This window comes from Arcobacter sp. s6 (assembly GCF_040884245.1).
Lineage (GTDB): Bacteria > Campylobacterota > Campylobacteria > Campylobacterales > Arcobacteraceae > Aliarcobacter.
Genome location: NZ_JBEVTN010000012.1, coordinates 1 through 57,671, shown reverse-complemented (window position 1 = coordinate 57,671; position 57,671 = coordinate 1). Strand labels below are relative to the sequence as shown.

59 protein-coding genes (1 of these 59 running past the window's edge) are annotated in these 57,671 nt (G+C 28.6%); 27 read left to right on the top strand and 32 right to left on the bottom strand.

The annotated features are described in order from the left end of the window. Positions 1-20, top strand: partial view of a septum formation initiator gene (locus tag ABVS04_RS08775; protein ID WP_368030322.1) — the 3' end only. The gene continues 223 nt to the left of window position 1, outside the view; the window shows 20 of its 243 coding nt (coding positions 224-243); its start codon lies off the left edge, out of view; it ends in the stop codon at positions 18-20. Then, on the top strand, positions 17-775 hold the full coding sequence (locus tag ABVS04_RS08770) for a hypothetical protein (protein WP_368030321.1): 759 nt from the start codon (positions 17-19) through the stop codon (positions 773-775). The genes ABVS04_RS08775 and ABVS04_RS08770 overlap by 4 nt, the downstream gene beginning before the upstream one ends. Here the strand turns inward: ABVS04_RS08770 and ABVS04_RS08765 are convergent. The 23 genes from ABVS04_RS08765 to ABVS04_RS08655 all read right to left on the bottom strand — a co-directional run bounded on the left by ABVS04_RS08765 (position 749) and on the right by ABVS04_RS08655 (position 24,378). Next, entirely contained in the window at positions 749-1,909 is a 1,161-nt protein-coding gene (locus ABVS04_RS08765) for a cation:proton antiporter (RefSeq protein ID WP_368030320.1), read from the bottom strand. The genes ABVS04_RS08770 and ABVS04_RS08765 overlap by 27 nt on opposite strands. 7 nt (positions 1,910-1,916) lie before the next feature. After that, positions 1,917-2,789 carry a biotin synthase gene (locus ABVS04_RS08760; RefSeq protein WP_368030319.1) on the bottom strand — a complete coding sequence of 291 codons (873 nt, stop codon included), beginning with the start codon at positions 2,787-2,789 and terminating at the stop codon, positions 1,917-1,919. Then, positions 2,779-3,291: a YfcE family phosphodiesterase gene (locus ABVS04_RS08755; RefSeq protein WP_368030318.1), complete on the bottom strand. Its 513-nt coding sequence runs from the start codon at positions 3,289-3,291 to the stop codon at positions 2,779-2,781. Before ABVS04_RS08755 ends, ABVS04_RS08760 begins: the two co-directional genes overlap by 11 nt. 2 nt (positions 3,292-3,293) lie before the next feature. Beyond that, positions 3,294-5,675, bottom strand: coding sequence for a type I DNA topoisomerase (topA, locus tag ABVS04_RS08750; RefSeq protein WP_368030317.1), 2,382 nt, complete (start codon positions 5,673-5,675; stop codon positions 3,294-3,296). Positions 5,676-5,728: 53 nt separating this feature from the next. Continuing rightward, a complete protein-coding gene (locus ABVS04_RS08745; protein WP_368030316.1) occupies positions 5,729-6,514 on the bottom strand; it encodes a UDP-N-acetylmuramate dehydrogenase in 786 nt (261 codons plus the stop codon). A gap of 3 nt (positions 6,515-6,517) precedes the next feature. Next, entirely contained in the window at positions 6,518-7,381 is an 864-nt protein-coding gene (locus tag ABVS04_RS08740) for a menaquinone biosynthesis family protein (RefSeq protein ID WP_368030315.1), read from the bottom strand. 73 nt (positions 7,382-7,454) lie between these two features. Beyond that, positions 7,455-7,943 (bottom strand): transglycosylase SLT domain-containing protein, encoded by a 489-nt coding sequence (locus ABVS04_RS08735; protein WP_368030314.1) that lies wholly within the window; start codon positions 7,941-7,943, stop codon positions 7,455-7,457. A gap of 55 nt (positions 7,944-7,998) precedes the next feature. After that, on the bottom strand, positions 7,999-9,501 hold the full coding sequence (gene nuoN / locus ABVS04_RS08730; protein WP_368030313.1) for an NADH-quinone oxidoreductase subunit NuoN: 1,503 nt from the start codon (positions 9,499-9,501) through the stop codon (positions 7,999-8,001). Then, the gene (locus tag ABVS04_RS08725; protein WP_368030312.1) at positions 9,501-11,027 is read right to left on the bottom strand and encodes an NADH-quinone oxidoreductase subunit M; all 1,527 of its coding nucleotides are present in this window, start codon (positions 11,025-11,027) and stop codon (positions 9,501-9,503) included. The genes nuoN and ABVS04_RS08725 overlap by 1 nt, the downstream gene beginning before the upstream one ends. Positions 11,028-11,039: 12 nt before the next feature. Next, entirely contained in the window at positions 11,040-12,899 is a 1,860-nt protein-coding gene (nuoL, locus tag ABVS04_RS08720) for an NADH-quinone oxidoreductase subunit L (protein WP_368030311.1), read from the bottom strand. Positions 12,900-12,901: 2 nt separating this feature from the next. Next, positions 12,902-13,201 carry an NADH-quinone oxidoreductase subunit NuoK gene (nuoK, locus tag ABVS04_RS08715; protein WP_368030310.1) on the bottom strand — a complete coding sequence of 100 codons (300 nt, stop codon included), beginning with the start codon at positions 13,199-13,201 and terminating at the stop codon, positions 12,902-12,904. Continuing rightward, complete coding sequence (locus ABVS04_RS08710; RefSeq protein ID WP_368030308.1) at positions 13,198-13,776, bottom strand: NADH-quinone oxidoreductase subunit J; 579 nt, start codon at positions 13,774-13,776, stop codon at positions 13,198-13,200. Before ABVS04_RS08710 ends, nuoK begins: the two co-directional genes overlap by 4 nt. 9 nt (positions 13,777-13,785) lie before the next feature. Next, the gene (gene nuoI / locus ABVS04_RS08705) at positions 13,786-14,406 is read right to left on the bottom strand and encodes an NADH-quinone oxidoreductase subunit NuoI (RefSeq protein WP_368030307.1); all 621 of its coding nucleotides are present in this window, start codon (positions 14,404-14,406) and stop codon (positions 13,786-13,788) included. A 9-nt stretch (positions 14,407-14,415) separates the two neighbouring features. Further along, positions 14,416-15,408, bottom strand: coding sequence for an NADH-quinone oxidoreductase subunit NuoH (nuoH, locus tag ABVS04_RS08700; RefSeq protein WP_368030306.1), 993 nt, complete (start codon positions 15,406-15,408; stop codon positions 14,416-14,418). Position 15,409: 1 nt separating this feature from the next. After that, a complete protein-coding gene (locus ABVS04_RS08695; RefSeq protein ID WP_368030305.1) occupies positions 15,410-17,884 on the bottom strand; it encodes an NADH-quinone oxidoreductase subunit G in 2,475 nt (824 codons plus the stop codon). Further along, positions 17,884-18,690: a hypothetical protein gene (locus ABVS04_RS08690; protein ID WP_368030304.1), complete on the bottom strand. Its 807-nt coding sequence runs from the start codon at positions 18,688-18,690 to the stop codon at positions 17,884-17,886. Before ABVS04_RS08690 ends, ABVS04_RS08695 begins: the two co-directional genes overlap by 1 nt. Continuing rightward, a complete protein-coding gene (locus ABVS04_RS08685) occupies positions 18,683-18,961 on the bottom strand; it encodes an NADH-ubiquinone oxidoreductase subunit E family protein (RefSeq protein WP_368030303.1) in 279 nt (92 codons plus the stop codon). Before ABVS04_RS08685 ends, ABVS04_RS08690 begins: the two co-directional genes overlap by 8 nt. Positions 18,962-19,049: 88 nt before the next feature. Beyond that, positions 19,050-20,276 carry an NADH dehydrogenase (quinone) subunit D gene (gene nuoD / locus ABVS04_RS08680; RefSeq protein WP_368030302.1) on the bottom strand — a complete coding sequence of 409 codons (1,227 nt, stop codon included), beginning with the start codon at positions 20,274-20,276 and terminating at the stop codon, positions 19,050-19,052. 4 nt (positions 20,277-20,280) lie between these two features. Continuing rightward, a complete protein-coding gene (locus ABVS04_RS08675; protein WP_368030301.1) occupies positions 20,281-21,084 on the bottom strand; it encodes an NADH-quinone oxidoreductase subunit C in 804 nt (267 codons plus the stop codon). After that, positions 21,084-21,593 (bottom strand): NADH-quinone oxidoreductase subunit B family protein, encoded by a 510-nt coding sequence (locus ABVS04_RS08670; protein WP_172128106.1) that lies wholly within the window; start codon positions 21,591-21,593, stop codon positions 21,084-21,086. The genes ABVS04_RS08675 and ABVS04_RS08670 overlap by 1 nt, the downstream gene beginning before the upstream one ends. Beyond that, entirely contained in the window at positions 21,575-21,964 is a 390-nt protein-coding gene (locus ABVS04_RS08665) for an NAD(P)H-quinone oxidoreductase subunit 3 (RefSeq protein WP_368030300.1), read from the bottom strand. The genes ABVS04_RS08670 and ABVS04_RS08665 overlap by 19 nt, the downstream gene beginning before the upstream one ends. Before the next feature lie 311 nt (positions 21,965-22,275). Beyond that, the gene (locus ABVS04_RS08660; RefSeq protein ID WP_368030299.1) at positions 22,276-24,009 is read right to left on the bottom strand and encodes an ATP-binding protein; all 1,734 of its coding nucleotides are present in this window, start codon (positions 24,007-24,009) and stop codon (positions 22,276-22,278) included. A gap of 15 nt (positions 24,010-24,024) precedes the next feature. Beyond that, positions 24,025-24,378, bottom strand: coding sequence for a hypothetical protein (locus ABVS04_RS08655; RefSeq protein WP_368030298.1), 354 nt, complete (start codon positions 24,376-24,378; stop codon positions 24,025-24,027). A 108-nt stretch (positions 24,379-24,486) separates the two neighbouring features. On the opposite strand from ABVS04_RS08655, the gene ABVS04_RS08650 reads away from it, so the two are divergent. Beyond that, entirely contained in the window at positions 24,487-25,104 is a 618-nt protein-coding gene (locus ABVS04_RS08650) for a tetratricopeptide repeat protein (RefSeq protein ID WP_368030297.1), read from the top strand. Continuing rightward, on the top strand, positions 25,105-25,755 hold the full coding sequence (locus ABVS04_RS08645; RefSeq protein ID WP_368030296.1) for a tetratricopeptide repeat protein: 651 nt from the start codon (positions 25,105-25,107) through the stop codon (positions 25,753-25,755). 16 nt (positions 25,756-25,771) lie between these two features. On the opposite strand, the gene ABVS04_RS08640 is transcribed toward ABVS04_RS08645, so the two are convergent. After that, positions 25,772-26,335, bottom strand: a complete 564-nt coding sequence (locus ABVS04_RS08640; RefSeq protein ID WP_368030295.1) for a TetR/AcrR family transcriptional regulator — start codon at positions 26,333-26,335, stop codon at positions 25,772-25,774. Positions 26,336-26,473: 138 nt separating this feature from the next. Here ABVS04_RS08640 and ABVS04_RS08635 point away from each other — a divergent pair, with 138 nt between their 5' ends. Together ABVS04_RS08635 and dauA are read left to right on the top strand one after the other, a co-directional pair. Further along, positions 26,474-27,091, top strand: coding sequence for a hypothetical protein (locus ABVS04_RS08635; RefSeq protein WP_368030294.1), 618 nt, complete (start codon positions 26,474-26,476; stop codon positions 27,089-27,091). Continuing rightward, the gene (gene dauA / locus ABVS04_RS08630; protein WP_368030293.1) at positions 27,088-28,716 is read left to right on the top strand and encodes a C4-dicarboxylic acid transporter DauA; all 1,629 of its coding nucleotides are present in this window, start codon (positions 27,088-27,090) and stop codon (positions 28,714-28,716) included. Before ABVS04_RS08635 ends, dauA begins: the two co-directional genes overlap by 4 nt. Before the next feature lie 15 nt (positions 28,717-28,731). On the opposite strand, the gene ABVS04_RS08625 is transcribed toward dauA, so the two are convergent. Both ABVS04_RS08625 and nfo read right to left on the bottom strand, forming a co-directional pair. Beyond that, complete coding sequence (locus tag ABVS04_RS08625; RefSeq protein ID WP_368030292.1) at positions 28,732-28,962, bottom strand: hypothetical protein; 231 nt, start codon at positions 28,960-28,962, stop codon at positions 28,732-28,734. 54 nt (positions 28,963-29,016) lie between these two features. After that, complete coding sequence (nfo, locus tag ABVS04_RS08620; RefSeq protein ID WP_368030291.1) at positions 29,017-29,862, bottom strand: deoxyribonuclease IV; 846 nt, start codon at positions 29,860-29,862, stop codon at positions 29,017-29,019. 301 nt (positions 29,863-30,163) lie between these two features. On the opposite strand from nfo, the gene ABVS04_RS08615 reads away from it, so the two are divergent. After that, the gene (locus tag ABVS04_RS08615) at positions 30,164-31,363 is read left to right on the top strand and encodes an NAD(P)/FAD-dependent oxidoreductase (RefSeq protein WP_368030290.1); all 1,200 of its coding nucleotides are present in this window, start codon (positions 30,164-30,166) and stop codon (positions 31,361-31,363) included. Between the two features lie 40 nt (positions 31,364-31,403). On the opposite strand, the gene ABVS04_RS08610 is transcribed toward ABVS04_RS08615, so the two are convergent. Continuing rightward, positions 31,404-31,679, bottom strand: a complete 276-nt coding sequence (locus ABVS04_RS08610) for a hypothetical protein (RefSeq protein WP_368030289.1) — start codon at positions 31,677-31,679, stop codon at positions 31,404-31,406. Positions 31,680-31,859: 180 nt separating this feature from the next. Between ABVS04_RS08610 and ABVS04_RS08605 the strand changes: the two genes are divergently transcribed. From ABVS04_RS08605 to mreC, 7 genes are read left to right on the top strand one after another with little or no spacing between them, the layout of a single operon-like run. Continuing rightward, positions 31,860-32,933, top strand: a complete 1,074-nt coding sequence (locus ABVS04_RS08605) for an epoxyqueuosine reductase QueH (protein ID WP_368030288.1) — start codon at positions 31,860-31,862, stop codon at positions 32,931-32,933. Continuing rightward, the gene (gene lpxB / locus ABVS04_RS08600; RefSeq protein ID WP_368030287.1) at positions 32,930-33,973 is read left to right on the top strand and encodes a lipid-A-disaccharide synthase; all 1,044 of its coding nucleotides are present in this window, start codon (positions 32,930-32,932) and stop codon (positions 33,971-33,973) included. The genes ABVS04_RS08605 and lpxB overlap by 4 nt, the downstream gene beginning before the upstream one ends. Positions 33,974-34,024: 51 nt before the next feature. Then, positions 34,025-34,468 carry a 3-hydroxyacyl-ACP dehydratase FabZ gene (fabZ, locus tag ABVS04_RS08595; protein WP_172128136.1) on the top strand — a complete coding sequence of 148 codons (444 nt, stop codon included), beginning with the start codon at positions 34,025-34,027 and terminating at the stop codon, positions 34,466-34,468. A 15-nt stretch (positions 34,469-34,483) separates the two neighbouring features. Beyond that, the gene (gene lpxA, locus ABVS04_RS08590; RefSeq protein ID WP_368030286.1) at positions 34,484-35,266 is read left to right on the top strand and encodes an acyl-ACP--UDP-N-acetylglucosamine O-acyltransferase; all 783 of its coding nucleotides are present in this window, start codon (positions 34,484-34,486) and stop codon (positions 35,264-35,266) included. 12 nt (positions 35,267-35,278) lie between these two features. After that, complete coding sequence (gene clpX / locus ABVS04_RS08585; RefSeq protein WP_368030285.1) at positions 35,279-36,499, top strand: ATP-dependent Clp protease ATP-binding subunit ClpX; 1,221 nt, start codon at positions 35,279-35,281, stop codon at positions 36,497-36,499. Between the two features lie 13 nt (positions 36,500-36,512). Next, on the top strand, positions 36,513-37,544 hold the full coding sequence (locus tag ABVS04_RS08580) for a rod shape-determining protein (protein ID WP_368030284.1): 1,032 nt from the start codon (positions 36,513-36,515) through the stop codon (positions 37,542-37,544). Beyond that, a complete protein-coding gene (gene mreC / locus ABVS04_RS08575; protein ID WP_368030283.1) occupies positions 37,537-38,364 on the top strand; it encodes a rod shape-determining protein MreC in 828 nt (275 codons plus the stop codon). The genes ABVS04_RS08580 and mreC overlap by 8 nt, the downstream gene beginning before the upstream one ends. A 10-nt stretch (positions 38,365-38,374) precedes the next feature. Here the strand turns inward: mreC and ABVS04_RS08570 are convergent, their stop codons facing one another. Further along, positions 38,375-38,995 (bottom strand): riboflavin synthase, encoded by a 621-nt coding sequence (locus tag ABVS04_RS08570; RefSeq protein ID WP_368030282.1) that lies wholly within the window; start codon positions 38,993-38,995, stop codon positions 38,375-38,377. A 148-nt stretch (positions 38,996-39,143) separates the two neighbouring features. On the opposite strand from ABVS04_RS08570, the gene mnmG reads away from it, so the two are divergent. The 6 genes from mnmG (at position 39,144) to recJ (ending at position 48,228) form a co-directional block, all read left to right on the top strand. Beyond that, on the top strand, positions 39,144-41,015 hold the full coding sequence (gene mnmG, locus ABVS04_RS08565) for a tRNA uridine-5-carboxymethylaminomethyl(34) synthesis enzyme MnmG (RefSeq protein ID WP_368030281.1): 1,872 nt from the start codon (positions 39,144-39,146) through the stop codon (positions 41,013-41,015). A gap of 177 nt (positions 41,016-41,192) precedes the next feature. Continuing rightward, entirely contained in the window at positions 41,193-42,464 is a 1,272-nt protein-coding gene (locus ABVS04_RS08560; protein WP_368030280.1) for a diguanylate cyclase, read from the top strand. 136 nt (positions 42,465-42,600) lie between these two features. Then, positions 42,601-43,437: a hypothetical protein gene (locus ABVS04_RS08555; RefSeq protein WP_368030279.1), complete on the top strand. Its 837-nt coding sequence runs from the start codon at positions 42,601-42,603 to the stop codon at positions 43,435-43,437. Positions 43,438-43,538: 101 nt separating this feature from the next. Next, complete coding sequence (ccoG, locus tag ABVS04_RS08550; protein ID WP_368030278.1) at positions 43,539-44,921, top strand: cytochrome c oxidase accessory protein CcoG; 1,383 nt, start codon at positions 43,539-43,541, stop codon at positions 44,919-44,921. A gap of 125 nt (positions 44,922-45,046) precedes the next feature. Further along, on the top strand, positions 45,047-46,663 hold the full coding sequence (locus tag ABVS04_RS08545) for a CTP synthase (protein WP_368030277.1): 1,617 nt from the start codon (positions 45,047-45,049) through the stop codon (positions 46,661-46,663). Beyond that, a complete protein-coding gene (gene recJ / locus ABVS04_RS08540) occupies positions 46,663-48,228 on the top strand; it encodes a single-stranded-DNA-specific exonuclease RecJ (RefSeq protein ID WP_368030276.1) in 1,566 nt (521 codons plus the stop codon). Before ABVS04_RS08545 ends, recJ begins: the two co-directional genes overlap by 1 nt. On the opposite strand, the gene ABVS04_RS08535 is transcribed toward recJ, so the two are convergent. After that, entirely contained in the window at positions 48,223-48,819 is a 597-nt protein-coding gene (locus ABVS04_RS08535; protein ID WP_368030275.1) for a FlgO family outer membrane protein, read from the bottom strand. The genes recJ and ABVS04_RS08535 overlap by 6 nt on opposite strands. Beyond that, positions 48,819-49,460, bottom strand: coding sequence for a FlgO family outer membrane protein (locus ABVS04_RS08530; RefSeq protein WP_368030274.1), 642 nt, complete (start codon positions 49,458-49,460; stop codon positions 48,819-48,821). Before ABVS04_RS08530 ends, ABVS04_RS08535 begins: the two co-directional genes overlap by 1 nt. Positions 49,461-49,623: 163 nt before the next feature. Between ABVS04_RS08530 and ABVS04_RS08525 the strand changes: the two genes are divergently transcribed. The 6 genes from ABVS04_RS08525 to ABVS04_RS08500 are packed head-to-tail and all read left to right on the top strand — an operon-like array spanning position 49,624 to position 56,372. Then, entirely contained in the window at positions 49,624-50,175 is a 552-nt protein-coding gene (locus tag ABVS04_RS08525; RefSeq protein ID WP_368030273.1) for a DJ-1 family glyoxalase III, read from the top strand. A gap of 50 nt (positions 50,176-50,225) precedes the next feature. After that, positions 50,226-50,963 (top strand): UDP-2,3-diacylglucosamine diphosphatase, encoded by a 738-nt coding sequence (locus tag ABVS04_RS08520; RefSeq protein ID WP_368030272.1) that lies wholly within the window; start codon positions 50,226-50,228, stop codon positions 50,961-50,963. After that, on the top strand, positions 50,960-51,742 hold the full coding sequence (locus ABVS04_RS08515) for a patatin-like phospholipase family protein (RefSeq protein ID WP_368030271.1): 783 nt from the start codon (positions 50,960-50,962) through the stop codon (positions 51,740-51,742). The genes ABVS04_RS08520 and ABVS04_RS08515 overlap by 4 nt, the downstream gene beginning before the upstream one ends. A gap of 25 nt (positions 51,743-51,767) precedes the next feature. Next, positions 51,768-55,313 (top strand): DNA polymerase III subunit alpha, encoded by a 3,546-nt coding sequence (gene dnaE, locus ABVS04_RS08510; RefSeq protein WP_368030270.1) that lies wholly within the window; start codon positions 51,768-51,770, stop codon positions 55,311-55,313. Beyond that, a complete protein-coding gene (gene surE / locus ABVS04_RS08505) occupies positions 55,310-56,098 on the top strand; it encodes a 5'/3'-nucleotidase SurE (protein WP_368030269.1) in 789 nt (262 codons plus the stop codon). Before dnaE ends, surE begins: the two co-directional genes overlap by 4 nt. Before the next feature lie 10 nt (positions 56,099-56,108). Next, entirely contained in the window at positions 56,109-56,372 is a 264-nt protein-coding gene (locus ABVS04_RS08500) for a hypothetical protein (RefSeq protein WP_368030268.1), read from the top strand. Positions 56,373-56,385: 13 nt separating this feature from the next. On the opposite strand, the gene ABVS04_RS08495 is transcribed toward ABVS04_RS08500, so the two are convergent. After that, positions 56,386-56,649: a DUF493 family protein gene (locus tag ABVS04_RS08495; RefSeq protein ID WP_368030267.1), complete on the bottom strand. Its 264-nt coding sequence runs from the start codon at positions 56,647-56,649 to the stop codon at positions 56,386-56,388. Beyond that, positions 56,649-57,128, bottom strand: coding sequence for a cyclic pyranopterin monophosphate synthase MoaC (gene moaC, locus ABVS04_RS08490; RefSeq protein ID WP_368030266.1), 480 nt, complete (start codon positions 57,126-57,128; stop codon positions 56,649-56,651). Before moaC ends, ABVS04_RS08495 begins: the two co-directional genes overlap by 1 nt. A gap of 113 nt (positions 57,129-57,241) precedes the next feature. Here moaC and rpsU point away from each other — a divergent pair, with 113 nt between their 5' ends. After that, a complete protein-coding gene (gene rpsU, locus ABVS04_RS08485; protein WP_128986274.1) occupies positions 57,242-57,454 on the top strand; it encodes a 30S ribosomal protein S21 in 213 nt (70 codons plus the stop codon). Positions 57,455-57,671 lie beyond the last annotated feature (217 nt).

Here is a 57,671-nt window from a genome sequence, read left to right as displayed (position 1 = left end):
TGGAGCCAGAACAACAATGAAAACTTTATTCTTATTTACATTAACAATTATCTTATCAACAAATCTAAGTGCAAGAGAAAACCCATTTGCAGTTACTGATGCATATGAAGAAGCTTCGGCTAAAATTCTTGAAATAAACGAAACTCCTAAAACACTTGAAGCGGCTCAAGAAGCTCAATATATAAAAGAAATGCAAGAAAAGATGTCAAAAGTTACTAGCTTAGATGCAAATAAAAATAAAGTTGAAGAAACACAAAAAAAAGAGACTCCACTTATAAAAGAGGCTCCAACACCTAAGTCATATTCAAAAAAAGAAGTTGACTCTATGATTCAAAAAACTAAATCTCAGGCAGAGCAAAAAACAAAAGAAATAGTAAAAAAAGAGTTATCAAAAACTCAAGCTCTTGAGCCTACACAAGTTGTTTATGTAAAACCAAGAGCTGATGTTATAAACGATGATGAACTAGTTAGTAAACAATTATTATCTTTTCTAAAAGTTGAGTTTAATGATAATAAATTAATCATTCATACAGATTATGAAGTTTCTAAAAAGTTTTCTATTATAAAAGAGAATAAAATTATTATTGATTATAAAGCTGAGTTGAATTTTCTAACTAAAAAAGATGATCTTGATTCAAGAAACTATAAAAAAATCACTATAGGTAATCATAAAAAAGAAGGTTATTTTAGAATTGCTATAGAATTAATTGATAAACCATCTAAATATGATGTTAAATATGAGAATAACTTAATTACTATTTCTAAAATAAACTAAATTAGTAATTATTCTAATAATTACCATTACAAGTAACACTTCTAAGATAGAAGCTAAAATAAATGCATAGTAATACTCTTGAGTGATTGAGTGGTTATTGTATGCTATTGTAGATACTGCAATTAAAAGCGTTAATGGCATAGCATGTGATAATCCTAGCATAAAAAACTTATTCCATCCCATTTCTTTCACAAACAATAAAGAAGCTAATAACCTAATTATAATCATAGCAAGAGTTATAAGTAATGCTTTATTAACTAAATCCCAATCTAATAAGGCTTCAATCTCAAGTGAAGCTCCAACTGATATAAAGAATATAGGAACCAACCAACCAAAACCAAAGTGTTCTAATTTATGGGGTAATTGTTTATTATGATCTTCAAAGAATGTTGTAATAAAAATACCTGCTATAAATGCCCCAAAAGCGATCTCTAAATGCAAATACATCATAACAGTAATCATTAAAAAGAATATAGCCATAGAGATTCTTATATCTTGTTCTTGATGATCTTCTTGTGGCATTAAATAGTTTTTAATTTCAGGAAACCACCAAATAAGATTATGTAATAATTTATAAAGTAAAATCATTGAAACTAAAAATAAAATAAATAATGCCATTGTTTTATAGAAATCAATCCCTATTCCAAACTCTAAACCAGCAGAAACTGTAGTTAATGCAAAGATAGATAAAATCTCTCCAATAAGTCCGACAATAAAAGCTATTTTAATCCATTCTGTATCACCATACTCTTTTTTAAGAGCAGCAAGCACTCCAATTGAAATTAGAGGTAAAATAACAATAAATATATATCCTAAATTAAAATATAAGGTTATAAAAATTGAACAGCCAAATAAAATTGCATTGTATAAAAGGGATTTTTTTAACATTGAAGGAGAAATTGATAAAAGTTTTTTCAAGTCTATTTCAAGGCCTGCAAGAAACATTAAATATAAAAATCCAAGTTCAGCTACAAGATGAAAAATAGGATGCTCAACAATAAATGCTAAATAAGCAGCAATTGCCCCCATCATAATTTCAACAGGAATTGTAGGAAGTTTTAAAAGTTTTGATACTAATGGCGAAGTAAATATTATTAGTGATATTGATATAATTATTAATATTTCTTCGCTCATAATGGTCCTATTTCTCGTCTGGCATTACGTGAAAATTTTTAGCTATCTTATAACCAAATGATTCTAAAGCCTCAACATCATCTTTAGGAGTTTTTCCAGCAGTTGTTAAGTAATCACCTATAACAAAAGCATTTGCACCTCTTTTAAATATTTCATATTGCTCATCACCAAACATTAACTCTCGTCCTCCTGCTACCATTATTTTATGAGCATTTGGAATCATCTTTCTTGCAAGCGTAATTAAATCAAAAGCTTCTTCTCTTGTAATAGTATTTTCAACAATCGGTAATGCTGCATTTGGATGAAAGAAATTTAAAGGCACATTCATAGGATCAAGGGAATTAATAGCTTCTAACATTGAAATTCTATCTTCTTGAGTTTCTCCCATTCCAAAAATTCCACCACAAACTAGTTTTAAACCAGCCTCTTTTACATTTAAACATGTTTGATATCTCTCATCCCATGAATGTGTTGTACAAATTGTTGGATAAAAATCTCTTGATGTTTCTAAGTTATGGTTATAATTATCAACTCCTGCTGCTTTTAACTCTTTTAATTGCTCAACTGTTGCTGTTCCATTACATGCGATTAATCTAAGTCCAATATTCTCTTTTTTAATTGCTCGTGCAGCTTCTGCTATAAACTTAGTTTTCTTTTCAGTTAAGCCAAGGCCTGCTGTTACTAAACAAAATCCAACAGCACCATTTGCTCTTGCACTTTTAGCTTCTTTAATAATTTGTTCTATACTTTTTAATGTATATCTTTGAATATCAGCCTTATATCTAACACTTTGTGTGCAAAATTTACAGTCTTCATTACATGTACCACTTTCAACATTACAAATAGCACATAAAAATATTTCTTCATTATTATCGTTCATATATATACTCTTCTTTCTTAAAATCTTTTTCATTTATTTTTTTATAGTAACGTGAGATTATATACTCATTTTCATTAATCTCAAGTTGAACACATTCTATCAAAGGCTTTTCTCTTGCACATACCTCACCTGGGTTTACAAAAAGTGTCTTGTTTTTATACTCTTGCTCAAACATATGAGTATGTCCAAAAATCACCACATCACTATCAGGACTTAGATAATATGGTAAATGCATAAGTTTAAATTTTATCTCTTTTATTTGGAAATAGTATGGTTCTTGTTTTATATTATATTTAGAAGATAAGTCTAATAAATTTCTATCATTATTTCCAAATACTGCTATATATTTTAGTTTTGAATCTTCTAAAAGTTGCAGATTCTTTTCAATACATAAATCACCAGCATGAATTAAATACTCACTATTAACTTCTTTTAAAAAGTCAATAACTTCTTTTGTATAGTCACTTTTTAGGTGACTATCCGATAAAATACCAATTTTCATAATTATTTGTCAGTACTCTTTTTTGTTGCAGGTTTTTTAGCTGTTGTTTTTTTTGCAGTTGCTTTCTTTGGTGCTGCAGCTTTTTTTGCTGGCGCTTTTTTTGCAGAACTTGTTATTTTACCTTTTGATTTAGAATCTTTTTCAATTATATCAAGGCACTCTTGCAGTGTTAAATCTTTTGCTTCCATACTTTTTGGAATTTTAAAGTTCTTTCTACCTTGTTTAATATAAGCTCCATACTGACCTGTTAAAATTTGTATTTTTTCTTTTTCAAATATTTTTATTGTAGCTTTTTCTTTTGCTTCATCTAATTCTTTAATAATTTCTAAAGCTCTTGGTAATTCAACAGTATAAGGGTCATCAGTTTTAAGTGAATAATATTTTGTTTTTACCTGTAAATATGGGCCAAATCTTCCAATATTCGCTTTTATTTCATCACCATTTGTATCAAGACCTACAACTCTTGGAAGTGTAAATAAAAACATTGCTTCATCAAATGTAATAGTATCCATATTTAAATGATCTGGAATAGCAACAAATTTTGGTTTTTCTTCATCATCTTTAGTTCCAATTTGGATAAATGGACCAAATCTTCCTACTCTTGCACTCACAGGTTTCCCTGATTTTGGATCAATTCCTATTTCTCGCAACTGCAAATAATCTTCTTTACTTACACTTTCTTCTTTTTCATCAATAGTTTTTTTGAAATTGCCATAGAATTCTTTCAACACTTCTTCCCAAGCGATTTTTCCTTCTGCAATATCATCAAACTCTTCTTCAATTTTTGCTGTAAAACCTAAATCTATAATATTAGAAAAATGATCTACTAAAAAGCTATTTACTATTTCACCTGTTGGTGTTGGAATTAATTTTTTATCTTCTGTTTTTGTTACATATTCTCTAGCTTGAATAGTTGAAATTGTTGGAGCATAAGTTGATGGTCTTCCAATTCCTTCGCTTTCAAGTTTTTTAACTAATGAAGCTTCTGTATAACGTGCAGGTGGTTTCGTAAAGTTTTGCTCAGATTCTAAGTTTTCTAACTCTAGAATTGTTCCTACTTTTATATTTGGTAGAATTTTTTCTGTACTATCAAGTGCAGCTTCTGGATTATCACTACCTTCAGTGTACGCTCTCATAAATCCAGGAAAAATAATTCTTTGACCTTTTACCTGAAATTCATATTCTTTATTCTTTCCAGCTTCTATTTTATATGTTGTGTTAGCAATTTTTGCAACTGCCATTTGAGTTGCAAGTGTTCTTTTCCAAATAAGACTATAAAGTTTATATTGAATATTTTCAACATAAGGTTTAATTTCACTTGGTTTTAAAGCTAAATTTACAGGTCTTATTGCTTCGTGAGCCTCTTGTGCACCCTTTGCTTTTGATTTATAAATACGTGGTTTATTTAAAGAATACTCTTTCCCATACTCTTCTTCAATTACTGATTTTGCAGCACTAGTTGCAACATTAGAAAGATTTAATGAATCTGTTCTCATATATGTGATCAAACCACCTGTATGATTTGGTATATTTCCTACATTTCCCTCATACAATTGTTGAGCTACTATCATTGTTTGCTTAACTGAAAGTCCAAGTTTTCTACTTGCTTCTTGTTGAAGTGTTGAAGTTGTAAAAGGAGCAGCAGGATTTCTAGTACTCTCTTTTTCTTCAATATCATATAATTGATAAATACCTTGATTTAAAGAATCCTCAATTTTTAATGCTTGTGCTTCATTTGTAACTTTTGAAGTTTTTCCATTTATTTTTGCAAGTTCTGCTTTTAATTCAGGATTTATAAAATCAGCTTTTATTCTCCAGTATTCTTCTGGGATAAACTCTCTAATTTCATTTTCTCTATCTACTATTATTCGTACAGCAACACTTTGAACCCGTCCTGCACTAAGTCCATATCTAACTTTTCTCCATAGAAGTGGAGATAATTCATATCCAACAGCACGATCAAGTATTCTTCTTGCTTGTTGTGCATCAACTAAATGTTGGTCTACATCTCTAGGATTTGCTAATGCTTTTAAGATCGCATCTTTTGTAATTTCGTGAAATACAATTCTTTTAATAGGGTTTTTCTCAATTTTAAGTGCAGGAATAAGATGCCATGCAATGGCTTCTCCCTCCCTATCCTCATCGGCCGCTAGGTAGATTGTAGTATCTTTTGTGATATGTTTTTTTAAATCACTTATTACTTTTTTCTTATCTGTTGATACTAAATATTTTGGTTTAAAATTATCTTCTGGGTCAAATCCTAATTGAGATTTTGGTAAATCTCTTACGTGACCCATTGAGGCCATTACTACATAATCACTGCCTAAAAATTTTGAGATTGTCTTCGCTTTTGCTGGGGACTCCACTATTACTAAATTCTTCACTAAAAAACCTTACATTATTTTAAAGTTTGCATTCTAACATAAATTAATTAATTTTACTTATAAATTATTATCTCTTCTTCTATGTCTATATTAAATTGCTCTTTAACTTTATTTTTCACTTCTTCTATTAAATATACTGCATCTTCAAAAGTTCCATCACCATAATTTACTAAGAAATTAGCGTGTTGTTCTGAAAAACTCATATCACCTTTTTTTACACCTTTTAATCCAATTTCTTGAATTAATCGACCTGCGAAGTCACCTTTTGGATTTTTAAAACAAGAACCAGCACTTGGAACATGTGGTTGGTTATCTCTCATTTTATTAAACTCTTTTAATTTTTCTTTAGAAAAACCTTGTTCTATATTAAAAACAACTTCATAAACTATATCATTTATTTTTGTTTCTCTATAAGAATAATTTATATTTTCTTTTTTAATATATCCATCTTTAGTTTTTATACTATGAATATAATTAAACATCTCCCATGATTTTAAACCGGCGTTCATCTTTACTAAACCACCTAAATTACCAGGAAGTTTTGCTAAAAATTCTAAATTTGCTATATTATTATTTCTAGTATATGTTAAAAGTTTACCAGATGTTGTTGCACATCCTACATAAAGTAAATTTTCTTCTTGCTTAATATAATCAAACTCTTCACCCAAAATTGCAAACTTTTTATTTGTTTTTGGAGAAATTAATAAATTATTTGCTCGACCTATAATTTGATAGTCGCTATAATCATCTATTTTATTTATCACAAGCACATCTAAAACTGGACCTATTTTTATTGAAGAGTATTTTTTGAAATCTATTGTTTTTATACTGTTTTGCATATACTATTTAGCTCTTAATTCTTCATACTCTGTTGGAATTAAAAAATCTTTTGAATGAATTAAATTTTCATAAAAACCATTTTTATAACCTAGTTCATATAGTTTATCTAAAGCTTCATACTGTAAATCACTCATAAGAACTGAATTATCATTTGCATATAAGTCCAGATATTTATCTAAAGTAGCAGCATCTACTCTAATAAGTCCTTTTTCAAGTAACATGGGTGCTAATACTTTTCTATTTTTATTTGCAACATCAACCGCTTTAATTAATGTATTTTCATAGTCAATTGCGCTATGAAGTGGAATAGATCTTCTTAAACACATTCCTCCAAGTGGCAATGGTAATCCTCCACCACTTAATTCAACCCAAATATCCCACATTTCTCGCTCTACTTCTAACTCTTGATTATAAGTTAAAATTGACTCATGTATTAAAACACCTGCATCAACAGTTCCATCTAAAACAGCTTTTTCAATATCTAAAAAATTCATATAAGTAATTCTTGCATTTGGGTATGCAATTTTAAATAAAAGTGCATTAGTTGTAAACTCGCCACTAAGTGCTACTTTAAAATTTCTTTTTAATTTTGTTCCAATTTTTTTTATAAGTTTAGGACCATATCCCTCACCAAAAGAAACTGCTGTTTTTAATAGGGCATAGTCATCTTTAATAAATGGATATAAAGCAAATGAAATTGCACAAATATCATACTCACCTTTTAATGTAGCTTGATTTAATGTTTCTATATCTGCTGCAATATTTGAGAATATTGCATCTTTTGGAGTTACCCAACCAAATTTGATTGCATAGTACATAAATATATCATCAGCATCAGGTGAATGTGCAACACTAATATTTTTCAATTTCTTTCCTTTATTTTTCTTAATGGATTGTAACAAGTTATGGTTTATTTCTGGGTTATAGAGTTTTTAGATTTTATAGATTATATTCATATTTTAATTTTTTTACAATATCAAATACTGAAGATGCATAATCAAGTCCTGTGTTACTTTTATATTTCCATCCAGTATTATAACTTGCCCAAATTTTTATCCAATTGTCATTGTGAATTTTTCTCCAATAATCTATTTCAACTATTGCATTCGCTGTAGAAAAACCTGCATCATATACAAGTTTTTTTGCAAAATAATTTCTATTATAAATATTATCCTGAACTTTTTGTCTTCTAATTACACTTTTAATATTTGCTTGAAATAGTCCATAATCTTTACTTACATTGTTTATTAAGTTTTTTCCAACTGATGATTCTTTTACGGCAATTGCCATTAATGTATATTTCATAAAAGTATCATTTGTTAATGATTTTATTTTTTTAAGAATTATTATATCTGTTTTAGTTAAGCCCAAAGAATTGCTATAAGCAAGGTTAATAATTAGTAAAAAAAGAATTATTATTTTTTTCATAAGGTAAGTTTACAATAATTCTAATCATTTTTACAAATGATTAGAATATATCTTACTAAAATCCTGCGCTAGATACGTAGAAAGTGATAATATTTAATAAAGGATCTATTAAAAATATTGAGATAAGTGTTAAGAATACTGCAAAACCAACTGCTGATTTCATTGGCAATGAAGCATTTTCCATAAACTTAGTTTTAGATCCTTCTTCTGGATCTCTTAAGAACATATATGAAACTGGTCTTAAATAATAATATGCAGCAATTGCTGAATTTAAAACAATAATAATTGCCAATGCAATTTGTCCAGCATTTACAGCACTTGCAACTAAATACATTTTACCCCAAAACAAGGCAAAAGGAGGAAGTCCTGTTAGTGCAAATAAGAACATCGCTAAAATAGATGCTGTAAATGGTGAAATTTTTGCAAGTCCTGAGAATTTTTTGAAATCATATGGAGATCTATAATCATCAAACTCTTTTCCTCTATTCATCCAAAGCATACCAAATGCACCAAAGTTAGTTATTGTAAATAAAATCCAATATAAAAATAATGCAGTTGTTGCTTGTTGTGTTCCTATAATAATTGCGGCCATTGCCATACCTGCATTTGATATTGAAGAATAAGCAAGCATTCTTTTTATATCTCTTTGTTGAAGAGCAATTAAGTTTGGAACTGTTATTGTTAAAATAACTGTTACATAAAGCATGGTTTGAATTATAGGATCATTAGCATGTATAAATATTTCAAAAAATCTTAAAGCAACTACAAATCCTGCCATTTTTGGAACCACAGATAAAAATCCTGCCATTGCTGATGTTGAACCTTGATAAACATCAGGAACCCAAACATGATATGGGAATAAAGATAATTTAAATCCAATAGCAGCAAACATAAATACAAATCCTACTAATACTAAAACATAATTTGCATAGTTTTCATGAGATAAGAAACCTTCTTGAGTTAATACCTGTGCAATTTGTGCAAGCTCAAGAGAACCTGTAATACCATAAAATATCATAGAACCAAATACAAAGAACCCAGCAGCTAATGCTCCCATTGTAAAATATTTAATTGCAGCTTCTATTGAAACCATTCTATTATGCATTGCAATCATTGTATAAAGGGCAAGAGAAGCTGTTTCTAATCCAACAAATATTAGGATTAAAGAATCAGAACTTACCATAAACTGAAAACCAGCAACTGCAAATAAATACAAGGCAAAATATTCAGCATATCTAAAATCTTGGAATCTTAATTTTGATAATCCTAAAAGGATGAATAAAATTGAACCACCAATAATAATACATTGAGATAATATAGCAATACCATCAAGTAGCATTAAATCAAATACACCTCTTTCTTCTCCTGAAAAAGCTAAAAGTGTAAATAAATCAAAGATTAAAAATAACACAACTAAAATTACATATAAAGATTTATGCTTATCTTTATTAAATAAATCTGTTAATAATATACTTAAAGCACCAATAATGGCAATAACCATAGGTGCTAATGTTCCTAAGTTTAGAGTATCTAAACTAATATTAATAGGTTCTAGCATTATTTAACCTCCCCAATAGAGTTTAGAGCTCTTAATTTTTCTTTGGTATCTTCATTTACTGCTTTTATTTCCATTACTTTTGTAAGATGTGTAACAGATGTATTTAATGGGTCTAATATTACTTTTGGATAAATACCTAAAGCAATAATTAAAAACACCAATGAACCTAAAGCAAAAAGTTCTCTTCCATGAATATCTTTCATATCTTTATTTTCTTGTTTTACCAATTTTCCAAAGAAAGTTCTTTTATACATTGCTAGCATATAAACAACACTTAAAACTATTGTTAATGAAGCGATAAATGTTAAAATAGGTGAATACTTAAAGAATCCTAATAAAGATAAAAATTCTCCAATAAACCCAATAGTAAGTGGAAGTCCAACAGAAGCCATTAATACAACAGCATAAACAAGTGCAAACATTGGCATATTTTGAGCTAATCCGCCAAACTCTTTTATCATCTTGGTTTTTCTTCGATCATAAAGAACTCCTACACTCATAAACAGTGCTCCTGAAACAACTCCATGTCCAATCATTAAATAAACAGCTCCTGAAATACCCTCAACATTTAAAGCAAAAACACCAAGAGTAATAACACCCATATGTGAAATAGATGAATATGCAATCATCTGTTTCATATCTTCTTGTGCATAAGCTACCATTGCTGTATATATAATTGCAATAAGTCCAAGTGTAGCCATGAAACCTACAAAATAAGTACTTGCATCTGGGAATAATGGAAGAGAGAATCTAATAAATCCATAAGTCTCCATTTTTAGTAAAACAGCTGCAAGGATAATAGATCCAATTGTTGGTGCTTGTGAATGGGCCAAAGGTAACCATGTATGAAATGGAAACATTGGTACTTTTACAGCAAAACCAAAGAAAAAGGCTATAAACAACCAAAGTTGCAAATCAAAAGGAAGTACTACATTATACCAGTCAAGAACACTAAAACTCCAAACTCCTGTAGTTTCATGATATACATATCCAAAATATAACATACCAATAAGCATGATTAATGACCCTGTGAATGTATATAAGAAGAATTTAATTGCCGCATAAAATCTTTTTTCTGCACCCCAAAATCCAATAATATAAAACATAGGGATAAGTGTTAATTCCCAGAATATATAGAACATTATTACATCTAAAGAAGCAAAAACTCCAACCATTGTCATTTCTAAATAAAGCATTGTAATGATTAAATTTTTTACATCTTTTGTTTCAGTTAGACCAATTAATGCAATCATTGTCATAAATGTAATCATTATTATTAAAAATAAAGAAACACCATCAACACCAACTAAATAATGAATTCCATAAGCATCTATAAGTGGTAACATTTGAACAAATTGCATACCAGTAGCATTTGTGTCAAAGTAATACCATAATAAAAGAGATAACACAAACTCAACAACAGTAACAACTACACCAAACTGTCTCATAGAATTTTTTTCTATTAGAAATCCAACAGTAGCTGCAGCTGCTGGGAAAAATATCAACATTGATAAAATATTTTCCATTTACATAACCCCTTAAAGTACTGATAAAACTAAAGCAAATACTAATCCTAAAATTAGTCCAAATGCCATTAGTCTCAGTGATGATGATAAATTACCAGATTGAATTGGTCTTATTACTACACCTAATTTATTAATAAAGTGTGCAAGTCCATCAATTGATGCATCAATTATTTTGATTTCTATTACTTTCCATACCCATACTGATATTGCATAATATGGTTTTGAAATAAGATTTTCATAAATCTTTGGAATATAATATTGATTACTTAATAACTTATAAATTACAGTATTTTCCCAGTTTTTACTAAATCCGCCATTTTTATACTTGTAAACAGCAACAGCTATTCCAAAGATAGCAACTGCACTTGTGATAAGAATTAAGATCCATGTAGTTGAATGATTAAGATTTGATGCTTCCCATGTTGGAAGGATTTTTGTTACAAATTCTACAAATGAGTGTTCAAACCATCCAGTAATTACAGCTAGTACTGCAAGTGGAATCATTGCAGCTATTACAAAGTTTTTAGCTTCATGTGGATGAAATTCTTCATTTGAATAATTTTGTTCACCAAAGAATATTTTCATAACAAGTCTAAATGAATAAAATGCTGTTAAACCAGCTGTTACCCATAATACTCCCCATAATACAATTGCATCTGCATTAAATGCAGCTTCAAGAATTTTATCTTTTGAAAAGAATCCTGCAAGTGGAAAAATACCTGCAAGTGCTAATGATGCAACTGTCATAATAATAGAAGTTGCTTTCATTTTTTTATGTAAACCACCCATTTTTCTAATATCTAATTCATCATCCATAGCATGCATTACATTTCCAGCACCTAAGAATAATACTGATTTGAAAAACGCGTGAGTTGCAAGGTGAAATAATGCAACCCAATATGCTCCAAGACCAGCAGCTACAAACATATACCCTAATTGAGATAATGTTGAGTAAGCAATAATTCTTTTCATATCATTATTTACAAGTGCCATTGAAGCCGCAAATATTGCAACAAATGCTCCAAGAGCAGCTATTGCATATCCAACCTCAGGAACTAAAGTATAAAGTTCATTTGATCTAATTACTAAATAAACTCCAGCTGTTACCATCGTTGCAGCGTGAATTAATGCAGAAACAGGTGTTGGTCCTTCCATTGCATCAGCAAGCCATGTATGAAGAGGAAATTGAGCCGATTTACCCATAGCTCCAAGAAATAATAGACCTGCTATCCAAACAAGAGTAGAATTTTCTAATGTTGAAATTTGAGCAAATACAATATCATATTGTAAACTTCCAATATTCCAGTAAATTAAAAACATTCCAAGAAGTAAACCTAAATCTCCAACTCTATTCATGATAAAAGCTTCGTTTGCAGCCCATGTTGCTGATTCTTTGTGATACCAAAAACCAATTAATAACCATGAACAAACTCCAACTCCTTCCCATCCTATAAATAAAACAGCAAAGTTATCACTCATTACTAAAACAAGCATTGAAAACACGAATGCAGAAAGGTAAGAGAAGTATCTATTAAAACCTTTGTCATGTTCCATATATCCAATAGAATGGATATGTACCATTGTAGAAACTACAGTTACCACTGTCATCATTACAACACTTACATGATCAACTACAAATCCAAAAGGAATATTTAAACTTCCAATTACAATCCAATCAAATAAGGTTATTTGTAAAATAGTATCTGTTGTATAAATAAAATGTAAAAGATTTAAAGATGCATACATTGAAACAGCCAACATAAAAGATGTAAACCATCCTGTAAATGCTGTTTTTGGCTGAGTTGAAAATAAAGCTGCAATTAGTGAACCAACAAGTGGTGCAAAAAGTGCTATATATATAAATTTTTCCATTATTACCCTTTCATCCCAGCTATATCATCTAAATTAATAGAGCCTGTTCTTTTATACCAAAGAATTAATAATCCAAGTCCAATAGCAACCTCACTTGCAGCAACGGCAATAATAAAGAATGCAAAAATTTGACCTGATAAATCTCCATGAAATTTTGAAATTGCAGCAAGTCCAACATTTACAGCATTAAGCATAATTTCTGTTGAGAAAAAAAGCATTAAAACATTTTTTCTTCTTAAAACACCTATTAATCCTATACAAAATAGAATCGTAGATAATATTAAATAAGCATTAAGTGTCATTTATCATCCTTTTTAGAAGCATCAAGCTTAATTTTCTCATCGATTTCATCTTCTTTCATTTCTGAATATGATTCATTCATCTTTTTACCTGCTAATACAATTCCACCAATCATTGCAACTAAAAGCATAATTGCTGCAACTTCAAAAGGAACTAAATATTTCGTAAATAAAACCAATCCAACATCAACAGAATTTCCATAAGCTGCATTTACTGGATAATTGGCTTCAACACCTTCTCCAATAATTGGAGCTACTAAAACAATAACAACAATTAAAGCTACCATTCCAGATAATAAAAATACTAATCTTGGATTTCTAATTTTTTCTTTCACTTCAGCAAGAGAATCAAAAAACATCATTCCAAATGCATATAAAGACATAACAGCACCTGTATAAACTACAATTTGCACAGCTCCTAGGAAATCAGCTCCTAATAAAAAGAAAAATGCTGAGATGAAAATCATTCCAGCCGCTAGTGAACTTAATGCATATAATGCATTATTTGTTAAAACAGAAATACTAAACATACTAATAGTTAAAACAGAAAATATAATAAAAGCTACTAATTCAAACATTCAATCTCCTTAGTATGATAATGGTGTTTTTTTGATTTTTTTGTCAGCATCTGGTGATACTGAACCATATCCATCAAATTCTAACTGAGCACCAAGTCCGTTTGCACTTGTTAAAATATCTTCTTTTAAAGAAAAATGCGCTCTTTGCTCACTTGAGTTCTCATATCTTCCACCATGAACGATAGCGAGCTCAGGACAAACTTCAGCACAGTATCCACAGAAAATACATCTTCCCATATTGATTGTATATTCCATAACTTCTTTTCTAGAATTTTCATCAATTCTAGTTTCCATTCGTATACAGTTTGCAATACAGATTTTTTCACAAAGTCCACAACCAATACATCTTTCTTCTCCTGATTCTAAAAGTCTAAGAAGTTTATGTACAGCTCTATATCGTGGACCAATAGGAAGTTTTTCTTTTGGGTATTGAACTGTTGCCATTTCACCTTTAAATAAGGCTCTATACATTATTCCAAAAGTGATTTTAAGTCCAACAAAAAGTTCACCTTTTACAGATCTAGTGGCTACTTGTTTAAATGTTTCCCAAGAAGTTTTTGGGTAATTATCCTCTTGAACCGTAATATAATCTTCACTTATATTTCTATTTTTAAATTGATTTAGTTCCATAATTACCTCCTAAAACATCATCACAAAACCAGTAACTAAAACATTTAGCACTGCAAGTGGCATTAAAATTTTCCAACATAACCACATTAATTGATCTGGTCTAATATGCGGCCAAGAAGCTCTTGTCCATAAGAAAACAAAAATCAAAAACATAACTTTTAATACAATTGCAAATCCACCTGGAATAAACCATAAAGGATTAAATCCACCTAAGAATATAAGTGCAATTAAAAATGAAATTGTAAAAAGGTTCGCATATTCTCCAATAAAGAACATTCCCCATCTCATACCTGAATACTCAGTTGCATAACCAGCAACTAATTCCGCTTCATGCTCTAAAAGGTCAAAAGGAGTTCTATTAGTTTCAGCAAATCCAGCTATTGTAAATAATAAAAATGCCAATGGTTGAGACCAAACAATCCAATCACTAAATCCTCCCGCTTGGTAGTTATTAATATCAATTAAAGATAAAGATCCAACCATCATAAGTGGAGCTAAAAGTGAAAGACCTGAAACAACTTCATATGATAAAAGTTGAATTGCAGTTCTTGCACCCCCAAGAAGTGCCCATTTATTTGCAGAACTCATCCCCCCAAGTAATGGTCCATAAAGTCCAACCGCACCAACAGACATAACAAATAAAACACCAACATTTACATCCGAAATAATTGGACGAACCGTATATCCAAACATCTCAAATTCTGGAAAAAATGGAACAGCACTCATAGCTATAAATGCAGTTGCAGCTGTAATTAGTGGAGCTACCATAAAAATTGGTTTATTTGCATTTGCAGGAATAAAATCCTCTTTTGTAAATAGCTTAATACCATCAGCTGCTATTTGTAACAATCCATAAGGCCCTACATTTGTAGGTCCCAATCTTCTTTGCATAAATGCTAGGATTTTTCTTTCAATATAAGTTGTAAATCCAGCAAGTGCTGAAAACACTGCTAAAACAATTACAACTTTAACAATAGTTTCTATTATAATACTTGTTTCCATACTATACCTTTGCTACTTTTGCTTTATTAAATCTATAAATATTAAATAAGCTATTTGATAAAGAGTTTTTCATAAATGTTGAAACATAAGCAATATCTCCTGCTATTTGAACATCAACATAAGCATTTAATTCTAACTCTTGATTATTAGCGTTTACTTTTACCTTATCACCATTTTGTAATTCAAGTTTTTCAAAAGCTGCTTTTGAGAAGAAAATTCCATCTTGTAATTTTTCAGCAAATTCATGTGCAATTGCTGTGAATTCATTAAATTGATTAATTGGATTAGCTTTATAAATAACAATTTCATCATCAGCTAAAGTAATTTTTTCAATATTAATCTCTTTTACATCATTTTGAATAGATGTTGTTGTTTCTATTAGATCATAACCTCTATACTCAACTTGGTCATTTCCAAATTTGTTCGGTAAATCATCAAATGCTATTGCTTTATAACCTTTATTAACAGGAAGTTTTGGTGTATATTCTATTGTATATTCAATATCATCATTTAAAACTTCATTTGCAACTTCATTTAATGTATAACCTTTAAAAGCAAGTGCGGCATTTGTAGGAATAACTTTTTTATCAATATTTGTAAAAGTTCCTTCTTGTTGATTAAGAGCTGGAATATCTAAATTTCCATCACCTAAAGCTGATAATTCAAAATCTGCTTTTACGTTATAACCAACACTAAATCCATCTACTTCATTTGATAGTGTACAAATTTGAGATACACCTAAAGTATTTGTTTGAGTAGGAATAATTACAACATTAAAATCCGTACATCTATCTATTAATCCACAAAGTTTTGCTAAGTTTTCACAATTTGGATGAGTTATTAAATCCTCTCCTACCATTAAAGAGAATGTATCTTTTTTAGCAAGCATCTCATCTAATAAAGCTAAGAAACTTTCATCTTTTCCAAAATCAGCTAATAAAGATATATATTCATAAGATACATCAGTTGAAACATTTTTAGAAACAACTTTCTTAACCTCTTTTTCTTCACCTGTTGCTTCATCAACTACGATTTCTACAATATTTTCTTTTACTACTTCAGTTACAGTTTTTGTTCTAGTTTCTTTTAGTGAATCAATATAACTTTGAGTCTCTTGGGGTAAATTTTTTCCAAACTTATATAAAATAAAGTATAAAATTGATTCTTCAACCATAGCATCATGGTAGATAAATTCAGTTGTTTTACCTTTTTTACCAATTTTTTCCATAACAGGATCAGATACTGGATGAAAATATAAACCAGCACCCTTATTCATAATAACTGAGTTATTAAATGCATATCTAGCATTTGGTAAATCTGATTTTAAATAAGATCCCACAGAAATTACAAAGTTTGAGTTATGAACTTCTGATAATTTTGATGAGTATAGAGATTTACCTGAGATTTTACTATAGTTATTTAAAAAATCCTGATATCTTTTTGCATCTTCATTTACAAGTTTAGCACCTGTGAAATCAGCTAATTTTTGTAAAATTAAGGCCTCTTCATTTGTAATAAATGAATTAAATTTAATATTTTTAGCTTTTTTGAATGCTTCAACAGCTGCTTTAAATGCATTAACATCTTTAGCTTCAACTTTATTTTCAAAATCATAAGCGAATCTTCCTGAACCATTTACAGTTGAATAGTGAGGTTCATTTGTTACCCTATAGATTTTTTTAGTAGCATGTTTATCAATTGATTCATGTTTAATTTCATAATACATAAAAGCACAATCACTTGAGTGAGGATTAGCTGCTGGTATTTTTTTAAGTTCCCAAGCATTTGATGTATATTGAAAGTCATGAGAAACAAGTGCTCCAACAGGACATGCAGCAATACATTCACCACAATTTGTACAGGCGTCTGCATCATAACCAATAAGTGATTTATTTAGTTTGTTCCACATTGCGTATGCATCTTTTGGCATTTCATCTTTGAATGTTTTCTCAATAGCATCGCTTGGTCTTTTTACAGTACTTAATGCATTTGATCCAACCATATCTTGACATACCGTTACACATCTTTCACATACAATACAAAGGGCTGGGTCATAATTCATAACTCCCCAATGTTGTGTAGGTCTGTGAATATCTTTTATAGAGTAGCTTTGAGAGTCAACTTTCATATATAAAGAGTAATTTTGTAGTTCACATTCACCACTTTGGTCACAAACACCACACTGTAATGGATGGTTTACATCGTAAACTTCCATAATTGCACGTCTCTCTTTTTGAATATTTTCTGTAACTGTTGAGATTTGCATATCTGGTTTAACTTTTGTATTACAACCATATACTTGTTTTCCATCAGCTTCAACTAAACATAATCTACATGCAAGTGTTGGTGAACATCTTGTCAAATAACAAACAGCAGGCACAAATACATCATTTGCACGTGCTACGTTTAGTATTGACTCACCCTCTTTTGCTTCAACAGTTTTACCATCAATTGTTAGTGTAATCATATCACTCATTATGCTTCAACCTTTTCAATCTTTACTTGTTTATATCTATACCCATTAAAAATATCATCAGAATTTTTAACTTTTAAAATGGCAATTGTTCCATTTAGTGTTTCATCAACTTTTAAAGTTCTTTTAATTTTTTCATCTTTAGAATTTATATAAATTTCATCATCATTTGCCACTTTTGCAATATTTGCAAATGTTTTACTAGCAATTAATTCATCAGATTGATTTTTATCAATTAGCTTATAAACTAAAGTTCCATTAAAAGATTTTAGTTCTTCAATTTCTTCTAAATCAAAATTTGTACATGAATTTATTTTATTTTCTAAATCTTCATTTAGAACAATTAATTCAAAGTTTGTGTATTTTTTAATAAGAGCTAATAATTTGATAATATTTTCTATTCTTTCATGCTCAATTAAATCATCACCGATAATCAATAGTTTGTTTTTTGCTTCTTTATAGTTTTCATATGCTTCTTCAAACTCTTCTTCACCAGCAGAGCTTTCTGCACTTATATAACCTAAATCTAATTCATTAATAAATTTTTTTGTTTTCCCATCACACTCTTTTACAAAAGTATCCAACAATAAAGTACAAATACCCTCTTCACTTCCAACTTCATATTTTATAAATTGTGTGTAATAAAGTTTTAAATCAATATTATCAATTGGATGCATATATGTGAATTTTGCATTGGTTTTAGCAATTGATTCAATAATACTATTTCTAATATCTTCTTTATTATCAGCTAACATTGAACCAATAGATATTATAAAATCGCTTTTTGCAATAAGTTCTTTTTTATTCATCACCTTTTACCTCAGCTGATTCTTCCACAACTTTTGGTTCTGGTTTTACTTTTTTAACAACTAAAGTCCAATCTACTTCAGTAAATTTTATTGAATTCATAAGTGTATAACCAGCTTCATAAATAACATCGGCAGATTTTTGAATATTATCAAAATCTCCAATTTCAAAAATAATAATTGCTACTTCTTCTGCTGCAATTTGTTTGTCGAGGAGCTCTAACATTCTGTCATAGAAGTCGTTTTTTAAATGTCTTAAATCAAATCTTTTCATAACTTCCCATCCTTCATGGCTACACTTCGTCCCGACCATTTCGGTTCCGAAGTTAAAAAATTAAAGCAGTTTATTTTTTTCACGCTTCTCATCTATCAATCTCACCAAATACAATGTTTAAGTTACCAATTACAGTAACAACATCGGCTAATTGTAATCCTACTAATAACTCTTCTAAAATAGCAGTATGTTGGAAACTAGGAGTTCTAATTTTCATTCTATAAGCATATGGACTTCCATCGCTTACAACAAAATATCCTAACTCACCTTTTGGTGATTCAGTTGCAACATATACTTCTCCAACAGGTGGTCTCATACCTTGAGTAACTAAAACAAAATGTTGCATTAAAGAGTAGTTTTGAGTCATTATTTGCTCTTTAGGAGCTGAAATATAGTTTGGAGCATGTGCCATTAATTGAGACTCAGACTCTTTATACATAGGAACTAATTGTTTTAATATTTTTGAAGACTCTTTCATCTCTTGGATACAGATTTTATATCTTCCATAAGAGTCATTTGTATATGAAATTGGAACATCAAAATCAAGTTCAGAATAGAGACCATAAGGCATCTCTTTTCTTAAATCCCATTTGATTCCAGATCCTCTTAATACAATTCCCGAGCATCCCCAATCTTTTGCCATTTGTGGTGTAATTACACCAACATTTTCAAGTCTCATTTTCCAGATTCTATTTTCTGTTAAAAGTCCTTCATATGTTTTTAATTCTTGCTCTAATACATCTAAGAAACTCATACAGTCATCAATCCAGTTTGATGGTAAATCAAGTGGAACTCCACCAATTCTAACTGCACTATGAGTAAGTCTAGCTCCACAATAGTCTTCTATTAAGTCCATTGCATATTCTCTTTCTCTAAAGCAATAAAGAAACATAGACATTGCACCAACATCAAGTGCGTGAGTAGCAAGCCAGAAAAGGTGTGAAGTAATTCTATTTAATTCTAAAAGCATAGTTCTAATAACTTCAGCTCGTCTTGGAGCTTCAATTCCTAGAAGTTTTTCAATTGCTAAGGCATAACCATAGTTATTTGAAGTAGCAGCAATATAATCCATTCTATCTGTTGTTGGTAAGAACTCGTTATAAATCATATTTTCAGCCATTTTTTCCATACCTCTGTGAAGGTATCCAATCATTGGTCTTGATTTTACAACTTCTTCACCTTGAAGTTCTAAGATTAGTCTTAACTGACCGTGAGCAGATGGATGTTGTGGACCGAAGTTCACCATCATCGTATTGTCATCACGCTCAAAGTGAATATTTTCAAAAAAAGGTTTTAGTCTATTTGGTTGTTGCATATTTCTACCTTCTTCTTTTTAAAACAACTGATTCTTCAGGTTTTAATTTTTTCATTATTTTTGAAGCATTTTCTTCTTGATAAGAAATGCTAGTTTCTGGTTCAAATTGTGAAATATCAGTATCAAATGGAACTTCATGTCCAAGTCTTGCAAATCTTGTAGTATCGTATCTATCAATTGCAGCAGGATCTCTTTGTTCAGGACCAATTATATCACGAGCTTCTTTTCCAAAAATTTTATCAACTTCGTACCATGAAGCTGCTTCATCACCTTGAAGTGGATATGTTTTTTTCAGTGGATGATCATACCAATCATCTGGCATTATCAATCTTTTTAAGTTAAAGTGATTTGATACTTTTACACCTAACATATCATACATTTCTCTTTCACTCCAATTTGCTGATGAGAAAAAAGATGTTAAAGAAGGAATTTCTTCATCTTTTCGCAAGAAACACTTAACTCTTAACCTTTTGTGTTTTGATAATGATAAAAATTCATAAAAAATTTCATAACCATCTCTTAAAGCTAAATAATCAATTGCTGATAATTCCATTAACATGTCATACTCTAATTTTTCTTTTAAAAGCTTCACACATGAAATTAAAAAACTTTTATCAATAATTATTACTAAATGAGTATGCTCAATATAAGCTTCTTGAACATTAATACTATAATTAATTTCTTCAAAATCTTTTGCAAAGATTTCATCTGAATCTATAGGAAATCTAGGAACAGGTGGTGATACAAAAAATCTATCAGAGAAATATGCTTGTCTTTGAACATTATCTTTTGGGATATATTTTCTCATTACACTAACCTCTTTTTCTTAATAGCTCTAAAAATAGATTCTTTTCTGATTTTTTGCTGTAGTGTCATAAGTGCATATTGAAGAGTTTCAGGTCTTGGTGCACAGCCTGGAAGATAAATATCAACTGGGATAATTCTATCTGCACCTTGAACAGTTGCATAAGTATTAAACATTCCACCCGTATTTGCACATGAACCCATAGAGATAACCCATTTAGGATCTGGCATTTGATCATATAATCTTCTCATAAATTCAGCATGTTTTTTTGTTAAAGTTCCAGCAATAATTAAAACATCTGATTGTCGTGGACTTGCTCTAAAAATTGTTCCAAACCTATCAAAATCGTATCGAGATGCGCCGGTTGCCATCATCTCGATGGCGCAACAGGCTAATCCATAAGTCATTGGCCATAATGAATTTGAACGACCAAAATTAACTAATTTATCAATTGTTGTTAATTTTATTGCCGTTGCATTATCTTGTAAATAATTTATTTTATGCTGTGCCACTCAAGTGCTCCTTTTTTCCATGCGTATAAAAAGCCTATTGCTAAAAGAGTAAAGAATAAAATCATTTCAATAAAACCAAACCACCCAAGAAGTTTGAAATTAATTGCCCATGGGAACATAAATATAATCTCTACATCAAATAAAATAAACAATAACGCTGTTAAGTAAAATTGTGTTGATATTGTATTTGGTTGTTTTGTAACTTCAGGCCCGCACTCATAAAGTGTCGTTTTTAATTTTTCAGTATCAAGTCTTGCAATCTTTCTACTTACATATCTTGCTAGCCATACGGTTGCACCAAAAGCACCAAATGTTACAATAAACATAACAAATGCACCAAAATAGGGATGTGCAAATTCCATGTGTGTCATTTAATCTATCCTTTTAAAGCTAAAAAGTTTTTAATCTACAAATACAATACTAAATTTGTGATAAATAGCCACTTATATAATAATTAAGAATAATATTGTAACCTAATAAAAATAAGCTTATAATTTAATGTTTTTCTAAGGATAAAAAGTAAATTGGTACAAAAAGAAACATAAAATCTTTAGAAAAAAGATTTGAATTAAAAGGGATTTTTGATAGTTTCTTAATAAATTATTAAATTTAATAATTAGAAAAACTTTTTAAAGATAAGCTATTTATAATATATCTAAGTATCATTTTTTATTAAGTAGGTTTAGAAAAAACCTACTTTAGTTTCACTGTCAAATTGACCTTTTTGCTCTTTTGTAATTTGCTCTTTAAAGTTTTCAACTTTAAAAATTGGTTCATCACTAACTGCTATTTTATAGGCTGTATTTTTAATTACCAACTCTATTTGTCCACCGGTTAATTCATATTTTGCTAACTCATCCATATCAAAATTTTCTTCTAAAGGAAGAGACGCTGGAATTAATTTTTTCCATAAATCTAATCTTTGAGCTTTATTTGGTTTTACAAATTCTATTTTATAATTAAATCTTCTTGAAAAAGCTTTATCAAGATTTTCAAGTAAATTTGTAGTTGCTATTAAAATTCCATCAAATCTTTCAATTTGTTCTAAAAAAATATTTTGCATTTGATTATGCATTTTATCACTACTACTAACTCCGCCAGAAGCTCGTGCGCTTAAAAATTGATCTGCTTCATTTAGTAACAAAACTGGCTCAGATTTTGTTTGAGTTCGTAATTCATAATATTTATCAAAAATACTTCTTACATTTTTCTCACTTTCACCTATATACATAGATAAAATTTTGGAACAATCAAAACTTAGAACTTCTTTTTTAAGTGATTTTGCAAGAGCAAGTGCGGTAAGTGTTTTTCCTGTTCCTGCCACTCCATAAAAAATTATTTTAGCTTCAATTCCTCTTTTTTTGTCTTTAATTCCCCATTGCTTTAATCTATTAATTACATTTTTATCAACTTGTTTTAGTAATGCATCTAAAGTCTCTTTTGTTTTATCATTTAAAACAACATCATCTAAACTTTTATTTGTTGAAATTAATTCAAATATCTCTTGCTCTTTAATAACTGTATCGAGTTTTATTTTTCCTACATTTGTAGTTTTTTTCGTTGGATGAGATATTTTATATAAAACTTCATCTGGAATATAAAAATTTCTATTAATTCCACCAAATGGAGTTAAAACCTCATCATAATCAATTAAAGATTTAGAAACTAATGTTGAGCTTTCTTCTAATAAACTTCTATATTTAATTTTTTCATAATCATCACTTGAAATTAATTCAATCAAAGAATTCATATCTCTTAAACTTCCATCACCACCTGAGTATTCTTCTTTTAATAATGCTAAAAACAATGTTTGTTCTTGTTCATTTAAATCATTGTCTTTAAAAAAATCGACAAGCATAATAGCGTTATTGGTAACTTTAATTCTCTCTTTTATTCTATTTTCTAATAAAATCAATTTTGATTTTAATCTATTTGAACTTGGACTATTAACATCAAAATTTTTTCTTACTACATTTAATTGTTGTGCTAAATCTATTCTAAAAAATTGATCTTGTAAATATTCTAGGTGATCAGAATAATTTTTAATCTCAGGTAGAATAAAATCATTGCTTCCATTTTCAAGCATTTTTAAATATGCGCTTGAAAGTGAAATACTTGAGTTAATAAGTTCTAATTTTGATACTTCACTTAATTTTACTTGATCAAATGATACTTGGACAATCCAACCAAACTCTAAAAGTGATTTAATCAAATCAAGTTTTTCTAAATGTTTATAAGTTTTTAAATCATAAAACTCACCTAATACGTCAATTACTCCTAATGTATCTCTACCATTTACATACTCTTTAGACATATATTGTAAAATTTTTGCTTCTTCAACAGAACATTTTAATTGTGTATAGAATGTAGTTGATTCTACATTTTGTGCTTTTATAAAATTTATAACTTCTTTCATTCTGTATTTATAATCCTATTTATTTAATTTATTTTCTAAATTTTTGAAAAATGAATGTAAATTTTCTTTTTCTTTAAATTCAACTTTAAAGTTATTGTTTATCACTATATTTAAATTATCTATTCTTAGATTTTTCATATCTTTATAATTTATACTTTTTGAATTTTCACTAATATTTACAGTAAAACTATTTTCTATTTCTACTATAGAATCATCACACAAGGCTTTGTATGAGCCTTTTGAATATATAATTTCTTGACAGTTATTTTTTTGTAGATATTCTTTTATTTCATTTAAATTAGATTGATTATGTAGATTTAATGCAATTACAATTAAGGCAATAAATAAAAATAGTCCTATAAAAATCATTTAAACTCCCACTAAAAATAATATAATACTGCAATAAGTCTTAACTACTTATGAATAAAAAACTTGATAGAATATACAAAATTACATGAGTAAATAAAAAGGATTCCAATGTTTAAACTTGTTACTTCTTCATTTGCAGCATTAAGCTTTTCAATAATATTATTAAATGGTTGTGTTGACCATAGCGAAGCTTTAAAAGTATTACCTAATGAACTAGCAATTGCCGATCAATGTAAAAATACAAATAAAAAATATGAAATGGATTGTTATGATTTAATCTCATACAAAAACTCTTTTGCCCAATTAAGACTAGGATTAAATGCTCAACTTAATGAAAATTATAATGAAGCACTTCAAAGATATTTAGTTGCAAAAGAAAAGGGCAATTTTTATGTTAACTCTTTGTTAGCAGAACTATATAATAATGGTCTTGGTGTTGAGAAAAATGAAGAAACCGTTATTAAACTGTTAGAAGAAGTAAAAGATGTTGATCCAATTGCAGCATATAAACTTTCATATAACTACTTAGCAAAAGAAGATTATAAAAAAGCTATAAAGCTATTAACTTATGCTGCTGAGAATAACGTAAAACCCGCACAATCTGAACTATCAAAAATTTATAGTAATTCACAAATTGTAGAAACAAATTTAGAAAAAAGTATATATTGGAATGATTTATACCAAGATAAATCTGATAGTTTTATAAAAAGAATATATGGAAAATAAATGATTAAAAAAATATTATTACCAGCTGTAACAATTTTTATGTTTACAGCATGCTCTATGAAAATGCCAACATTTTCTATGCCCTCTTTCTTCAGTTCTGAGGATAAAGAATTAGTTAGTCTCAATGAGGCTAATGTTTGTCAAGAAATAGAAAGTTTAGATTCAAAACTTACATGTTACAAAAAAATATTAGATAAGAATTCTTATGCTCAGCTTAGAATGGGAACATACTACGCTGATAAAAAAGAGTATAAAGATGCTATAAAATATTTAAACCAGTCAAAAAACAATGATAATATTTATGCAAATTTAGCATTAGCATTTTTATATTATAAAGGTGATGGAGTAAATAAAGATATCGATAAATCTTTTGAATTACTAAAAGAATCAAGTCATATTGATCCAAATGCAGCTTATCAATTAGCAAGATTTTACCTTCAAGGCATAAATACTAAAATTGATAATGAAAAAGGTGTAGAATTAATAAATTTTGCAGCTTCAAAAGGTGTATTAACAGCTCAAAAGATGTTAATAAATATTAATAGAGAAGGTTCATTTGGACAACCCAGAGATCAGAAAAAAGTTGAATATTGGGAAAATATAGTAAAACAAAATAAAGAAGATACTACTTTTAAAGTATATAAACTTTAATCTACAAAAAACAATATTACTTTTTTTCTAACCCATAGAAAAAAAGTTCTATTGTATCACTAATGATATTCTTTGTATCATATTTTTCTATTAAATAACTCTCGATAAAACCATCTGATAACTTTTTAAATAGCGTTGAAACATGCTTGTAATTAATCTCTTTATTTGGATAAAGTTGTTTAAACTGTCTTATTAAAAATTCATATATTTCATCAACTATGGGATGATTTGATATATCTAACTTATGAAAAAAGTATGGGTCAGTAGTATTGTTATCAATTTGAATAAATATCTCATATTTACAAGATAAATATAATTCTAAATTTTCTTTTGGATTATTTGTTTCTTTGGATTTTAAAGTATCTAAAAAATTTTGAAGCTTTAAAATAAGATATTCTAAATATAAATTTTCTTTTGAATTAAAAAGATTATAGATTGTTCCAACTGAGATTTCCAACTCTTTTGCTAAATGTGATATTTTAAAACTTTTATAACCATATCGATCAAAATAATCAGAAGCTGCTTTTAAATACAAATCTTTTTTTACTTTTATTAACTCTTCATTTATTTTATTCTTCATTTACATCCAAATTTTTCTTGTGATTATAATTTAATTAAGATTAAAAGCAAAATTGAACTATAAATAATTAATTGAACTTAATTCAATATTAAGTTTGTTTGATTTAAAATCAATTTTACATTGAAACTTAGGATTCACATGAACTTTAACCCACAAATAAAATTAAAACTTTTGAGAGATTTTAAAACTGACGCGTTATTAATCTATATAAAAACTGTAATTGAAGAACTTCTAGAAAACATAAAGAATGGAACATATAAAATTGACTTAGGGAATAATGAGTTTAATTTAGAAATAGAAGAAAATATTAGAACATTAAACTCACATCTTAGTAAAACAATAATAAATGCTTATGAATTAAAAGCATTTATGTCTTATAGCCAAATGAAAACAAAAAGCAATAAGCTTCTTCCAAACGATGAAGCTTTAGTTTTTTATTATAATTCTATAGTAAAACAAATAGAGACTAAGCTTCAAGAAGGTGATATTTGGATTCCAGAACAAATCATATTAGCACTTCTTAGTGAATGGATTTTGGAAGAAAATAAATCTGTAACTTTATATCCATTTTTAAATGACATTGATTATTTAAAATTATTAAGCCATTATGAAAATGCTCGAAATAGTGAGAAAAAAAACTCTTTACGTGAAAATATAATTGAAATGTACAAAATTTCATCAGCAATGATAAAAAGACTTAAAAATTCAAAATATAGAGTAGATCCTTCAAGAAAGTCTAAAAAGAGAAGTAAATGAAAAGCAATATTCTATCTGGTTTAACAGTTGGAATTGTAGCACTTCCTTTGTCTATGGCATTAGCAATTGCCACAGGAGTTCCACCTCAACTTGGACTTTATACGGCGATAGTTGCAGGTTTTTTTGCAGCTATTTTTGGAAGTAGTAAAATAAATATTTCAGGGCCAACTGCTGCATTTGTAGTTATTTTAATTCCTATTGTTCAAGAGTTTGGAGTTTCTGGGCTTCTTATTTGTGGTTTATTATCTGGAATTATTCTTATCATAATAGGAGTTTTAAAATTAGGGACTTTAATAGAGCTTATTCCTTACCCAGTAACAGTAGGATTTACTTCTGGAATTGCTCTTGTAATTGCAACTTTTCAAATAAAAGATTTTTTTGGACTTACAATAGAAAATTTTAGTGGTAGTTATATAGACAAGATTATTATACTATTTAACTCATTTCATACTTTTGATACAGCAGAATTATTAACAGGTCTATTTACACTCTTTTTATTAATTTTATGGCAAAAAACTAAAAGTAAAATACCATCTGCTCTTATTGCACTTAGTTTTTCAACAATTATTGTGACTTTCTTAAATATAAATATTCCTTTTCTTGATATTTCAACAATAGCATCAACTTTTTCTTATGAAATAGGAGAGTTAAAAGGAAACGGAATTCCCCCTATTCCTTTACAATTTACTTTGCCATGGAGTTATTTAAATGCTGATGATATTAATTTAAATTTATTATATAAACTTCTTCCACATAGTATTGCCATTGCCATATTAGGAGCTTTAGAATCTTTATTATGTGCTGTAATTAGTGATGGTATGACTGGAAATAAAACTAATCCAAATAAAGAGTTAATTGGTCAAGGAATTACAAATATGATTGTTCCTTTTTTTGGAGGAATTCCTGCAACTGCTGCCATTGCCCGAACTGTTGTAAATATAAAATCAGGTGGAACTTCAAAAGTATCTTCGATTGTACACTCATTATTTATTTTAATTTCAATTATATTTTTATCTCCATATTTATCATATTTACCAATGGCTTCACTTTCAGCTTTACTTTTTGTGGTTGCTTGGAATATGTCTGAAGTTAAACACTTTATAAATATAATTAAAGTGGCACCTAAAGATGATGTTTATGTTCTTCTTGCTTGTTTTTCTTTAACAGTTTTGTTTGATATGCAAATAGCAGTTGCCATTGGTATTGGATTAGCTTCAGTTTTATTTATAAAAAGAACTATTGATTTATATTCAATTGAACTTGTAAATACAAAATTAACAATTCATCCAGATATTCCTGGGAATATTTCTATTTATGATATAAATGGACCAATGTTTTTTGGAGCTGCACAAAATGCTCTAAAAACCCTATTAAATTCAAATGAAGATACAACTGTGGTAATTTTAAATATGCAAAATGTAACCATGATTGATATGACAGCAATGGTTGCTCTAAAATCAATAGTGGATAATTTTAAAAGTAAAAATAAGAAACTTATTTTTTCTGGTTTAAATGCAAGAATTGTAAGAAAATTAACTAAAGCAAAATTTGAATTTGATGATATAAATTTAAAAACTTTTGATAATTTAGAAGATTCAATAAACTACTCGAAATCTGTAATATGAAAATAAATTTTACTTTTATATTACAGCATCCACCTCAAAGTGAAAATAATCTTCAATTTTGCTTGAAGTAAAATCAACATAATCTTTTGAAATAATTTCATAATTTAAAGGAATAATTTCCTTTGCCAAACTAAGATTACTATAATCTAAATCCAAAAGATGCTTAAATTTATTTGTTAACTCTTTTACTGTTATTGATGTATCAAAGTTATTTGGGTCAAATGGAATTTTTGTTTTGTTTTTCATATAAATTTCCTTAAAGGTTTTTATATTCTATACACAAATCATTCCATTTAAAATCTATTTTTCTACTAAGTCATATAAAGCTTGAATTTCTTCTGCCCAAATCTCTTCATTTATAGTCTCTAATACAAGCGGAATATCATCCATTCTATCATCATTCATAATAAATTTAAAAGCATCCCAACCTATTTTCCCAACTCCAAGGGAATCGTGTCTATCAACTCTACTTCCAAGCTCTGGCTTTGAGTCATTTATATGCATTCCCATAAGATATTGTCTACCTACAATTTTATCAAACTCATTCCATGTTTTATCATAAGCTTCACGTGTTCTTATATCATACCCTGCTGTGAACATATGACAAGTATCAATACAAACACCAACTCTACTTTTATCTTCGATTTTATCTATAATATAAGCTAAGTGTTCAAATTTGTATCCAAGGTTACTTCCTTGACCTGCAGTGTTTTCAATTACTAGTTTAATATTATTTGTTGCATCAATTGCTTTATTCATTGAAACAGCAATATTATCTAAACACTCTTCTTCACTTATTTTTCTAAGATGACTACCTGGATGAAAATTTAATCTATCAAGTTTTAATATCTCACACCTTTCTATTTCATGAATAAATCCATTCAATGATTTTTCTCTAGCATCTAATTCTGGATGACCTAAATTTATCAAATATGAATCATGTGGTAAAATATGTTTCGCTTGAATTCCACATTTTTCCATTTCTAAAAACCATTTATCCAAAGTCTTTGTATCAAAATCTTTTGCAGCCCATTGTCTTTGATTTTTTACAAATAAAGCAAAAGCTTTTGCTCCAATTGCACTTGCATTAATTGGTGCGTTATAAACTCCACCACTTGCACTTACATGTGCTCCTACATATTTCATTTTATTTCCTAATAATTTTTATTCTAATTATCATTTTACTTAAATATTCTGTTTTTAGTTTTAAAAGTGACAATAAAGTGTCATTTATTAACATATTTAATTTATATTAAAAAACATACTCAACTTTTAGTTTTATTATCAAAATGTGTTATACAATAACATTGTAAATTTAAACTTGCTATAGAAGAGCTATAAATTTTGAGTAAGATTCTTATAATCAAAGCTTATAAGTTGCTAAATTAGTAAAGAAATTATAAATTTACAGACAAAAAAATTGTTTTTAAACAAAGGATTGAATTATATGGAAAAAGTTGTAATTATTGGTGGTGGATATGCAGGAATTTATGCATTACAAGAGTTAGTTAAAAATAAAAATATTAAAATCACACTGATAGATAAACACACTTTTCATAATTTACAGCCCGAAGTTTACGATTTAATTGCAAATAAATCAAATATAGCAGATGTTACTATTGACTTAACTACATTATGTATGGGATTAAACCATCCATATTTAGAGTATAAAAATCTAAAAGTTAGAAAAATAGACAAAGAAGCAAAAAAAATCTATACCGAAGAGCAAGAAACCGTTGAATATGACTATTTAGTTATGGCAGCAGGAACTAGAACATTTTTCCCTCCACAAATTCCAGGACTTAATAATGCTCACGATATCAAAAAACTTCATTGGGCAATGTTTTTTAAGCAAAGTTTTGAAAACCAACTTTTCAAAAAAATCCAATTTGAAGCAAAACAGTGTGATGATACACATATAGTTGTTGTTGGAGCTGGTTTATCAGGGGTTGAAATTGCAGCTGAAATGGCATACAACTCAAAAATGTTCTTCAAAAGAGGAAACTTTTCTTGTGATAACCTAAAAATTTCACTTGTTAGTAGTTCAGATACCATTCTTCCAGGATTAACACCTCAACTAATAAGTATGTCTCACCAAAGACTAAAATCACTAGGAATCAATGTTATTACAAATACAAAACTACTAAAATGTAATGAAGATCACCTAGAGTTATCAAATGGAACTAAAATACATCATTCATTTATTATCTTCACAGGTGGTATTGAAGCTTCACTTATTACATCTGAATTAGATGTTGAAAAAAATGGTAGAGGTCAAATAGTTGTAAATGAGTTTATGCAATCAGACAAATATGAAAATATTTTTGCAATTGGTGATATGGCAGAAATCAAAAATAAAAAAGGCGAAATAATGCCTCCAAATGTTACAATAGCTAGAATTTCTGGAACAAATGCAGGACAAAATATTTTAAGACATATAGCTAAGAAAAAACTAATCTCATGTGATCCAAAACTAGAAGGAATTCTAATAGCACTTGGTGGGAAATATGCAGCTGGGAACTTATATGGATTAGTTCATGTAAAAGGAAGAATTGCATATGAGATCAAAAAATATGTATTTAGTTCTTATAGAAAACCACTTTTAAAACTTATTAAAGCTGGTTATAAAAAACTTAAAAAGCTGTAATCTATATAAATAAAAATTAACAAAAGGATTAGTAAATGTACTAATCCCTTTTTATTTTAATTAATATTCCATTCTCTGTATCTCTATGTGTTATCTCTTTTTCTTTTCTATCAAATAATTCTTTTAAGAAATTATCAGGATATGTTGGAGATAGATTTTCTTTATTAAATGTTTTTAAATCTTGACATTTAAATGTACTTCTACAAACTTTATCTTCATAGATTTTCATATCTAAAATAGCAGTTCCTGCTGTGAAAATCTGAACTTGTGTGTAATCTTTGAATTTATAAATAAATCCCTTATCATAAAACTTCATTTGAGGTGTTTTTATTAAAATTGTTGCACTTGAAGTATCTTGGGGTTGTATATCTTTTGTTGCACATCCTACAAATAAAAATGCAAAAACAATAAAAATTGCTAAATTTTTGATGACTAATCCTTTGTTTTGAAAACTTTTACTATAATTATAGCAAATTATATAATTAAAGGTTTTATATTGTTAGTACATATTTGTTGCGCAGTTGATAGTCATTATTTTTTAGAAAGAATACAAGAAGAATTTCCCCAAGAAGAGTTAGTAGGTTATTTTTATGACCCTAACATTCATCCATATAGTGAATACAGATTAAGATATTTAGATGTGGAGTACTCATGTAAAAAATTGGGTATTCAACTAATAGAAGGTGCTTATAACCTAGAAGAATGGTTAAAAAAAGTTAAAGGAATGGAACATTTACCTGAAAAAGGTGATAGATGTACAGTTTGTTATGATGATAGACTTGATACTACAGTTCAAAAAGCTGTTGAGTTAGGTCATAATAAATTTACAACTACACTTTTGATTTCACCTAAAAAATCTCAAGAAAAACTGGAAAAGATTGGTAATAACTTATCATCACTTACAGGGTTAGAGTTTATTTATAGAGATTATAAAGCTGGAAATGGTGCTGAAATTCAAGGTCAAAAAGTAAAAGAAAATTCACTTTATAGACAAAACTATTGTGGTTGTTTATTTGGACTATCTGCTCAAAGAGAAGCTCAAGATAAGATTATGGATGAGATGTTTAATCCTATTTCAAATCAAATATTGCCAGAATCTATTGAAGAAAGACTTGAACTTTATAGAAGAAGAAATGATTTAGAAGAGCAAGGTGCAAACTATAAAATCATAAAACAAAGATTTTTAAACTACAGACTTATGAGTGCAAAAGTAATAGTTGCAAAACAGATTGTTCCTTCTTATATTTTATGTTATTCAACAATAAATAGAAATAAAACAAATGGAAGAATTGAGTATGAAAAAGATGGAATTAATTATCTAAATAGAGATGAAGCAAAAATCATTGATATTACAACTTTTAATTTATTTGCAGATACTTCATATAAAAATGTAAAAGAGCTTATGTATTCTCCTTTGAGTTTTCAAAAAGAGTTAGAAGTTAGAAATCTAATTATAAAAAATCCTTATGATTTAAGTGCATTAATTGTTCTTGATGAAATAAAAAATGAAAAATATGAGATAGAAATAAATGCTGAAACTTATGAAGATATAAAAGAAGAGATTATATGAAACTTTTAGTTTGTGCCATGGAGGCTTCATCAAATATTCACTTAAAGGAGTTGAAGAAACATTTAAGTGATGATGTTGAACTTTATGGCGTTTTTGATAAAGAGTTGGGAACTCCTCTTTATGATTTAACTTCTTTAGCGATTATGGGATTTGTTGATGCTATAAAAAAAATAAGATTCTTTTTTAAACTAAGAGAAGAATTAGTGAAACTTGCGGCTTCTTGTGAGAAGGTTTTACTAATGGATAGCTCAGGCTTTAATCTTCCACTAGCTAAAAAACTAAGAGAAACTTATCCAAACAAAGAAATTATTTATTATATTTTACCTCAAGCTTGGGCTTGGAAAAAAGGAAGAGTTGCAAAGCTAGAAAAATATTGTTCAAAACTTTGTTCGATTATTCCTTTTGAAAGTGAAATTTATAATGATAAAAATAAAATTACTTATGTAGGACATCCACTTTTGGATGAAATAAAAGTGTTTAAACAAAAATTATCAAACTCAAATAAAATTGCTTTTATGCCAGGAAGTAGAAAAACAGAAATTACAAATCTTATGCCAATTTTTAGAGAATTGATAAAAAAAATACCAAATAAAGAGTATATTTTAATTATTCCTGCAAAATTTGATGATGAGTATATTAAAAAAATATATGGTGATCTTTCAGATTTTACAATCTCTAAAAATACTCACGAAGCACTTATTGATACAGAATATGCATTTATATGCTCAGGAACAGCAACTCTTGAAGCCGCACTTATAGGAACTCCATTTACACTTTCTTATATTGCAAAAAAGTTTGATTTCTTTATAGGAAAATTATTTGTAAAATTACATTATATTGGACTTGCAAATATATTTTTTGAGAAAATGGGTAAAGCAGCACTTCACAGTGAATTTTTACAAGAAAATGTTACTGTTACTAATCTACTAAATGATTATAATAGTTTAGATAAGAATTCATTTTTTAACCATTCTAAATTATTAAGAGATTATCTAAAAAATGGAAGTTCACAAAATGTTGCAAAGATAATTCAAAACTAATTTTTTTTTGGATATAATATTTGTCATTCAATAAAAAAATCAGGAAATTATATGTTAGATATTATGCAAATTCAAGAAATTCTTCCTCATAGATACCCACTACTTTTAGTAGATAGAATCACAGAAATGGAACTTAAGCAGTCTATTAAGGGATTTAAAAATGTATCAATCTCTGAACCAGCATTCCAAGGTCATTTTCCAGGGCACCCTATTTATCCAGGTGTTCTAATTTTAGAGGGTATGGCACAAGCTGGTGGTGTATTAGCACTTAAGAGTTCAGATTTAACTGACGAAGAAATGAAAAATAAAGTTATCTATTTTATGAGTATCGATAAGGCTAAGTTTAGAACTCCTGTAAGACCAGGTGATAGATTAGACTATGAATTAGAAGTAATAAAAATGAAAAGCTCTCTTATGGTTTTAAAAGGTCAAGCATTTGTAGATGGAAAAGTATGTGCAGAAGCAGAATTTAAAGCTATGATTGTTGACAAGTAAGAATAGTAGGAAAATATGAATAATATTCACAATACAGCAATAATTGAAGAAGGTGCCCTTTTAGGTGATAATATCACTATTGGTGCTTTCACGATTATTGGGAAAGATGTAAAAATAGGTGATGGTACAATTGTTGATTCTCATACTTTAATAACAGGGAAAACAACAATTGGAAAAAATAACCATATTTTTTCACATGCATCAATAGGTTCAATTCCTCAAGATTTAAAATTCAATGGTGAAGATGTTGAACTTATTATTGGTGACAATAATAAAATTAGAGAATACACACTATTTAATCCAGGAACAATTGGTGGAGGATCTGTTACAAAAATTGGTGACAATAATTTATTTATGGGATATACTCATGTAGCCCATGATGTTATTATTGGTAATCATTGTATTTTTGCAAATGGAGCAACACTTGCAGGTCACGTTGAATGTGATGACTATGTTGTTGTTGGTGGTTTAACTCCGATTCATCAATTTTGTAAGTTAGGAACTCAAGTAATGGTTGGTGGTGCATCAGCAGTTGCTCAAGACATTCCTCCTTTTTGTTTGGCAGAAGGAAATAAAGCAGTTTTAAGAGGTCTTAACTTAACAGGATTAAGAAGAAGATTTGAAAATAGAGAAGATATAGATGCAATTAAACATGCATACAAAGAACTATTTGAATCAGGTAGACCTTTACAAGAAGTAGCAAGTGAGCTATTTGAATCAGATAAAAATAAATATGTAAAAGAATTAGCTAATTTTGTATTAAATACAAAAAGAGGTATTCCTTTTAATAGAAAATAAGATAGGTATAAAATGAGTAAAATTATATGTGATTTTTGTGGAGCAACAGATAGTAGAGACAATCCTGTAATTGCAGGAGATAATGCTTGCATTTGTAAATCTTGTGTAACAGCAGCAAGCGAGATTATGAATGGAAATATTGAAAATATTAATGACCAAATAAAATCAAATCCTGTTGAAGAAAAAGAAATTAAAATCAAAACACCATCTGAACTAAAAACTATATTAGATGAGTACGTAATAGGACAAGATAGAGCTAAAAAAGTTCTTTCTGTTGCTGTTTACAATCACTATAAAAGAATTTTTAGACATAATGAAATAGATGATGATACAGAATTAAATAAATCAAATGTTTTATTAATTGGACCAACCGGTTCAGGAAAAACTCTTTTAGCTCAAACTATTTCTAAATATCTTGATGTGCCATTAGCAATTGCCGATGCTACATCTCTAACAGAAGCTGGATATGTTGGTGATGATGTTGAAAATGTTGTTACAAGACTTGTTCAAGCAGCGGATGGTGATATTAAAAAAGCTGAACGTGGAATTATCTTTATTGACGAAGTTGATAAAGTTGCACGTATGAGTGAAAATAGATCAATCACTAGAGACGTTTCAGGAGAAGGAGTTCAACAAGCTTTATTAAAAATTGTTGAAGGTTCTGTTGTAAATGTTCCACCAAAAGGTGGAAGAAAACATCCTGGTCAAGATGCACTTCAAGTTGATACTACAAATATTTTATTTATTTGTGGTGGAGCATTTGATGGGTTAGAAGATATTATCAAGAAGAAAGAAGGTGCAAATGTACTTGGATTTAATCAAGATAAAAAAGGTAAAAATGACCACGATAAAGTTTTATCAAAAGTAGAAGCAGATGATTTAGTAAAATATGGTTTAATTCCTGAATTAATAGGAAGACTTCATATGGTTGCTACATTAAATGAAATTACAGAAGATGATATGGTTCATATTTTAACTGAACCAAAAAATGCTTTAATAAAACAATACATCAAACTTTTTGAAATGGATGATGTAAAATTAGAGTTTGAAAAAGATGCTTTAAAAGAGTTAGCAAGATTAGCAATTGTAAGAAAAACAGGAGCTAGAGGATTAAGATCTATTTTGGAAGATATTATGTTAGATATTATGTTTGATCTTCCTAAATATAAAAATAAAACAATTACAATTTCAAAAGAAGTCGTTCTTAAAACTAAAGAACCAAAAGTAGCATAAAAAGGATATAAAAGTGTTTTTAGATAAATTAATAGGTCTCTTTTCAAATGATATGGCAATTGACTTGGGAACAGCAAATACGATAGTTTCAGTAAGAGGAAAAGGTATTATTATAAATGAGCCTTCTGTTGTTGCTGTACAAAGTGATAAACATGGTAAAGATAGAATTTTAGCTGTTGGCCAAGAAGCTAAACAAATGATAGGGAAAACTCCTTTAAATATTCAAGCTGTTCGTCCTATGCAAGATGGTGTTATTGCTGATTTTGAAATGACGGAGAGAATGATTAGATACTTTATCGAAAAAGCACACTCTCGAAAATCATTTATTCGTCCTCGAATTATTATTTGTATTCCTTATGGTATCACTCAAGTTGAGAAAAAGGCGGTTGAAGAATCAGCAATGAGTGCAGGTGCAAGAGAAGTATTCCTAGTAGAAGAACCAATGGCAGCTGCTATTGGAGCTGGAATTCCGGTATCTGATCCGTCTGGGTATGTTGTTGTTGATATAGGTGGAGGAACGACTGAAATTGGTGTTACATCTCTTGGTGGTTTAGTTCTTTGTAAATCAATAAAAGTTGCAGGTGATAAATTCGATAAATCAATTATCGAACATGTTAGACAAAACTATAATCTTTTTATTGGTGAAAGAACGGCAGAAACTATAAAAATTGAAATTGGAACAGCAGTAAAATTAGGAACTGAACTTAAAATGAAAGTAAAAGGAAGAGATAACTCTGGATTGCTTTCAACTATTGAATTAGGAAGTGAAGGAGTTAGAATTGCAATTAAAGAACCTCTTAAAGAAATTGTTTCTGCTATTAAAAGTGTTTTAGAAAATATGCCTCCTGATTTAGCAAGTGATATTGTTGATAATGGTGTTATTATTACAGGTGGTGGTGCACTAATTAGAGGATTAGATACTTACCTTGCAGACATTATAAAACTTCCTGTAAGAATTGCTGATGAACCTTTATTATCAGTTGCATATGGAACAAGTCAAGTTTTAGATCAAGAAGAGTTACTTAAATTAATCACTAATGCGTAAATTCATTTTTATACTACTATTTATAATAGCTAGTTTATCTTACCTCTTTGAGGTAGATGAACTGCTTATAAAAAAATTCTCCTTTTTTAATGATTTAAAAGTTTCTTATATTAACAAAGTAATTAGTATTTCAAGTAATATAGAAAAACATTTTGATCAGGCTAAAAAAATAGAAGCATTATCTATTGAAAACAATGAATTAAAAGAATATAAAATCTTATACAATGGTGCACAAAAACAATTAAATGCAGTAAAAGAGTTTTTAGTAAATGTTGATTTAAACCAATCAAAACCTAAAATTGAATTAGTAAAAGTTTTGTCTTATGTAAATTTTAACGACTTTACAAAAGTTTGGTTAGATAAAGTTCCTGAAGATGAAAATATCCTAGGTTTAATTACTGAAAATTATGCGGCAGGTATTTTAGTAAATAAAGATGGTCGTTCAGTTGGTTTATTAAATGGGAATAAAGATTGTTCATATGCTACTTTTATTGGAGAAGAAAAAGCACCTGGAATAATTACTGCATCTAAAGATCAAGATGAATTATTAATAAAATATATCCCTATTTGGGCTGATATAAAAAAAGGTGATGAAGTAATAACTTCAGGTATGGATAATATCTTTTTTGAAGGTTTAAAAGTTGGAAGAATTATAGAAGTTATTGATTTACCTGATATGAAAATGGCAACTGTAAAGCCTTATGTAAATGTATTAAAGAAAAAATATTTTTATGCATATAAAAACATATCACAAGAAATAAAACCAGTAGAAAAAGCTGAAACTGTAGAGAAAAAAGATATTAAAGATAAAACAAAATAAATGGCTAATTCTAGTAGTTAGCCATTATTTTATCTACATCATTCCATGACATTCCCGAATCTTTTTTATTATTTGGATTAAACATATTAAAAATATATCGTGCAAACATATCTGTTTCTAGATTTACTTTTGTTCCTATTTTATATCTTTTAAATAGTGTATTTTTTACAGTATGAGGAATAATTGTAAGTCTAAAAGAATCTTTTAATACTTCATTAACAGTAAGCGAAACTCCATCAATAGTAACACTTCCCTTAGGTATAATAAATTTTATATATTCACTTGGTAGAGAAACATAAAAATCTGTAGAATTACCATTTTGTTTGATAGCTTTTATAGTTCCTAAACAATCGACATGTCCTTGAACTATATGCCCTTCAAATCTATCTCCCATCATCATAGCAGGTTCCATATGAACCTCATCTTTATAGTTTTCCATTGCAAGGATCTTTTGAGATTCAGGCGAAAGCTCAACTGTAAAAGTATCTTTAGACGTTTTTACAACTGTTAAACATGCTCCATTTATTGCAATAGAATCTCCAATTTTTGGATTATATTTTGCTTTTAATGTCAAAAAATTGTTTTGAAAACTAATAACTTTTCCCATCTCTCTTATAAGTCCTGTAAACACTTAAAAAACCTTTTGATAAAATTTAGGTATAATATCTAAAAAATGTTAAGAAGCTAATTTTAACTACTTTAATTAAAAACTTAAAATACGATACAGTTGATTTATAAAAAATTCAAAATATAATTTTCTCTTAATCAAAAGGAATAAAATGAATTATGATGTAATTGTTGTTGGTGGTGGTCATGCAGGTATTGAAGCATCATTGGCAAGTGCTAGAATGGGTAAAAAAACCCTTCTAATTACTATGTTAGTAGAACAAATAGGAGCAGCTAGTTGTAATCCAGCTGTAGGAGGTCTAGCCAAAGGTCACTTAGTGCGTGAACTTGATGCAATTGGTGGAGAAATGGGGCTTTGTACAGATGCAACTGGTATTCAATTTAGAATATTAAATGCATCAAAAGGTGCAGCAGTTCAAGGAAGCCGAGCTCAAATTGATATGGATAAATATAGAGAGTATATGAGAAAAGTTTGTCATAATACTCCAAATCTAGAAGTATATCAAGATGAAGTAACCTCTCTTTTAGTAAAAAATGGGAATGAAGTATATGGTGTAAAAACTAAATTAACAGAAGAGTTCACCTCACATAAAGTTATTATCACAACAGGTACTTTTATGAGAGGACTTATTCATATTGGTGAAAATAGATATGATGCAGGACGAGCTTGGGAATTACCATCAAGTACATTATCAATTCAATTAAAAGAGTTGGGATTAAATGTTGGAAGACTCAAAACAGGAACACCGGCTAGAATTGACGCGAACTCTATTGATTTTTCTGTTATGGATGTGCATGGTGGAGATGTTAATCCATCTCCATTTTCTTTTAGAACTGATAAATCAAAATTTTCACCAACACAGTATCCTTGTTATATCACATACACTAATCTAAAAACTCATGAAAAGATTTCATCTAATTTCTTTAGAGCACCTCTTTTCACTGGCCAAATTGAAGGACTAGGACCAAGATATTGCCCTAGTATTGAAGATAAAGTAAATAGATTTAGTGAAAGAGATAGGCATCAATTATTCCTAGAACCTCAAACAGCAATGGGAAGCGAATATTATATAAACGGTCTAAGTACTTCTTTACCAATTGATGTTCAAAAAGAGATGATACATTCAATTGCTGGACTTGAAAATGCAAAGATTATTAGATATGGATATGCTATTGAATATGATTATGTAGATCCAACAGAATTAAAACATACTTTAGAAACTAAGAAAATCAAAAACCTTTATAATGCAGGTCAAATAAATGCAACAACAGGTTATGAAGAAGCAGCATCTCAAGGACTAATGGCAGGAATTAATGCAGCACTTGCAATTGATGGTAAAGAACCATTTATCCTAAGAAGAGATGAAGCATATATTGGAGTTCTAATTGATGATTTAGTAACAAAAGGAACAAATGAACCTTATAGAATGTTCACATCACGTGCTGAATATAGACTTCTTTTAAGAGAAGAAAATGCAGACTTAAGACTATCTTCTTATGGTCACGACTTAGGACTTATTTCTGATGAAGTTTTAGCAAAAGTTCAAAATAAAAGAAAAGTTTTAGATGATGCTATTGAATTTATGGCTGGCGAATGGATGACATCTAAAAAAGAGACTTTAGAGTTATTAGAATCAATTGGTGAAGAAAAAATTAATGATAAAGTTTTACTTATAGATTTAATTGGTAGAAATACAATTGATGCTCCTAAATTTGATAAATTAGTTCCTTCTTTAGCTCATGTTGAAAATTACTTAAAAGAACAAATTATCATTGAAGCTAAGTATTATAGATACATTCAAAAACAACAAAAACAAATTGAAAAAATGAAAAAAATGCTAAAAGCAGCTATTCCTGAAAACTTCTCATTTAAAGGTTTAGCTGGATTATCAAATGAAGTAATTGAAAAACTAGAAAAGCATAGACCACCAACTTTATTTAATGCAAGTTTAATATCGGGAATCACACCTGCTGCTCTTGATATTATTCATTTAAATATAAATATTAGAAGTCAAAACAATTAATTTATTTAAGATAAATAGTTTTTAAAAAAGGACACTATGAAAGTGTCCTTTTTTTCTTTTAATAATAAAATTATTTAAGTATAAAAATGATGATACATCAAGAAAAATAGATAATTATCATCTAACTATAATTATAGAAATGTACAAAATTGCTTAAAAATTTATAGGAAAATTATAATGGAACAAAAAATAATCTTAGTTATTGATGATGAACCAACAAACATTGCTATTGTTACTGAGTTATTGAATTCTCTTTATCAAATAAGAGTTTCAACAAATGGAAAAAATGCATTAGAAATTGTTAGTAAAGAAAAACCTGATTTAATTCTACTTGATATAAGTATGCCTCAAATGAATGGCTATGAAGTAGCTGATAAATTAAAATCATCTGTAAAGACCTCAAATATTCCATTTATTTTTCTAACAGCTAAAAATGATTCACAAAGTATGATTGAAGGATTTTTTAAAGGTGCTGTAGATTATATATCAAAACCATTTTCAAAAGAAGAACTATTAGCTAGAGTAGAAACCCACTTAAAATTAAATGAACTTCAGAACTCTCTTAAAGAAACAGTTGATGAAGTGGCTCATTATCTTGAATTAATGGATCAAAATATAATCTCTTCAAGTACAGATTTAGAAGGTATAATTACAAATGTTTCAACTGCATTTTGTAATATTTGTGGTTTTTCAAAAGAAGAACTTATTACTAAAAGTCATGATATTGTCAAACATGAAGATATGCAAAAAGAGATTTATGATGATTTATGGAAAACAATAAATCAAAATCTTGTTTGGAAAGGTGAACTTAAAAATAAAAAGAAAGATGGAACATCTTATTGGGTTGATATAACTATTTACCCAGATTTTGATAAAACAAGTGGTGAAAAAATAGGTTATACCTCAATTAGACATGATATTAGTGATAAAAAAAGAATTGAAGAACTTTCAATACATGATGAACTTACAAAACTATATAATAGAAGACATTTTAATAAAGTCTTACATGATGAAATTAATCGTGCAAAAAGAGATAAAAAAATCTTATCTTTTATGATGTTAGATGTGGATTATTTTAAACTTTATAATGATAATTATGGACATCAACAAGGAGATAATGTTTTATCTGAAACAGGAAAAGTATTAACAAGTTATTGTAAAAGAGCGGGAGATTTTGCTTTTAGATTAGGTGGAGAAGAGTTTGGAATTATATTTTCTGAAGTAACTAAAGAAGAATCTAAGAATTATGCAAATGCAATAAAAAAAGCTATAGAAAACCTTAGAATACCCCATATAAAAAATCCAATTTCTGGTGTAATTACTATATCAATAGGATTATTATCGATATTTCCTAATGAAAAAATAAGTGAAAATGAAATTTACAAAAAAACAGATGACTTGTTATATAAAGCGAAAGAATCTGGTAGAAATACAGTTTGTTCTAATTAATAATAACACTAAATTAAAATGCATATTTGCTTTAATTAACTATATTATATAATTGTTTATAAAATAATATTCACTTACATGAAATTTATTATCAGTTTTTATTGAATATTATCTAAAAATAAAAAAGAGGATTTATATGCAAGTTTATTTATACGCAAAAAGTGGTCATACAATAGGACTTGAAGCCACTAAAAGATGTGCTGCTGTTGCAAATGTTTTGAAAGAATTTGATCCAATATTATGTACTAGCGATTTTAGAGCAGGAGCATTTGCAAAAGATTTATTAGGAGTAAGAAGATATGTAAATATTGATGTAGTAAGAAACCTACACAATATAATGCAAAAAAGAGATATCTTGATTTACGATACACCTGAAGCAAATGATGCTATGAAAAAAGATATGAAAGAGTTTTGTACCTTAGTTTATGGAATCGATAGTGAAATTGAAGGAATTATTGTAGATACTACAATTTATACAAAACAAGAAAATCCAAAATTAGAAAAAACTATTTTCTTTGGAGATGATGACTATTATAATATTTTTCTAGGATTAGTTAATGAATCAGAAAAATTTAATATTAATCTTTTAATGGGTCATTATTTCTTTTTAGGAAATGAAAAAATATTTGATAATCATTTCTCAAATGTTATAGATGAAGAAGAGTATGTGGTAACAATTCAAAATTCAAAATATTTATTAACAGCATCACTTCAAACTGCTCTTGAATCATTAGCTTGTGGAAATAAGCCTGTTTTATTTAAAAGAGAAGATAAAATTTATGATGAAAAATTAATCTCTGAATTAAATCTTCCAATTATTGAATCAAATAATTTAAAAGACTTATTAGAAAAATTTGACACTAGTATAAATGAGTATCCTATAATAAGTAATTTTAATATTGTTGATCTTGAAAATATTAAAAAAGAAATAAAAGAAAAAATCGATTTATATAAGAGATTAACCCAACAATAGTACTTCAATAATTTTCTATATATAAGCATAGATTATATTTGTTTATGCAAATTATAAGGATAGTTTATATAAAATTAGAAAAAATATAAAAGGTTTTATAAATGACAAAATCAAATGAATTTTTAAGTAAAACTCCTTATCGTCTCAAAAGATATGTAGGATACGTTGTTGCAACAGTTGTTGCCTTGTCTCTACCATTTATTAGAATTGATGGAAATCATATTTTCTTATTATCTTTTGACAAGAAACAATTACATCTTTTAGGAACTGCATTTGATATGCAAGAGTTGTATTTGATGCCATTCTTATTAATGTTACTATTTTTAGGAATATTCGCGGTGACTTCACTTGGGGGAAGAGCATGGTGTGGATGGGCATGTCCACAAACTATTTTCAGAGTAATTTATAGAGATTTAATTGAAACAAAATTATTAGGTCTTAGAAGAATTAAAAACAAACAAAAAGAGCCTGATTTAAGTAAACCAGGGAATAAAGCAAAAAAAATACTTGGTATTTTAATCTGGACTTGTTTAGCATTAATAGCAGCAGCAGATTTTTTATGGTATTTCGTTCCTCCTGAAGATTTTTTTGCATATCTACAAGATCCATTAGAACACCTATTTTTAATAGGTTTTGTTTTAGCAATTGCAGCATTTTTAATTTATGATGTTGTATTTTTAAAAGAAGATTTTTGTATTTACATTTGTCCGTACTCAAGGGTTCAATCAGTTTTATATGACAATGATACATTCCAAGCTATTTATTCAACAAATAGAGGTGGAGATATATATAATGAAAGTAAAGAAAAAATTATTTTCAAAGCAAAAGATTTACCAATAGATACAAATGAATGTACTACTTGTGAATCATGTGTTACAGTTTGTCCTACGCATATTGATATTAGAAAAGGTTTACAACTTGAGTGTATTAACTGTTTAGAATGTGTTGATGCATGTACAACTGTTATGGGGAAACTAGGAAAACCTTCACTTGTTCAATGGTCAAGTACAAATGCAATTAAAAATGACATTCCTACAAAAATTGTTAGAAAATCAACAATTATGTATTCTGTTGCACTTATGTTAGTTGTTGCTCTTTTATTTGTAATGGGTGGAGAAAAAGAGTATATGCTTTTAAATATTAATAAAACCACTCAATTATACAAAGTAAAAGAAGATGGTATTGTTGCAAATAATTATGTATTATTATTCCAAAATACAGAATCAAAACCTTTAACTTATGAATTAGAAATAATTGATAATCCAGATATCAAAATCGAAAGATTTGAACCATTTACTCTAAGTCCAGGAAAACTTGCAAAAAAAGTTGTAATTTTAGAAACTAATAAAATTTTAGTAGATGATAAAACAAAAGATACTCCAATTACAGTTACTCTTAAAGCTTATGCAAAAGAAGACCCAACAAAAGTTGTTGTATTTAGAAAAGCAGTATTTATCTTCCCAAGAGCAGATAAATTAAAATAATTCATTACGGGATAAAAGTTTTTTTATCCCGTAAATTCAAAATCTTACTTAACTTACTTATCAACAAAACTTAGATATAATCGCGTTAATATATATTTATTAACTATTTTCATGGAGTATTATTAATGACTAAATTCATATTTGTAACAGGTGGAGTTCTTAGTTCACTTGGTAAAGGGATTACCTCTGCATCAATTGCAACTATTTTAAAACAATCAGGATTCAAAGTAAGTATGCTAAAAATTGACCCTTACTTAAATGTTGATCCAGGAACAATGAGTCCACTTGAGCATGGTGAAGTTTTTGTTACAGCGGATGGAGCTGAAACTGACCTTGATTTAGGAAATTATGAAAGATTTATTGATAAAACTCTTACAAAGAAAAATAGTTTTACTACAGGACAAGTTTACCAAAGCGTTATCAAAAGAGAAAGAGAAGGTGGATATTTAGGTAAAACTATTCAAGTAATTCCTCATGTTGTAGATGAAATTAAAGAAAGAATTTATTCAGCAGCAGATGATAATGATTTTTTAATTATTGAGCTGGGAGGAACAGTAGGAGATATAGAAGGTTTACCATTTATGGAAGCTATTAGATCAATAAGACATGAACTTCCAAAAACAAATACTATGAACATTCACTTGAGTTTAGTTCCATATATCAAAGCAGCAGGTGAACTTAAAACAAAACCAACACAACACTCTGTTCAAGAATTAAGAAGAATTGGTATAACTCCACATATGTTAGTTTGTAGAACAGAAAGAGAATTACCAAAAAATTTAAAAGATAAACTTGCTCTTGCTTGTGATATTGACAGAAATGCAGTTATTGAAGCAGGTGATGCACAATCTATTTATCAAGTTCCATTACAATTTATCAAAGAAGGAATTTTAACTCCGTTATCTGATCACTTTAATATCAAAATTAAACCAAACATGGAAAAATGGGATACTTTAGTTAAAAATATTTTAGTTCCTCAAACTGAAGTAACTATTGCATTTGTAGGAAAATATTTAGATTTAAAAGAATCATATAAATCATTAATTGAAGCATTGATTCATGCAGGTGCTCATTTAAATACAAAAGTAAATATTCACTGGTGTGATTCTGAAAGAATAGAAGATGTTGGAGCTTATGATATTATCGGAAATTCTGATGCAATATTAGTTGCAGGTGGTTTTGGACACAGAGGTGTTGAAGGAAAATTAGCAGCTATTAAATATGCAAGAGAAAACAAAGTTCCATATCTTGGGATTTGTCTAGGAATGCAATTAGCTATTATTGAATTTGCAAGAAATGTTCTTGGTCTTGAAGATGCAAATTCTATTGAATTTGATACAGATACAAAAAATCCATTAATTTATTTAATTGATGAATTTATGGACCAAAGTGGAAATACACAATTAAGAACTCATGAATCGCCAATGGGTGGAACAATGAGACTTGGTGAATATCCATTTGAACCATTAAAAGGAACTCATCTTCAAAAAGCTTACGGTAACAACGATGTATATTTTGAAAGACATAGACATAGATATGAAGCAAATCCAAAATATAAAGAAGCATTAGAAAAAGAAGGAATGATTATTTCAGGTCAATCAAATGGATTAATTGAGGCAGTTGAATTAAAAGATCATCCTTGGTTTGTAGGAGTTCAATTCCATCCAGAATTTACTTCTCATTTAGAAACACCTAATCCAATTATTTTAGAGTTCGTGAAACAAGCCTCTAAAAGTAAATAATGTCTAAAATAACAAAAAATAGACTTTTTGAAATACTTTCAGCAAGACATTTGAATAATCCATATTCAAAACTTGCTGATCTTCCCTCTCCTGATAACTTTAAAGATATTCATATTGCAACTAAAAGAATCAAAAAAGCAATTTTAGAAAAAGAAACAATTACAATAGTCGGTGACTATGACGTAGATGGAGTTGTATCAACTACCATCATGCTAGATTTCTTCAAAACCATTGGAGTAAAAGTAAATCATATAATTCCAAATCGTTTTGAACATGGATATGGATTATCTACAAAAATTGTTGATTTAATAGATGAAGGTTTAGTAATAACCGTTGACAATGGAATTTCAGCATATGCAGCATCTGTAAAACTAAAAGAAAAAGATATTGATTTAATTATTACAGATCATCATACAGTAGGAATTCAAATACCTATTGCTTTAGCTATTATAAATCCTAAACAACATGATTGTAATTTTGAATTTAAAGATATTTGTGGTGCTCAAGTTGCATGGTATTTGTGCGCTGCTATTAAAAAAGAATTGAATTTAAATGTAAATATGTCTAACTTTTTAGATTTACTTTGTGTTGCTATTATTGCGGATATCATGCCTATGACTGCTTTGAATTATACCTTAGTAAAACAAGGTTTAAAAAAGATCAAAAGTTCCTCAAGGGAAGCATTTAAAAGATTAAATGAAGTTATGTCAAAAGATATTTTAGTATCCGATGATATAGGCTTTTTCATAGCTCCTAAGCTCAATAGTGCAGGAAGGATGGATGATGCGAGTGTTGCATTATCATTTTTATTATCTGAAAATGCATTTAATGCAAATGAGACATTATCTTTACTTGATGAATTAAACAACTATAGAAAAACATTACAGGAAGAAATTTCAAAAAAAGCAGATTCTAAAACTAATAAAAATGACAATGCAGTTGTCGTTTGGGGTGAAAATTGGCATGAAGGTGTTATAGGAATTGTTGCTTCAAAACTTTCAAATTCTCATAAAAAACCTGCTTTCATTTTTTCAATTCATAATGGAATTGCAAAAGGAAGTGCAAGGGCCAATGCAAATATAAATCTATATGATGTTATAACAAAAGCAAAGCATTTATTACTAGGTTATGGTGGACATAAAAATGCAGCTGGTTTATCTTTAGATGCCTCAAATCTTGAAGAGTTTAAAACTATTATAAATAAAGAATTAGAAAGCTCGAAAGATGATTTACATATAGAACCTATAACTCTTGGAGAATTAGATGTTTCTTCTGTTGATTTAGATTTTATCTCAATAATTGAGCAATTTGAACCATATGGATTAGAAAATCATAGACCTATTTTCAAAATATCAAATGCAGCATTAGTAAAATATGATTTATTAGGGAAAGATAAAAATCACTTAAAATTAACATTAAATTGTGAAGGTATTATTTTTGAAGCTTTGAAATTCAATGATTCAAATACTGATATTCCACAAAATTTAGATTTGATTGTATCAATAAGTAAAAATGAGTTTAGAGGAGTTGTTACTCCTCAATTTTTAATTCAAGATATTTTATAAAACTAAAAAAGGTCTTGGAGTTGGAGTTTTTTTAGGAACTTGACCTTCCCTATTTCCTTCAAGTCCTAATATCTCATCATCGATATCTGTTCTTTCATAAGAAGAAGATAGTATATTGCCTGTATTAATATCTATTAGTTTAATAAATACATTTAAACTTCTGCTTGTAATAGAATAAGTTCCAACAACTGCATATCTAGAATTAACTTTATCTGAAAGTATTTTTTCTTTTTCTCTAGTTAATAAATTAAAACCTGATTTACCAAATTCAAACTCTTTACCAAATTCAACTTCTCTTACAATTATGTCCAAAGAAACTAATCTGTCTTTTAGCATACTTGATAATAAAAATCCAAGTTGTGATTTATTTTTTAGTTTATCTAAATTAACAAAATCAGAAACTAAAACAACATCATTTGCTTGTAAGTTCTTTTTTATCTTATTTGAAGATTCATCAACTAATTTTGAAACTAAAGAGTGAAAATTTGTATTTCCATTTATTGGATTTTTGTAAGCACAAGAAGTAAAAAGTATTGAAAAGAGCACTGAAATTATTACTAATTTCATCACTCTTAAAAAAGAAAATATCATTATTTTTCTTTTACTATATTAATAGTTCTAGCAGGGGCACAATCCCTAAACATCATACAATCATTTGCAACACCATGTGCATAAGTAGATCTTGCGCTTGATATAATTTTTCCAGTAATATTGTCAATAACTCTAGCATTTAACATAATTTTACCAGCTTGTCTTGAATAAGTTCCTACAACTACATATGTATTTGGAATACTGCCTTTAATTTCATGGGGTTTTCTTGAAATAAAGTATTCACCTTCATCATTTATTGAAACAGCCATTTGACCTCTAAATTCAATAATATTAAAACCTCTATTTGAAAGTTCATTTATTAAACTTTCACTTATTACTCTTCCAAACTCAGTTGTTTTTTTAAATTCATCAAGTCTTACAAACGAAGTAATAAGAACAGGCTTGTTTGTATCCATTTTTTTATTTTGCATCATTTGAGCTGCTAGTGATGTAATAGTAGCTTCTAGTGTATTTTGAGTAGTTACATATTTTTGATTATCAGCTGCAACTTCTAAATGTTGTTTTGTAGTTTGTACTTTATCATACTCATCAGAAAGTGCAGTATCTTTTTTATATGCACATCCACTTGTAAGTAGTAAAGAGCTAGCCAAAATACTTGACGTTAGAACACTTTTAAACATTAAAAACCCCTTTTCATAATTGTTTAAATTTTATTTAAACTTAGCTTATATATTCTTGAATGATAATTTGCTAATCTAATTTTATTATTATATCTTATATTATTTAGATTATTATTTTAAATTAAGATATTATACAATCATTTAAAAATTATGGGAGAAAATTATGCCAAAAATTATAATACCTATTTCAAATGGATTTGAAGAAATTGAAACTATTTCAATAATTGATGTATGTAGACGTGCAAATATTGAAGTTACAATTGCAGCTGTTGAAAACTTACAAACTATTGGTGCACATAATGTGAAAATAGAAGCTGATTGTAAAATAGAAGATATAAATTCGGATAAATTTGATATGATTGTTTTGCCAGGGGGACTTCCAAATGCTTTTACTTTAGCAGATAATGAAAAAGTTCAATCACTGTTAAAAGAATTTAAAGAAAAAGATAAAAATATTGGAGCAATTTGTGCTGCACCATTTGCACTCCACAAAGCAGGTGTTTTAAATGAAAACTTTACGTGTTATCCAAGTTTTGAACAAAAAATAAAATTAAACGGCTACCATAAAGATGATGCTGTTGTGATTGATGATAAAGTAATTACTTCAAGAGGACCAGCAACTGCTATGATATTTGCCCTTGAAATAGTAACTATTCTTTGTGGAGAAGAAACATCTACAAATGTAAAAAATGGTTTATTAATGGCTGATTATTAAAATTTAAAATTCTGTTATTAAATTGTAATCAAAAGGATTTAAAATGCCATATGAAATACAAAAGCATTTTTATATCAGATATACATCTAGGAACACGCTTTTCAAAGGCAAAAGCTCTATTAAATTTTTTTAAACACAATGAATCAGATCAACTAATTTTAGTGGGAGATATCATTGATGGTTGGGCCATAAAAAGAAAATTAATATGGCCCCAAGAGCACTCAGACGTTATTCAAAAAATCTTAAAAAAAGCTAGAAAAGGAACAAAGGTTACATTTATCACTGGTAACCATGATGAATTTTTAAGACCTTTTGTTCCCTTATTATTAGGTGATTCTGTTACTATTGCAAATGAGCTTGAATATGAAGCTATAAATAAAAAGAAATACTATATAACTCATGGTGATTTTTTTGATTCAATTACAATGACAAAAAAGTGGTTAGCTATTTTAGGTGACTATGGATATGACTTACTTTTACACTTAAATGTAGTTTTGAATTTTCTTAGAAAACGAATTGGTATAAAAAAATATTGGTCACTATCTAAATATGTAAAAGATAATGTAAAATCTTCTGTTTCATTTATAAGTGATTTTGAGGCTGTTTTATCTACACATGCAAAAAACAAAGGATATGATGGTATTATTTGTGGACATATTCACAAAGCAGAAATCAGAGATATCGATAATATTGAATATCTAAATTGTGGTGATTGGGTTGAATCTTGTACTGCAATTGTAGAAACCTATGAAGGTGAGTTTAAAATAATAAACTGGTTAGATAAATGAGTGGACAATTAAAAAATATTTCTAGTGATAATTTTGCCTTAGCCCTAAGTGGAGGAGCAGCTCGTGGTGCTTTTCATTTAGGAGTTTTAAATTTTTGTGAAGAGCACAATATTGAAATAAAAGCCTATAGTGGTTCATCAATAGGAGCTATAATTTCAGTTTCCCATGCAAGTGGAATAAGTGCAAAAGAACAATTAAAAATTTTTTCTTCAAAAGATCTAAGGCAAACTTTAAAATTTAATTACTTTAGAAATGGATTACTAAAAATCGACTCTTCAAATAAAATTATACAAGAACTTCTCCCTATTGAAAGACTTGAAGATATTTCAAAACCTGTTTGGGTTAATGCATATGATTTAAAGAAAAAAGAATTACATTATTTTAATAGTGGTGATACCATTACCTTATGTTTAGCATCAAGTGCATTAATTCCCTTATTTAAACCTATTGTATATGAAGGTATGAATTTAATCGATGGTGGATTGTTTGACAATATTCCAATAAAACCATTACTTAATAATAACTATAACATTTATGCAATTGATTTATTTGCAAAAAATAATGAGATAAAAACAAAAAATTTTAATCCCTTAAAAAATATTAAAAAAAATTTATTTAAACAACTACATGAAAATCATAAACACTCCCTTGAAAACACTAACTACTATCTAGGAAGTAAGCATATAAGAAGTTTTTCTCTCTTTACTTTTAAAGAACTTGAAGAGTGTTTTAACTTAGGCTTTAAAGAGGCACAAAATCATTTTTTAGATATACTATAAATAAAAATACAAAAAGATTTATATTATGTCACAAATACCACAATTTACACATCTACACTTACATACAGAATACTCTTTACTTGATGGTGCAAATAAAATAAAACCCCTTGCAAAAAAAATAAAAAAACTTGGAATGACAAGCGTTGCTATGACTGACCACGGGAATATGTTTGGAGCAATTGATTTTTATAATGCAATGAGAGCAGAAGGTATAAAACCAATTATCGGAATGGAGGCATATATTCATAATAGTGAAGACCTAGGCGATAAAACAACAAGACAAAGATACCACTTATGTTTATATGCAAAAAATGAAATTGGCTACAAAAACTTGATGTTTTTAAGTTCTCAAGCTTATATGCATGGATTTTATTATTATCCAAGAATTAATAAACAACTATTAAGAGAAAATTCTGAAGGTTTAGTTTGTAGTGCTGCTTGCTTACAAGGTGAAGTTAATTGGCATCTAAATACTCAAAATGAAAGAAATGTAAAAAATGGTGCAAAGGGGTATGAGGGTGCAAAAGCAGTTGCCCTTGAATACAAAGAGATTTTTGGAGATGATTTTTATCTAGAAATCATGCGTCATGGAATTGGTGACCAACATTTTGTTGATGATCAAATTTTAAAACTATCAAAAGAGCTAGGAATAAAAGTTGTTGCTACAAATGATACTCACTATTTAGAGCAAAAAGATGCCGATGCACATGAAGCTTTTATGTGTATTGCAATGAATAAACTTTATGATGATCCAAATAGATTAAGACACTCTGTACATGAATTTTATTTAAAATCTCCAGAACAAATCGCAAAATTATATGCAGATATTCCAGAAGCCATTGAAGCTACTCAAGAAATAGCCAATAAATGTAATTTAGAGATAAAATTAGGGAATCCTACTCCTCCCAATTTTAAATTTACAAGACAGAAAGCAAAAGAGTTAGGATTAACTCTTCCAGAACCAGAGCTTGAATACTCACTTGAAAATGATAAAGTTTTATTTATTCATGAGTGTAGAGTTGGTCTTGAAGATAGACTTAAAATCGTTCCACCTGAACGACATCAAGAGTATAGAGATAGACTGGAAGTTGAAATTGAAATTATTAATAATATGCGATTCCCTGGATATATGCTTATTGTATGGGATTTCGTAATAGTTGCAAAACAAATGGGAATTCCAGTGGGTCCAGGACGTGGATCAGCAGCTGGAAGTTTAGTTGCTTTTTCTTTAAAAATTACAGATATTGACCCTATTCCTTATGGTTTACTTTTTGAGAGATTTCTAAATCCAGAGAGGGTATCAATGCCCGATATTGATATGGACTTTTGTCAAGCAAGACGTGGGGAGATTATTGATTACGTTGTTCAACAATATGGTCGTGCCAACGTTGCTCAAATTATTACCTTTGGTAAACTCTTAGCAAAAGGGGTAATCAGAGACGTTGCAAGGGTTCTTGATATGCCCTATGCAAGAGCTGATGCAATGGCAAAACTAATTCCTGATGAATTAGGAATAAATCTTACAAACTCTTATGAAAAAGAATCAAAGATAAAAGAGCTTTGTGATGCAGACCCTCAAGCAGCAAGGGTTTGGGAATATGCGTTAGCACTTGAAGGGCTAAATAGAAATGCAGGAACACACGCAGCAGGTGTTGTTATTTCAAATGAGCCTTTATGGAAAAAAACACCCCTTTTTAAACCCTCAGGACTTGATACTCTAGCAACTCAATATAATGGTAAATACGTTGAGGATGTGGATTTAATTAAATTCGACTTCTTGGGTCTTAAAACACTTACAGTTATTGAAGAAGCAAATAAACTAATAGAACAACGACATGGGAAAAGAGTTGATTTTATTACCACTGATGTAAATGACAAAGGTGTTTATGACCTTATTCAAACGGGAAATACAATAGGCCTATTCCAAATAGAGTCCGATGGTATGCAAGATTTATGTAAAAGATTAAAACCCTCAAACTTTGAGGATATTATCGCCGTTCTTGCACTTTATAGACCAGGGCCAATGGAATCAGGAATGCTCGATGACTTTATTGATAGAAAACATGGTCGTGCTGAGATTAACTACTTCTACGATGAATTTGATGCACCTTTAAGACCAATATTAGAAACAACCTATGGAGTTATTGTTTATCAAGAGCAAGTTATGCAAATCGTACAAACTATTGGTGGATTTAGCCTTGGAGGTGCCGATTTAGTTAGAAGAGCAATGGGTAAAAAAATTAAAGAAGAGATGGATAGATTAAAAGGTGAGTTTGCAGTTGGTGGAGTAAAAAAAGGCTATCAAAAAGCACACTGTGAAGAGTTATTCGACCTTATTGTTAAGTTTGCTGGATATGGATTTAATAAATCTCACTCAGCAGCCTATGCATTAGTAACCTTTTATACATCATACTTAAAAAAATATTATCCATCTGAATTTATGGCAGCACTTTTAACACTAGAAAAAGATAATACAGATAAAGTTGTTAAATATGTTGATGAAGTAAAAAGATTAGGACTTGATTTGTTTCCACCTGATATTAATAAATCAGATTTAGTATTTTCAGCAAAAAAAATTGATGGACAAGAAGTTGTAATGTTTGGAATGGGTGCAATTAAAGGTGCTGGAGATGTGGCTATTAACTCAATTTTAAGAGCTAGAAATGAAGGTGGAGCATTTGTTGATTTAGCTGATTTTATCTCAAGAATTGATGGAAGTAAAGTAAATAAAAGAGTAATTGAATCACTTACAAAAGCAGGTGCTTTTGATAGTTTTGGATACTCACGTCATGCACTGCTTGAACAAATAGAAAAAATAGTTGAAACAGTGGGAAAAGCAGCACAGGCTAAAAAAATGGCAACAGGTTCATTATTTGGAGATAGTGACGAACTTACAAAAATCGATATTGAGCTAGAACACCTTCCTGAATATGATGCAAAAGAGATATTAGAGTTCGAAAAAGCATCTTTAGGTTTTTATGTATCAGGGCATCCCCTTGATCAATATAGAGAACAAATAGAAAAAGTAAATTACACTCTTTCATCTCAAATTGACGAATTAGATGATGGAAGCCAAGCATTATTTGTTGGTAAAATAGAGAGTATTGTAGAAAAAATATCTAAAAAAGGTAATAAATTTGGAATTGCAACAATCATGGATTTACATGGAAATATAGAGCTTATGCTTTTTGAAGATAGATTGAAAGAGTTAAAAGAAAGCTATAATTTAGATGAGCCAATAGCCTTTAAAGTTAGAATTTCAAAAGATGATAACTTTACAAGAATGAATATCTTAAAAATTGAAACAATATTAGATGCACAAAAAGAAAAAGTAAAAACAAAACAAAAAGAGGTTCAAGAACCACCATTAACAATAGCCCTTCCTTTTACAAATGATGAAAACACAATGTATAAGCTATTTGATATTGTTGCAAATAATCAAGGCAAAAGAGAGTTAAAACTATTGATAAAATCAAAATTAGCTGACTTAGAGTTAGAAACAGGTTTTAAAGTTACAACACAAGTAGAAACATTAATACAACAAATTGAAGGAGTATATGTAGTAGCATGAAACATATCCTATTAACAAATGACGATGGTTTTGATGCAGTTGGATTAAAAGCTTTAATAGAAGCATTACTTCCCATTGCAAAAATCACAGTTGTAGCCCCTGCAAGAAATAAATCAGCTTGTGGTCATTCATTAACTTTAGATAAACCACTTAGAATGATATGCGTAGAAGATGATTATTACAAAATTGATGATGCAAGTCCAACTGACTGTATCTTTATATCTCTTAGTAATTTATTTAAAGAAGGTTACAAACCTGACTTAGTAATAAGTGGCATAAACATAGGTGCAAATATGGGAGAAGATATCACATATAGTGGAACAGCAGCAGGGGCAATGGAAGCGGTAATTCATAAAGTTCCAGCAATTGCAATTTCTCAAGTCTGTAATGATAAGTGTGAAGATATAAAAAATGGATGGGATTTTGAGTTAGCAAAAAAAGTTATTGTTGAACTTGCAAGTAAAATATTGAATAAATCCTTTCCATTAGATGAAAGAAAGTTTTTAAATGTTAATATTCCACCAATAAAAGCTGATGAATGTAATGGAATAAAAGTTACTAAAGTTGGATATAGAGAATATGGAAACGATACGCATAGACACTTAAATCCAAGAGGTGAAGAGTATTATTGGATTGGATTACATCCATTACTTTGGAAGCCATCAGAAAATAAAGATTGCGATTTTGAAGCAATAAAAGCTAATTATGTATCAATTACCCCAATTATGCTTGATTTAACTTCTTACAACGATATAAATGCCATCGAATCTTGGCTAAAAAAATAAAAGGAAAAAAATGAATTTTACACAATCATTATTAAAACATATTGATAAACTTGTTGGATCGTTAAGATCAGATGAACAATTACAAGAAGTTTTAAAAAGAAAATTTACAAAAAAAGAGTACAAAATATTTGTAGCAATAGAAGAAGGAAAATCAATTGATGAAATTAAAGCTCTTGTAAAAGAAGATGAAGAAGCTATACAAAAGCATTATAAAGTTGCTTGTAAAAAATTAAATCAAGAAAAATTTAAACAAGAGTTAGTATCTTACGAATAAGATACTAATTAAACTATAAAACCATTTTAATATTAGAATGGTCCCCTAGCATTTTATAAATCTCTTTTCTATCATCTTCGTTATGAACTAAAAGCTCTAATGTATAACTTTTAAATTTACCTTTAGAACTCACTTTAGAAACTTTTACTTTATGTTCTCTATTTAAAACAACTTCTTTAACAGTAATTTTTATATCAATATGTTCAAGTACAACTAGTTTATACTCCCAATTACATGGATAATTTAGCTCTAATTTTTCATTACTCAAATCAATCATTATAAATCCTTTCTATTAAAATCACCACTTTTACCACCTGATTTATTTTCTAACTGAACTTTTGAAATAATCATTGATTTATCAATAGCTTTTACCATATCATAAATAGTTAATAAGCCTACAGAAACACCAGTTAATGCTTCCATTTCAACACCAGTTTGACCATTTAATTTTGCTGTAACTATTAATTTAAAACCAGGTAATTGCGGTTTTTCTTCTATATCACAATTTATTCCAGTTAATAATAAAGGATGGCACATAGGTATTAAATCACTAGTTTTTTTAACACCCATAATTGCAGCAATTACTGCTGTTTGTAGTACAGGACCTTTTTTAGTAGTATTTGAAATAATTGCATCAAAGGCATCTTGCGACATAGTAATTTCACCAGAGGCAATTGCTATACGTTTAGTATCATTTTTATCAGAGACATCAACCATTTTAGGTCTATCATTTTCGTCTAAATGTGTTAAATTCAAAATAATCCTTTTTTCTTAAAAAAATATTATATTCTAATAATAGTTAAATAAGAATTAAGTAAACTTTAAATATAATGCAACCCTAAAATTTAAAAAGAAAGTGGGTGATTTTAGTGCCAGGCATTAAAGTTAAAGACAACGAATCTTTTGACGAAGCTTATAGAAGATTTAAGAAACAATGTGATAGAAATCTTATCGTAACTGAAACAAGAGCAAGAAGATATTTCGAGCCGATGACAGAGATCAGAAAAAAACAAAAAATTTCTGCTAGAAAGAAAATGTTAAAAAGATTATATATGTTAAGAAGATACGAATCAAGATTATAATATTTTGTTTTGTTGAACGAGAAAGGAGAGACTCTTTGAGTTTCTCCTTTTTTTTTAAAATGAATTTTTATAAAATAAATATTCCCAAAACCAAAAAACAATGCCCCATAACGCCTAAATAGAATAAACTCCAACCAAAATAAGCTAAAGAATAAAAACTCCGTATAATCGAAATATAGAGAGATTATTAATAATAATGAATTATGAATTATGAATA

Bases quoted from the DNA above. Each gene is read 5' to 3' on its own strand.
- ABVS04_RS08655 (WP_368030298.1), bottom strand. From the start codon at position 24,378: ATGATTTTTATAGGACTATTTTTATTTATTGCCTTAATTGTAATTGCA.
- ABVS04_RS08660 (WP_368030299.1), bottom strand. From the start codon at position 24,009: ATGAAAGAAGTTATAAATTTTATAAAAGCACAAAATGTAGAATCAACT.
- ABVS04_RS08755 (WP_368030318.1), bottom strand. From the start codon at position 3,291: ATGAAAATTGGTATTTTATCGGATAGTCACCTAAAAAGTGACTATACA.
- fabZ (WP_172128136.1), top strand. From the start codon at position 34,025: ATGTTAGATATTATGCAAATTCAAGAAATTCTTCCTCATAGATACCCA.
- ABVS04_RS08645 (WP_368030296.1), top strand. From the start codon at position 25,105: ATGATTAAAAAAATATTATTACCAGCTGTAACAATTTTTATGTTTACA.
- mnmG (WP_368030281.1), top strand. From the start codon at position 39,144: ATGAATTATGATGTAATTGTTGTTGGTGGTGGTCATGCAGGTATTGAA.
- ABVS04_RS08710 (WP_368030308.1), bottom strand. From the start codon at position 13,776: ATGTTTGAATTAGTAGCTTTTATTATATTTTCTGTTTTAACTATTAGT.
- ABVS04_RS08725 (WP_368030312.1), bottom strand. From the start codon at position 11,027: ATGGAAAATATTTTATCAATGTTGATATTTTTCCCAGCAGCTGCAGCT.
- ABVS04_RS08560 (WP_368030280.1), top strand. From the start codon at position 41,193: ATGGAACAAAAAATAATCTTAGTTATTGATGATGAACCAACAAACATT.
- surE (WP_368030269.1), top strand. From the start codon at position 55,310: ATGAAACATATCCTATTAACAAATGACGATGGTTTTGATGCAGTTGGA.
- nuoI (WP_368030307.1), bottom strand. From the start codon at position 14,406: ATGGAACTAAATCAATTTAAAAATAGAAATATAAGTGAAGATTATATT.
- ABVS04_RS08695 (WP_368030305.1), bottom strand. From the start codon at position 17,884: ATGAGTGATATGATTACACTAACAATTGATGGTAAAACTGTTGAAGCA.
- ABVS04_RS08500 (WP_368030268.1), top strand. From the start codon at position 56,109: ATGAATTTTACACAATCATTATTAAAACATATTGATAAACTTGTTGGA.
- ABVS04_RS08765 (WP_368030320.1), bottom strand. From the start codon at position 1,909: ATGAGCGAAGAAATATTAATAATTATATCAATATCACTAATAATATTT.
- ABVS04_RS08520 (WP_368030272.1), top strand. From the start codon at position 50,226: ATGAAATACAAAAGCATTTTTATATCAGATATACATCTAGGAACACGC.
- ABVS04_RS08495 (WP_368030267.1), bottom strand. From the start codon at position 56,649: ATGATTGATTTGAGTAATGAAAAATTAGAGCTAAATTATCCATGTAAT.
- ABVS04_RS08685 (WP_368030303.1), bottom strand. From the start codon at position 18,961: ATGAAAAGATTTGATTTAAGACATTTAAAAAACGACTTCTATGACAGA.
- ccoG (WP_368030278.1), top strand. From the start codon at position 43,539: ATGACAAAATCAAATGAATTTTTAAGTAAAACTCCTTATCGTCTCAAA.
- nfo (WP_368030291.1), bottom strand. From the start codon at position 29,862: ATGAAATATGTAGGAGCACATGTAAGTGCAAGTGGTGGAGTTTATAAC.
- ABVS04_RS08535 (WP_368030275.1), bottom strand. From the start codon at position 48,819: ATGATATTTTCTTTTTTAAGAGTGATGAAATTAGTAATAATTTCAGTG.
- ABVS04_RS08675 (WP_368030301.1), bottom strand. From the start codon at position 21,084: ATGAGAAAATATATCCCAAAAGATAATGTTCAAAGACAAGCATATTTC.
- lpxB (WP_368030287.1), top strand. From the start codon at position 32,930: ATGAAACTTTTAGTTTGTGCCATGGAGGCTTCATCAAATATTCACTTA.
- ABVS04_RS08640 (WP_368030295.1), bottom strand. From the start codon at position 26,335: ATGAAGAATAAAATAAATGAAGAGTTAATAAAAGTAAAAAAAGATTTG.
- ABVS04_RS08650 (WP_368030297.1), top strand. From the start codon at position 24,487: ATGTTTAAACTTGTTACTTCTTCATTTGCAGCATTAAGCTTTTCAATA.
- nuoL (WP_368030311.1), bottom strand. From the start codon at position 12,899: ATGGAAAAATTTATATATATAGCACTTTTTGCACCACTTGTTGGTTCA.
- ABVS04_RS08625 (WP_368030292.1), bottom strand. From the start codon at position 28,962: ATGAAAAACAAAACAAAAATTCCATTTGACCCAAATAACTTTGATACA.
- lpxA (WP_368030286.1), top strand. From the start codon at position 34,484: ATGAATAATATTCACAATACAGCAATAATTGAAGAAGGTGCCCTTTTA.
- ABVS04_RS08530 (WP_368030274.1), bottom strand. From the start codon at position 49,460: ATGTTTAAAAGTGTTCTAACGTCAAGTATTTTGGCTAGCTCTTTACTA.
- ABVS04_RS08525 (WP_368030273.1), top strand. From the start codon at position 49,624: ATGCCAAAAATTATAATACCTATTTCAAATGGATTTGAAGAAATTGAA.
- dauA (WP_368030293.1), top strand. From the start codon at position 27,088: ATGAAAAGCAATATTCTATCTGGTTTAACAGTTGGAATTGTAGCACTT.
- ABVS04_RS08610 (WP_368030289.1), bottom strand. From the start codon at position 31,679: ATGAAGTTTTATGATAAGGGATTTATTTATAAATTCAAAGATTACACA.
- ABVS04_RS08735 (WP_368030314.1), bottom strand. From the start codon at position 7,943: ATGAAAAAAATAATAATTCTTTTTTTACTAATTATTAACCTTGCTTAT.
- clpX (WP_368030285.1), top strand. From the start codon at position 35,279: ATGAGTAAAATTATATGTGATTTTTGTGGAGCAACAGATAGTAGAGAC.
- nuoH (WP_368030306.1), bottom strand. From the start codon at position 15,408: ATGGAAACAAGTATTATAATAGAAACTATTGTTAAAGTTGTAATTGTT.
- ABVS04_RS08635 (WP_368030294.1), top strand. From the start codon at position 26,474: ATGAACTTTAACCCACAAATAAAATTAAAACTTTTGAGAGATTTTAAA.
- ABVS04_RS08760 (WP_368030319.1), bottom strand. From the start codon at position 2,789: ATGAACGATAATAATGAAGAAATATTTTTATGTGCTATTTGTAATGTT.
- nuoK (WP_368030310.1), bottom strand. From the start codon at position 13,201: ATGACACTTAATGCTTATTTAATATTATCTACGATTCTATTTTGTATA.
- ABVS04_RS08555 (WP_368030279.1), top strand. From the start codon at position 42,601: ATGCAAGTTTATTTATACGCAAAAAGTGGTCATACAATAGGACTTGAA.
- ABVS04_RS08690 (WP_368030304.1), bottom strand. From the start codon at position 18,690: ATGAATAAAAAAGAACTTATTGCAAAAAGCGATTTTATAATATCTATT.
- dnaE (WP_368030270.1), top strand. From the start codon at position 51,768: ATGTCACAAATACCACAATTTACACATCTACACTTACATACAGAATAC.
- ABVS04_RS08615 (WP_368030290.1), top strand. From the start codon at position 30,164: ATGGAAAAAGTTGTAATTATTGGTGGTGGATATGCAGGAATTTATGCA.
- ABVS04_RS08515 (WP_368030271.1), top strand. From the start codon at position 50,960: ATGAGTGGACAATTAAAAAATATTTCTAGTGATAATTTTGCCTTAGCC.
- recJ (WP_368030276.1), top strand. From the start codon at position 46,663: ATGTCTAAAATAACAAAAAATAGACTTTTTGAAATACTTTCAGCAAGA.
- mreC (WP_368030283.1), top strand. From the start codon at position 37,537: ATGCGTAAATTCATTTTTATACTACTATTTATAATAGCTAGTTTATCT.
- ABVS04_RS08745 (WP_368030316.1), bottom strand. From the start codon at position 6,514: ATGCAAAACAGTATAAAAACAATAGATTTCAAAAAATACTCTTCAATA.
- nuoD (WP_368030302.1), bottom strand. From the start codon at position 20,276: ATGCAACAACCAAATAGACTAAAACCTTTTTTTGAAAATATTCACTTT.
- nuoN (WP_368030313.1), bottom strand. From the start codon at position 9,501: ATGCTAGAACCTATTAATATTAGTTTAGATACTCTAAACTTAGGAACA.
- ABVS04_RS08545 (WP_368030277.1), top strand. From the start codon at position 45,047: ATGACTAAATTCATATTTGTAACAGGTGGAGTTCTTAGTTCACTTGGT.
- ABVS04_RS08770 (WP_368030321.1), top strand. From the start codon at position 17: ATGAAAACTTTATTCTTATTTACATTAACAATTATCTTATCAACAAAT.
- ABVS04_RS08665 (WP_368030300.1), bottom strand. From the start codon at position 21,964: ATGACACACATGGAATTTGCACATCCCTATTTTGGTGCATTTGTTATG.